The organism is Stenotrophomonas sp. CASM106, assembly GCF_049384825.1.
Lineage (GTDB): Bacteria > Pseudomonadota > Gammaproteobacteria > Xanthomonadales > Xanthomonadaceae > Stenotrophomonas > Stenotrophomonas muris.
The window spans coordinates 57,672-113,827 of the sequence record NZ_JBMRFS010000004.1; the positions used below are offsets into that span (position 1 = coordinate 57,672).

54 protein-coding genes (2 of these 54 cut by a window edge) are annotated in these 56,156 nt (G+C 68.5%); 41 read left to right on the forward strand and 13 right to left on the reverse strand.

Translation table 11 applies throughout. The features are described 5' to 3' along the window. Positions 1-557, reverse strand: the 5' end (the start) of a protein-coding gene (locus VG556_RS10785) for a glycosyltransferase (protein ID WP_049442086.1). 658 nt of this gene lie to the left of the window's left edge; the window shows 557 of its 1,215 coding nt (coding positions 1-557); the start codon lies at positions 555-557; its stop codon lies beyond the left edge, outside the window. Between the two features lie 281 nt (positions 558-838). Between VG556_RS10785 and rpmB the strand changes: the two genes are divergently transcribed. The 6 genes from rpmB to uvrD all read left to right on the forward strand — a co-directional run bounded on the left by rpmB (position 839) and on the right by uvrD (position 7,190). Beyond that, positions 839-1,075, forward strand: coding sequence for a 50S ribosomal protein L28 (gene rpmB, locus VG556_RS10790; RefSeq protein ID WP_005411638.1), 237 nt, complete (start codon positions 839-841; stop codon positions 1,073-1,075). A 10-nt stretch (positions 1,076-1,085) separates the two neighbouring features. Beyond that, on the forward strand, positions 1,086-1,253 hold the full coding sequence (gene rpmG / locus VG556_RS10795) for a 50S ribosomal protein L33 (RefSeq protein ID WP_169411268.1): 168 nt from the start codon (positions 1,086-1,088) through the stop codon (positions 1,251-1,253). A gap of 475 nt (positions 1,254-1,728) precedes the next feature. Next, on the forward strand, positions 1,729-1,977 hold the full coding sequence (locus VG556_RS10800) for a hypothetical protein (RefSeq protein ID WP_032960654.1): 249 nt from the start codon (positions 1,729-1,731) through the stop codon (positions 1,975-1,977). Between the two features lie 125 nt (positions 1,978-2,102). Further along, positions 2,103-3,521 (forward strand): cardiolipin synthase, encoded by a 1,419-nt coding sequence (cls, locus tag VG556_RS10805; RefSeq protein ID WP_014648869.1) that lies wholly within the window; start codon positions 2,103-2,105, stop codon positions 3,519-3,521. 45 nt (positions 3,522-3,566) lie between these two features. Further along, complete coding sequence (locus VG556_RS10810) at positions 3,567-4,988, forward strand: FAD/NAD(P)-binding protein (protein WP_100450804.1); 1,422 nt, start codon at positions 3,567-3,569, stop codon at positions 4,986-4,988. A gap of 9 nt (positions 4,989-4,997) precedes the next feature. Further along, positions 4,998-7,190 carry a DNA helicase II gene (uvrD, locus tag VG556_RS10815; protein ID WP_100450803.1) on the forward strand — a complete coding sequence of 731 codons (2,193 nt, stop codon included), beginning with the start codon at positions 4,998-5,000 and terminating at the stop codon, positions 7,188-7,190. Positions 7,191-7,296: 106 nt separating this feature from the next. Here the strand turns inward: uvrD and VG556_RS10820 are convergent, their stop codons facing one another. Then, positions 7,297-8,007, reverse strand: a complete 711-nt coding sequence (locus tag VG556_RS10820; protein ID WP_238381497.1) for a hypothetical protein — start codon at positions 8,005-8,007, stop codon at positions 7,297-7,299. Positions 8,008-8,145: 138 nt separating this feature from the next. Between VG556_RS10820 and VG556_RS10825 the strand changes: the two genes are divergently transcribed. From VG556_RS10825 to VG556_RS10835, 3 genes are all read left to right on the forward strand, one after another. Then, on the forward strand, positions 8,146-8,472 hold the full coding sequence (locus tag VG556_RS10825; protein ID WP_019661736.1) for a low molecular weight protein tyrosine phosphatase family protein: 327 nt from the start codon (positions 8,146-8,148) through the stop codon (positions 8,470-8,472). 106 nt (positions 8,473-8,578) lie between these two features. Further along, positions 8,579-9,133 (forward strand): hypothetical protein, encoded by a 555-nt coding sequence (locus VG556_RS10830; protein ID WP_100450801.1) that lies wholly within the window; start codon positions 8,579-8,581, stop codon positions 9,131-9,133. A gap of 301 nt (positions 9,134-9,434) precedes the next feature. Further along, a complete protein-coding gene (locus VG556_RS10835; protein WP_005411629.1) occupies positions 9,435-9,881 on the forward strand; it encodes a universal stress protein in 447 nt (148 codons plus the stop codon). A 170-nt stretch (positions 9,882-10,051) separates the two neighbouring features. Here the strand turns inward: VG556_RS10835 and VG556_RS10840 are convergent, their stop codons facing one another. Further along, positions 10,052-10,336, reverse strand: coding sequence for a DUF2782 domain-containing protein (locus VG556_RS10840; protein ID WP_014038952.1), 285 nt, complete (start codon positions 10,334-10,336; stop codon positions 10,052-10,054). Between the two features lie 97 nt (positions 10,337-10,433). On the opposite strand from VG556_RS10840, the gene polA reads away from it, so the two are divergent. Then, positions 10,434-13,208 carry a DNA polymerase I gene (gene polA / locus VG556_RS10845; protein ID WP_100450800.1) on the forward strand — a complete coding sequence of 925 codons (2,775 nt, stop codon included), beginning with the start codon at positions 10,434-10,436 and terminating at the stop codon, positions 13,206-13,208. Positions 13,209-13,573: 365 nt separating this feature from the next. Then, positions 13,574-14,053 (forward strand): DUF421 domain-containing protein, encoded by a 480-nt coding sequence (locus VG556_RS10850; RefSeq protein ID WP_046433229.1) that lies wholly within the window; start codon positions 13,574-13,576, stop codon positions 14,051-14,053. A 44-nt stretch (positions 14,054-14,097) separates the two neighbouring features. Here VG556_RS10850 and VG556_RS10855 read toward each other — a convergent pair whose 3' ends face one another. From VG556_RS10855 to VG556_RS10885, 7 genes are all read right to left on the reverse strand, one after another. Continuing rightward, on the reverse strand, positions 14,098-15,618 hold the full coding sequence (locus VG556_RS10855) for a hypothetical protein (protein ID WP_111144273.1): 1,521 nt from the start codon (positions 15,616-15,618) through the stop codon (positions 14,098-14,100). Between the two features lie 96 nt (positions 15,619-15,714). Beyond that, positions 15,715-16,611, reverse strand: a complete 897-nt coding sequence (gene hemF, locus VG556_RS10860) for an oxygen-dependent coproporphyrinogen oxidase (protein ID WP_032960638.1) — start codon at positions 16,609-16,611, stop codon at positions 15,715-15,717. A gap of 53 nt (positions 16,612-16,664) precedes the next feature. Beyond that, positions 16,665-18,278 (reverse strand): hypothetical protein, encoded by a 1,614-nt coding sequence (locus tag VG556_RS10865; protein WP_075075834.1) that lies wholly within the window; start codon positions 18,276-18,278, stop codon positions 16,665-16,667. A gap of 37 nt (positions 18,279-18,315) precedes the next feature. Next, positions 18,316-19,281 carry a hypothetical protein gene (locus tag VG556_RS10870; protein ID WP_075075833.1) on the reverse strand — a complete coding sequence of 322 codons (966 nt, stop codon included), beginning with the start codon at positions 19,279-19,281 and terminating at the stop codon, positions 18,316-18,318. A gap of 35 nt (positions 19,282-19,316) precedes the next feature. After that, on the reverse strand, positions 19,317-19,877 hold the full coding sequence (locus tag VG556_RS10875; protein WP_014648857.1) for a hypothetical protein: 561 nt from the start codon (positions 19,875-19,877) through the stop codon (positions 19,317-19,319). A 30-nt stretch (positions 19,878-19,907) separates the two neighbouring features. Then, positions 19,908-20,327, reverse strand: coding sequence for an NUDIX hydrolase (locus VG556_RS10880; RefSeq protein WP_075075832.1), 420 nt, complete (start codon positions 20,325-20,327; stop codon positions 19,908-19,910). Beyond that, positions 20,324-22,693 carry a S9 family peptidase gene (locus tag VG556_RS10885; RefSeq protein WP_100450797.1) on the reverse strand — a complete coding sequence of 790 codons (2,370 nt, stop codon included), beginning with the start codon at positions 22,691-22,693 and terminating at the stop codon, positions 20,324-20,326. The genes VG556_RS10880 and VG556_RS10885 overlap by 4 nt, the downstream gene beginning before the upstream one ends. Positions 22,694-22,860: 167 nt before the next feature. Between VG556_RS10885 and VG556_RS10890 the strand changes: the two genes are divergently transcribed. The 26 genes from VG556_RS10890 to VG556_RS11015 all read left to right on the forward strand — a co-directional run bounded on the left by VG556_RS10890 (position 22,861) and on the right by VG556_RS11015 (position 47,576). Next, positions 22,861-23,190, forward strand: coding sequence for a hypothetical protein (locus tag VG556_RS10890; protein WP_005414880.1), 330 nt, complete (start codon positions 22,861-22,863; stop codon positions 23,188-23,190). A 37-nt stretch (positions 23,191-23,227) separates the two neighbouring features. Then, on the forward strand, positions 23,228-23,881 hold the full coding sequence (locus VG556_RS10895) for an RNA polymerase sigma factor (RefSeq protein WP_100450796.1): 654 nt from the start codon (positions 23,228-23,230) through the stop codon (positions 23,879-23,881). Beyond that, entirely contained in the window at positions 23,878-24,093 is a 216-nt protein-coding gene (locus VG556_RS10900) for a hypothetical protein (protein ID WP_069117649.1), read from the forward strand. The genes VG556_RS10895 and VG556_RS10900 overlap by 4 nt, the downstream gene beginning before the upstream one ends. A 213-nt stretch (positions 24,094-24,306) precedes the next feature. Then, positions 24,307-25,704, forward strand: a complete 1,398-nt coding sequence (locus tag VG556_RS10905) for a cytochrome ubiquinol oxidase subunit I (protein ID WP_100450795.1) — start codon at positions 24,307-24,309, stop codon at positions 25,702-25,704. A 1-nt stretch (position 25,705) separates the two neighbouring features. After that, positions 25,706-26,719 (forward strand): cytochrome d ubiquinol oxidase subunit II, encoded by a 1,014-nt coding sequence (cydB, locus tag VG556_RS10910; RefSeq protein WP_032960627.1) that lies wholly within the window; start codon positions 25,706-25,708, stop codon positions 26,717-26,719. Between the two features lie 217 nt (positions 26,720-26,936). Beyond that, complete coding sequence (locus VG556_RS10915) at positions 26,937-27,680, forward strand: beta-ketoacyl synthase chain length factor (RefSeq protein WP_014648849.1); 744 nt, start codon at positions 26,937-26,939, stop codon at positions 27,678-27,680. Beyond that, entirely contained in the window at positions 27,673-28,470 is a 798-nt protein-coding gene (locus VG556_RS10920) for a lysophospholipid acyltransferase family protein (RefSeq protein WP_111144274.1), read from the forward strand. Before VG556_RS10915 ends, VG556_RS10920 begins: the two co-directional genes overlap by 8 nt. Then, positions 28,457-28,714: a phosphopantetheine-binding protein gene (locus VG556_RS10925; RefSeq protein WP_005411610.1), complete on the forward strand. Its 258-nt coding sequence runs from the start codon at positions 28,457-28,459 to the stop codon at positions 28,712-28,714. Before VG556_RS10920 ends, VG556_RS10925 begins: the two co-directional genes overlap by 14 nt. 17 nt (positions 28,715-28,731) lie before the next feature. After that, entirely contained in the window at positions 28,732-28,989 is a 258-nt protein-coding gene (locus VG556_RS10930) for an acyl carrier protein (RefSeq protein ID WP_005411609.1), read from the forward strand. Between the two features lie 22 nt (positions 28,990-29,011). Beyond that, positions 29,012-29,563: a membrane protein gene (locus VG556_RS10935; protein WP_046433259.1), complete on the forward strand. Its 552-nt coding sequence runs from the start codon at positions 29,012-29,014 to the stop codon at positions 29,561-29,563. Then, positions 29,556-31,241, forward strand: coding sequence for an AMP-binding protein (locus tag VG556_RS10940; RefSeq protein ID WP_100450793.1), 1,686 nt, complete (start codon positions 29,556-29,558; stop codon positions 31,239-31,241). The genes VG556_RS10935 and VG556_RS10940 overlap by 8 nt, the downstream gene beginning before the upstream one ends. Beyond that, positions 31,231-32,001, forward strand: a complete 771-nt coding sequence (locus VG556_RS10945; protein ID WP_032960622.1) for a glycosyltransferase family 2 protein — start codon at positions 31,231-31,233, stop codon at positions 31,999-32,001. The genes VG556_RS10940 and VG556_RS10945 overlap by 11 nt, the downstream gene beginning before the upstream one ends. A 1-nt stretch (position 32,002) precedes the next feature. Next, the gene (locus tag VG556_RS10950; RefSeq protein ID WP_014648845.1) at positions 32,003-32,944 is read left to right on the forward strand and encodes an acyltransferase; all 942 of its coding nucleotides are present in this window, start codon (positions 32,003-32,005) and stop codon (positions 32,942-32,944) included. Further along, positions 32,934-34,484 (forward strand): HAL/PAL/TAL family ammonia-lyase, encoded by a 1,551-nt coding sequence (locus VG556_RS10955; RefSeq protein ID WP_100450792.1) that lies wholly within the window; start codon positions 32,934-32,936, stop codon positions 34,482-34,484. Before VG556_RS10950 ends, VG556_RS10955 begins: the two co-directional genes overlap by 11 nt. Next, positions 34,471-34,902 (forward strand): acyl-CoA thioesterase, encoded by a 432-nt coding sequence (locus VG556_RS10960; protein WP_032960618.1) that lies wholly within the window; start codon positions 34,471-34,473, stop codon positions 34,900-34,902. Before VG556_RS10955 ends, VG556_RS10960 begins: the two co-directional genes overlap by 14 nt. Then, the gene (locus VG556_RS10965; protein ID WP_032960616.1) at positions 34,899-35,528 is read left to right on the forward strand and encodes a LolA family protein; all 630 of its coding nucleotides are present in this window, start codon (positions 34,899-34,901) and stop codon (positions 35,526-35,528) included. The genes VG556_RS10960 and VG556_RS10965 overlap by 4 nt, the downstream gene beginning before the upstream one ends. Continuing rightward, positions 35,521-37,875, forward strand: a complete 2,355-nt coding sequence (locus VG556_RS10970) for an MMPL family transporter (RefSeq protein WP_053494560.1) — start codon at positions 35,521-35,523, stop codon at positions 37,873-37,875. The genes VG556_RS10965 and VG556_RS10970 overlap by 8 nt, the downstream gene beginning before the upstream one ends. Positions 37,876-37,927: 52 nt before the next feature. After that, a complete protein-coding gene (locus VG556_RS10975; protein WP_014648840.1) occupies positions 37,928-39,178 on the forward strand; it encodes an NAD(P)/FAD-dependent oxidoreductase in 1,251 nt (416 codons plus the stop codon). Next, complete coding sequence (locus VG556_RS10980) at positions 39,166-39,723, forward strand: DUF3261 domain-containing protein (RefSeq protein ID WP_014648839.1); 558 nt, start codon at positions 39,166-39,168, stop codon at positions 39,721-39,723. The genes VG556_RS10975 and VG556_RS10980 overlap by 13 nt, the downstream gene beginning before the upstream one ends. Beyond that, positions 39,720-40,904 (forward strand): beta-ketoacyl-[acyl-carrier-protein] synthase family protein, encoded by a 1,185-nt coding sequence (locus VG556_RS10985; protein WP_100450791.1) that lies wholly within the window; start codon positions 39,720-39,722, stop codon positions 40,902-40,904. Before VG556_RS10980 ends, VG556_RS10985 begins: the two co-directional genes overlap by 4 nt. Next, complete coding sequence (locus VG556_RS10990; RefSeq protein WP_014648837.1) at positions 40,901-41,356, forward strand: hypothetical protein; 456 nt, start codon at positions 40,901-40,903, stop codon at positions 41,354-41,356. Before VG556_RS10985 ends, VG556_RS10990 begins: the two co-directional genes overlap by 4 nt. After that, positions 41,353-42,084 (forward strand): 3-ketoacyl-ACP reductase FabG2, encoded by a 732-nt coding sequence (locus VG556_RS10995; protein ID WP_049404017.1) that lies wholly within the window; start codon positions 41,353-41,355, stop codon positions 42,082-42,084. Before VG556_RS10990 ends, VG556_RS10995 begins: the two co-directional genes overlap by 4 nt. Beyond that, on the forward strand, positions 42,084-43,322 hold the full coding sequence (locus tag VG556_RS11000; RefSeq protein WP_014648835.1) for a beta-ketoacyl-ACP synthase: 1,239 nt from the start codon (positions 42,084-42,086) through the stop codon (positions 43,320-43,322). The genes VG556_RS10995 and VG556_RS11000 overlap by 1 nt, the downstream gene beginning before the upstream one ends. Positions 43,323-43,383: 61 nt before the next feature. Beyond that, the gene (locus VG556_RS11005) at positions 43,384-43,824 is read left to right on the forward strand and encodes a hypothetical protein (RefSeq protein WP_032960605.1); all 441 of its coding nucleotides are present in this window, start codon (positions 43,384-43,386) and stop codon (positions 43,822-43,824) included. A 160-nt stretch (positions 43,825-43,984) separates the two neighbouring features. Further along, on the forward strand, positions 43,985-44,245 hold the full coding sequence (locus VG556_RS11010; RefSeq protein ID WP_049404015.1) for a YcgL domain-containing protein: 261 nt from the start codon (positions 43,985-43,987) through the stop codon (positions 44,243-44,245). Then, on the forward strand, positions 44,238-47,576 hold the full coding sequence (locus VG556_RS11015; RefSeq protein WP_032960601.1) for an ankyrin repeat domain-containing protein: 3,339 nt from the start codon (positions 44,238-44,240) through the stop codon (positions 47,574-47,576). The genes VG556_RS11010 and VG556_RS11015 overlap by 8 nt, the downstream gene beginning before the upstream one ends. 73 nt (positions 47,577-47,649) lie before the next feature. Here VG556_RS11015 and VG556_RS11020 read toward each other — a convergent pair whose 3' ends face one another. Then, positions 47,650-49,428, reverse strand: coding sequence for a monovalent cation:proton antiporter-2 (CPA2) family protein (locus VG556_RS11020; RefSeq protein WP_014648831.1), 1,779 nt, complete (start codon positions 49,426-49,428; stop codon positions 47,650-47,652). A gap of 346 nt (positions 49,429-49,774) precedes the next feature. Here VG556_RS11020 and mgtE point away from each other — a divergent pair, with 346 nt between their 5' ends. Both mgtE and VG556_RS11030 read left to right on the forward strand, forming a co-directional pair. Then, positions 49,775-51,145 (forward strand): magnesium transporter, encoded by a 1,371-nt coding sequence (gene mgtE, locus VG556_RS11025; RefSeq protein ID WP_014648829.1) that lies wholly within the window; start codon positions 49,775-49,777, stop codon positions 51,143-51,145. A 150-nt stretch (positions 51,146-51,295) separates the two neighbouring features. After that, the gene (locus VG556_RS11030) at positions 51,296-54,022 is read left to right on the forward strand and encodes a bifunctional acetate--CoA ligase family protein/GNAT family N-acetyltransferase (protein WP_049406816.1); all 2,727 of its coding nucleotides are present in this window, start codon (positions 51,296-51,298) and stop codon (positions 54,020-54,022) included. A gap of 82 nt (positions 54,023-54,104) precedes the next feature. On the opposite strand, the gene VG556_RS11035 is transcribed toward VG556_RS11030, so the two are convergent. After that, positions 54,105-54,485, reverse strand: coding sequence for a YbjQ family protein (locus VG556_RS11035; RefSeq protein WP_014648827.1), 381 nt, complete (start codon positions 54,483-54,485; stop codon positions 54,105-54,107). A gap of 139 nt (positions 54,486-54,624) precedes the next feature. Between VG556_RS11035 and VG556_RS11040 the strand changes: the two genes are divergently transcribed. After that, complete coding sequence (locus VG556_RS11040; protein WP_046433177.1) at positions 54,625-55,332, forward strand: alpha/beta fold hydrolase; 708 nt, start codon at positions 54,625-54,627, stop codon at positions 55,330-55,332. On the opposite strand, the gene VG556_RS11045 is transcribed toward VG556_RS11040, so the two are convergent. After that, positions 55,289-55,969: a YdcF family protein gene (locus VG556_RS11045; RefSeq protein WP_242884007.1), complete on the reverse strand. Its 681-nt coding sequence runs from the start codon at positions 55,967-55,969 to the stop codon at positions 55,289-55,291. The genes VG556_RS11040 and VG556_RS11045 overlap by 44 nt on opposite strands. Here VG556_RS11045 and VG556_RS11050 point away from each other — a divergent pair. Beyond that, a protein-coding gene (locus VG556_RS11050; protein ID WP_238381495.1) for a hypothetical protein crosses the window boundary here: on the forward strand, positions 55,941-56,156 show its 5' portion. The gene runs 120 nt beyond the window's last position; only the first 216 of its 336 coding nucleotides appear in the window; the start codon lies at positions 55,941-55,943; its stop codon lies off the right edge, out of view. The two genes, VG556_RS11045 and VG556_RS11050, sit on opposite strands and share 29 nt — an antisense overlap.

Sequence of the window (56,156 nt, forward strand, 5' to 3'; positions counted from 1 at the left end):
GCGCGACGCGGCGATTGCCCCAGTTGCTGGCGTGCCGCGTTGATCGGCCGACGGAACTGGCGCCAGATCAGGCCGTTGACCCACCCGTAACTGGCCCGGTTCAACCAGCCCGGCGAGCGTCCGGGTGGCAGGAACGGAGAGCGGAAGGCCCGCGTCGGGGTCAGCGGAATCATGCCGGTGCCGATGACCGGCAGACCCCGACGTTCGCCCACGCTCATGCCGACAAGGGCCGCCAGTCCGCCGGTCAGAATCGCATCGCAGCCTTCGGCGGCGGCATCGGCCTGGCGCATCCAGCCGCTGACATGCTGCAGCGCCATCCGTGCCAGACCGGTACTGGCGGCGGCAACACCGTTGCCCCGCGAGACAAGGGCGACCACTTCGTCATGGATGTCACCCTCAAGGGCCGCGTGGGGCACATCCAGGGCCTGCGCGCTGCCCAGGGTGCCGCCATCGGCCAGCAGTGTCACCGCGTGGCCTGCGCTGATCAGCCCATGGCAGAGCATGGCCAGCGGACGCGTATCGCCTTCGGTTCCGTAGGTCAGGGCCAGCAGCCGCATGGAAAGCTCCGCAGTGATCCGGGCCAGTATGCCGGTTGGCGAAGTCTCCCCGGCCCCGCCGGTCCAGTCCCCGCCTGTGGGTAACTTGCGCAAGTGTTTGAACCCGTGCATAATGCGCGGCTCGCTGTGTCCGGTTTTCTACCGGGCGGCGCCCCCGGGAGCACGTCCCCGGCCGCCCAACGCCAGCGTAACCCTTTGATTCTCTTGACGTGTGGTGGGCAACCATCGAGGCCGCCGTCGCCCGGGCTACGGGCTGACAACTACTACTATCGAGGTGCGCAATGTCCCGCGTATGCCAGGTTTCCGGCAAGCGAGTGCAGACGGGTAACAACGTCTCGCACGCCAACAACAAGACCCGTCGTCGTTTCCTGCCGAATCTGCACGAGCGCCGTTTCTGGGTGGCCAGCGAGAACCGCTGGGTCAAGCTTCGTGTTTCCGCGCATGCACTGCGCACCATCGACAAGAACGGCATCGATTCCGTTCTGGCTGAGCTGCGTGCGCGCGGCGAAAAGGTCTGAGGAGTAAAGCATCATGGCAGGCAAGCGCGATAAGGTCCGTATGATTTCCTCGGCCGGTACCGGCCACTTCTACACGACCGACAAGAACAAGAAGAACACCCCGGGGAAGATGGAATTCCTGAAGTACGATCCGGTCGTGCGCAAGCACGTCCTGTACAAGGAAGGCAAGATCAAGTAATCCGCAAGGATTGCTGGTCCCCGCGAAGAAACCCGCCCTTGTGGCGGGTTTTTTCATGCCTGGCGTGCAGACTTCGGTAGCGGCCGACCTTGGTCGGCACTGCCGCACTCCCTGCGCACGCTGTCGCCAATGGCGCCATGCCTGGAGCGAAGGGCCGAATGCGATAAGTGATTGTTCCTACCGGTTCCGGCGCCTCGCACGGTTCAAATCGATTGGAACGACGGGCCCCGCCGTGCCCATGATGGCTGGCCGCTGCGGTTGCAGTGGTCGGGCTTGCAATCCCGTCGAATCGGTAGCCAGTAAACTCGCCCGCCGTTGCCGGAAAGCTCCGCCGACGGCGGGCGACCCATCTGCCTCTATGGCGGACGGTGCGTGGGGGCCTCGCGCCCGCCGGTTTGGTGGCTACCGTTCCCGGTATTGCAACCACGCATCGTCCGCCACCTTCACGGTGGCCAGATCCGTTGAAGGAGGTTGCATGAACACCCCATCACACCGGCAGGACCTGGAACTGGGCTGGCTGCGCCTGCAGCGCATGCTGCAAGGCATCGAGGGCATGGCGCTGCTGCTGTGCGACCACCATCTGGCACTGGCCAACGGCGCGCCGTCGCCGCTGCCGGAGGCGCAGCTGGAGCGGGCCGCACAGGCGATCGCCTGCATGGCGCTCAACGGCCGCCGCCATGCCGACGCGGTGCGGCAGCTGTGCGAGGTGCCGGTGCGGCATTGAGCCATCCTGTAGAGCCGAGCCCACGCTCGGCTGCTGTGCGGTCGGACCGGAAGGCCGTCGAGCGCGGCTCGACTCCACAAGGGCCGGTGGGCAGAATGGCCCATCACCTCCCGACGGGCGACACGATGCTGTTCGAGTGGTTGCTGGGTTCGTACCTGCTGCTGATCGACTGGCTGATCCGGCTGGTTGCACTGTGCTGGATCCCCACCCGCACCACGCCGGGGGCGGCGCGTAGCTGGCTGCTGCTGGTCGGCTTCGTGCCGCTGCTGGGCCTGCCGCTGTACCTGCTGTTCGGCCACCCATGGCTGTCGCGCGAGCGCATCCGCCGCCAGGCCGAGGCCTCGCAGGTCATCCGCGAGGAACAGGCGCTGCAGCATCGCCTGCGCTGGACACCGCAGCCGGACACCGCCAGCGCCGAGATCGTGCCGCTGGTGCAGCGCCAGGGCGACTTCATGCCGGTGCACGGCAACGCCGTCGATCTGCTGACCGACTACGACGAATCACTGCACACGCTGATCGCCGACATCGACCAGGCCGAAGACCGCGTGCACCTGCTGTACTACCTGATGTTCGACGACGCGGTGGGCGAGGCGATCGTCGAGGCCCTGCAGCGTGCGGCTGCACGTGGCGTGCAGTGCCGCGTGCTGCTCGACGCGGTGGGCGCCAAGCGCGGCCTGCGTGCCTATCGCAAGCGCCTGCAGGCGCGCGACATCGAAGTGCGCGCGATGCTGCCCGGTGGCCTGCGCTGGCGCCGCAGCGGGCGCATGGACCTGCGCAACCATCGCAAGATCGCGGTGATCGACAACGAAGTGGCCTATGTCGGTTCGCAGAACCTGGCCGGCCCGCAGTTCGTGCCTGGCCACCCGAACCGCGAGCTGGTGGCGCGCGTGCGCGGCCCGGCGGTGGCGCATCTGGAAGCGGTGTTCGCCAGCGACTGGTACATGGAAACCGGCCAGCGCCTGGACGTGATCGCCGATGTGCCCGAGTGCAGCGACGACATCGCCACCCAGCTGCTGCCCAGCGGCCCGGCTTATCCGTACAGCAACGCACGCGATGCGGTGGCGGCGCTGATCCACCTGGCGCGGCGCCGGCTGGTGATGGTCACCCCGTATTTCGTGCCCGACGAAGCCACGCTCAGCGCCTTGCGCATTGCGGCCTTGTCCGGCGTGCAGGTGCAGCTGATCCTGTCGGCCAGCAACAACCAGCGGCTGACGTCGTGGGCGCAGGAGGCCTACTACGACGAGCTGCTGCGCTGTGGCGTGCGCATCGCGCTGTACGAGCCGCAGTTCCTGCATGCCAAGCACATGAGCGTGGACGAGGACATCGCCGTGCTCGGCTCGATCAACATGGACATCCGCTCGTTCGCGCTGAATGCCGAAATCGGCCTGGTCTGCTACGACCGTGCGCTGGTGCAGCAGCTGTGCGCGATCGAGGATGGCTACCTGCGCGAGTCGCGGCAGCTGGACCTGCAGCAGTGGCGCAGCCGTCCCACGTGGCGGCGCAGCCGCGAAGGCATCGCACGGCTGGCCGATGCGTTGATGTGAAACGACGGCAACCGCCCGCTTCGGCAATCCGGCCCGTCATCGCCGATGGCCTACAATCGGCGCATGACTGATTCACCGCGTAATGGCGAACTGGACCTGGCAATCATCGGTGGTGGTGCGGCCGGGGTGCTGGTGGCGATCCAGGTGTTGCGCCAGGCCCAGGCGCCGCTGGCGCTGGCCATCTTCGAACCGGCTTCGCAGCTGGCGCAGGGCATCGCCTATGCCACGCCGTGGCCGGAGCACCTGCTGAACGTGCCGGCGGCGAAGATGAGTGCGTTTGCCGACCAGCCCGGCGATTTCCTCGACTACCTGATGGCCGCCAACGCCTACCCGGGCGAGGCGCGCGAGGTGCTGGGCGAGCGTTACGTGTGCCGCCACTACTTTGCAGCGTACCTGCAGCAGCGCCTGCAGGAGGCCGCCGCGGCCAGCCCGGCACAGCTGCAGGTGATCGTGCAGCCGGTACTGGGCCTGCAGCCGGATGACCACGGCTACCAGCTGGCACTCGGCGATGGCCAGACGCTGCACGCCGCACAGGCAGTGCTCGCCACCGGCAACAGCATGCGGCCGCTGCCGGTAGCCGGTGCCGAGGCACTGCCCGCCGATGACGTGATCGAGGCCTGGGACTACGACGGCGTACGCACCCTGGCCGGTGAGCAGGCCGTGGCCATCGTCGGCTCCGGCCTGAGCATGGCCGACACCGTGCTGGCGCTGGTTGCTGCCGGCCACACCGGCCCGCTGCACGTGATCTCGCGCCATGGGCTGCTGCCGTTGCCGCATGCGCATGGCGGCCTGCCCTCGTTCGACCCGGCTGCGCTGCTGCCGATGAGCCTGCGCCAGCGCCTGCGCGCGTTGCGCGGGTTCGCGCGCCAGGCGCAGGCCGATGGTCTGCCGTGGCAGGGGGTGATGGACCGCATTCGTCCGCACGGGCAGGCACTGTGGTGCAGCCTCGACGCGGCCGACCAGCGCCGCTTCCTGCGCCATGTGGTGCGCTACTGGGACGTGCATCGCCACCGCATCGCCGAAGAGGTCGACGCACAGCTGCAGGCGCTGATCGAAAGCGGCCAACTGCGTATTCACCGGTCCCGCCTGCAACGCGTCGGCCGCGAAGGCGATGCCCTGCGGCTGTCGGGTCGCGACGCCTCCGGCAAGGATCAGCAGTGGACGGTCAGCGGGGTGATCAACGCCACCGGTGTGGAAACCCGCGCCAGCGCGCTGCGCAATCCCTTGCTGCAACAGCTGCAGAGCGATGGCCTGGCCCGCCCCGGCCCGCACGGGCTGGGCCTGGACAGCACAGTGCCGGGCGACCGCCTGCGTGCCGCCGGTGGCCAGCCGCAGGCGCGGCTGGGCGTACTCGGCAGCCTGCGCATCGGCAGCCTGTGGGAAAGCCTGGCGGTGCCTGAACTGCGTCAGCAGGCGCAGGCACTGGCCACCCAGGTGGTCGCAGGAGCCGCGACGGCGATGCCGTAAAATGGGGGCATGGATGTCTCCCACCTGCTTGATGGCCTGAACCCGGCCCAGCGCGAAGCCGTCTCCGCTCCCCCCGGTCACCACCTGGTGCTGGCCGGTGCCGGTTCCGGCAAGACCCGCGTACTCACCCACCGCATCGCCTGGCTGCATGAAGTCGATGGCGTGCCGACCCACGGCATTTTCGCGGTGACCTTCACCAACAAGGCGGCTGGCGAAATGCGCCACCGCATCGATGCCCAGCTGCCCCATGGCAGCCGTGGCATGTGGATCGGTACCTTCCACGGCCTGGCCAACCGCCTGCTGCGCCTGCACTGGCAGGACGCGAAGCTGCCCGAAGGCTTCCAGGTGATGGATTCGGACGACCAGCTGCGGCTGGTCAAGCGCGTGGTGCAGGCGCTGGAGCTGGACGACGGCAAGTACCCGCCCAAGCAGATCGCGTGGTGGATCAACGCGCAGAAGGACGAGGGCCACCGCCCGCAGCACATCCAGCCCGAACCGCACGACGCGTGGCTGGAAACCATGCGCCAGGCCTACATCGAGTACCAGGCGCGCTGCGACCGCGCCGGCCTGGTCGACTTCGCCGAGCTGCTGCTGCGCGCGCACGAACTGCTGCGCGACAACCCGGCGCTGCTGTCGCACTACCGCGCCCGCTTCCGCGAGATCCTGGTGGACGAGTTCCAGGACACCAACGCCATCCAGTACGCCTTCGTGCGCGTGCTGGCCGGTGATTCCGGCCACGTGTTCGTGGTCGGCGACGATGACCAGGCCATCTACGGCTGGCGCGGCGCCAAGGTCGAGAACGTGCAGGGCTTCCTGCGCGATTTCCCGGGCGCGCAGACCATCCGCCTGGAGCAGAACTACCGCTCCACCGCCAACATCCTCGGCGCGGCCAACGCGGTGATCGCGCACAACCCGGATCGCATCGGCAAGCAGTTGTGGACCGACAGCGGTGACGGCGAGCCGATCGACCTGTACGCCGCGTACAACGAGATGGACGAGGCACGCTACATCGTCGAGCGTGCCCGCCAGTGGGTGCGCGACGGTGGCAGCTACACCGAAGTGGCCGTGCTCTACCGCAGCAACGCGCAGTCGCGCGCGCTGGAAGAAGCGCTGCTGAGCGAGCAGGTGCCGTACCGCGTGTATGGCGGCATGCGCTTCTTCGAGCGTGCCGAAATCAAGGACGCACTGGCCTACCTGCGCCTGCTGTCCAACCGCAACGATGACGCCGCGTTCGAGCGCGCGGTCAACACCCCCACCCGGGGCATCGGCGACCGCACGCTGGACGAAGTGCGCCGCGAGGCGCGCGCGCAGGGTATCTCGCTGTGGGAGGCAACGATGCTGGTCACCCAGGGCAACGCGCTGGCCGCACGTGCGCGCAATGCGCTGGCCGGCTTCCTGGGGCTGGTCAACGAGCTGCAGGCGCAGACCGTGCACATGACCCTGGCCGAGCGCGTGGACCACGTGCTGGCCCGCTCGCAGCTGCGCGAGCACTGGAGCAAGGAAAGCCGCAATGCGCTGGACTCGGAGTCGCGCACCGACAACCTCGACGAACTGGTCTCGGTGGCCTCGCGCTTCGTGCGCCGGGCCGACGACATCGAGGAAGTGGGCGAGGACATGGACGAGCTGGTCGCGTTCCTGGCCTATGCCGCGCTGGAGGCCGGTGAGGGCCAGGCGCAGGCAGGCGAAGAGGGCGTGCAGCTGATGACCCTGCACTCGGCCAAGGGCCTGGAATTCCCGCTGGTGTTCCTGGCCGGCCTGGAAGAAGGCCTGTTCCCCAGCGCACGCTCGCTGGAGGAAAGCGGGCGGTTGGAAGAAGAGCGCCGCCTGGCCTATGTCGGCATCACCCGCGCGCGCCAGAAGCTGGTGCTGAGCTATGCCGAATCGCGCCGCATCCATGGCCAGGACAACTACAGCCTGCCATCGCGTTTCCTGCGCGAGATCCCGCGCGAGCTGCTGCACGAAGTGCGCCCCAAGGTGCAGGTCTCGCGGCCGGCCTCGATGGGCGCCAGCCGGGTGATGGGCCATGCCTCGATCGAGGCGCCGCCGGTCAAGCTCGGCGCGCTGGTCACCCATCCCAAGTTCGGCGAAGGCATGGTGACCGACTACGAAGGCAGCGGCGCGCACGCCCGCGTGCAGGTCGAATTCGCCGACGCCGGCAGCAAGTGGCTGGTGATGGCCTACGCCAACCTGACGGTGATCTGATCACCGTCGGGAGGCGGGATACCTGTAGAGCCGAGCCTATGCTCGGCTGCTTATACCGGGAAAACCCAGCCGAGCATGGGCTCGGCTCTACAAACGCGGTCGGTCGTCAGCCGGTGGTGAACGTCTCTACGGCAGCCACCAACCCGGCTCGGTCCATCGCTTCTTCGTCCTGACGGTTGCGGATCAATACGTAGTGGCCATCCTCCGGCGACAACACCTCGATCACCTCATCGCGATAGTTGGTGATCTCGATGAAGCCGCTGCTCACTCCGTTGAGGTTGTCGATCTCGGCCATTAACGTCTCCAGGCTCACGATGGCGCCGTCCTTGTCCGTTCCGCCGCCAGTGCGGGGATTGTCGAAGTACACGCTTATCTTCGGCTGCCTGGTCCTATGCCAGTTGTTGACGTCAACGATGTGATGTGTGGACCATCTGAAATCCTCTGCTGATTCTTTGCCGTTGAACTCACACCGGAAGATCGGCAGGCATAGGAACAGCCCCGTGCGCTTCTCGATCCGATTCAGAAGCCCGTGATAGGTGCTGGGAACCGCCATCGCATGAGTGAACCCATAGGCGTTGGAAGGAATCTCGAAGATCGTTGGCCCATCATGTGAAAGATGGTGCGGTGCGTTCAGCACGACGCTGGTGGCGAATTCCGGATCATCGACATTCCTGGACGCGATCGCGAGGTCATGTCCCTTGGCGTTCCTCACGCAGCAATAGAGTACGTACGTCGCGACTACGTACTTGCAGAAGTAGCAGCCGTGGATTTCGGCCACCTCTCCGAACGTCGTTAACAGGTCATCCTTGGTGATCATGGGCATCTGGACGGTGGCAGAAGCACATGGTGGTCCCTTGAACGGTCATCCGACCATGCAACTTGTCTGAAAGCACCCTGTTGGTGTCAGAGCCCTTTTCCGTTGGAAAAGGGATCCGACCCCGATTAGGCTGCCGGCATGACCCGCAACGTGCTCTTCCTCTGCAGTCAGAACCGCCTGCGCAGCCCGACGGCCGAGCAGGTATTCGCCGATTGGCCGGGCATCGAGACTGCCTCGGCCGGGCTGCTGGCCGACGCCGAGGAAGTGCTCAGCCCCGAGCTGCTGCAGTGGGCCGACCTGGTGTTCGTGATGGAGAAGGCCCACCGCAACCGGCTGTCCAGCCGCTACAAGCCGTGGCTGAAGGAGAAGCGCGTGATCTGCCTGGATATCCCGGATGACTACGAGTACATGGACCCGGTGCTGGTGGAACTGCTCAAGCGCAAGGTGACCCCGTTCCTGCGCTGACGGGCTGTTGTAGAGCCGAGCCCATGCTCGGCTGCTTCTGGCGCGAAAAGCAGCCGAGCATGGGCTCGGCTCTACAATAGGCGGCACTTCTTTCAGGAACGCTCCCATGACCGAACCCGCGCTGCACGTCACCGTGACGTTGAATGCCCGGCTGCAGCCCGAACATCGCCACGAACTGTTCGAGGACCCACTCGATGCGCTGCTGCAGGCGGCCAATGTCGGCGAGATCACCGGCGGCGGCACGGCGATGTCCGACCTGGGTGAGGTCGAATACGGCGATATCGAAGTGGCGCTGGTCGATGCCGATGGCGTGCCCAAGCTGATCGACCTGCTGGAGCAGCTGGGTGCACCGAAGGGCTCGAAGATCCAGGGCGCGGGTGAAGCCGATCGCAGCTTCGGCGTGACCGAGGGGCTGGGCATCTATCTGGATGGCCTGAACCTGCCGGACGAAGTCTACGAACAGTGCGATTCCAACCACGTGTTCGAGCAGCTGTCCGAGCGCATTGATGGCCTTGGCGAGATCTGCAGCTGGTGGCAGGGCCCGACCGAGACCGCGCTGTACATGTACGGCCAATCGTTCGAGGCGATGCGCGATGCGATTGACGGGTTCGTGGCCAGCTACCCGCTGTGCCAGAACGCGCGGATCGTGCAGATCGCCTGAGCGACGTTGTTGTAGAGCCGAAGGTAGCGGCAGGAGCCGCTGCCAACGTCGCTTGCGACGGCCCGAAGGGTGCCGGTCAGGACGACCGGCATAGCCCATGCTCGGCTGCTCTTCCCGCCAGAAGCAGCCGAGCACGGGCTCGGCTCTACAGAAGAGGGCGGGCCGAGCCTGTCCCCCGGACCACGTGACGGTGCGCACACGCCGCTGCGCGGCGCCGGATTGATCCTGCTCAAGGCGCCGCCTCCACATCCGGTGTGCAATGGTGTCGTTCCCATCTGGCAGACCGCCACGGAGCCCCACCATGTACAAGCGCATCCTGATTGCCACTGACGGGTCCGAACTGGCCGACAAGGGCCTGGCCAAGGGCTTGGAGCTGGCCAAGGACCTTAACGCCGAGGTCGATATCGTCACTGTTTCCGAGCCGTGGGCCGTCGGCATGTACGACGCCATGGGCTGGAGCGTGGGCTACATGAACAGCCCCGAATACAAGGCCGACCGCGAGGAAGGCGCGCAGAAGGTGCTGCAGCCGGCGCTGGCCAAGGCCGCCGAGCAGGGCATCACCGCCAACCCGGTGCACGTGCTGGACCGCTATGCGGCCGACGGCATCATCGAGACCGCCGGCGAGCGCAACAGCGACCTGATCGTGATGACCTCGCACGGCCGCCGTGGCGTGACCCGTGTACTGCTGGGCAGCCAGACCGCCGAGGTGCTGGCGCGCAGCACGCTGCCGGTGCTGGTCATCCGCTGATCCATACCCGCTGATTCAAGCGTTCCCGGGGAGGGGACCCGACGCCGGCCGCAGGATGCGCGCCGGCGTTGTTTTTTTGTGGGGGGATCGGGGCCGTGCCGGTGGCTTCGAGGGGGTCAGAGCCCTTTCCTGTGGAAAGGGATCCGACCCCGGTCACAACCCCGGTCACCTCACCAGCTGTACAGCTTCCAGTAGACCGGCGACACGCCGTCCTTGTCGTTGTCCATGCGGCCGTCGCCGTTCTTGTCGTACATGTAGAACGGGGCACCGCGCGACGGGGTCACCTTGACCATGCGCAGCTGGCCGGACACGCGGTATTCCTCGATGGTGTCACCGTTGTCCATGGTGCGCTTGGATACATCCGCGCCCTTGACGTCCACCGGGGGAGCGCCCGCGCCACCCATGCTGGCGCAGCCAGCGAGCAGGAGCAGGGAAGCCAGCATCAGGGTCTTCATCGGCGGGGCCTTTGCCTGGAAAGAGCCCTGATTATGCCCCATCGCGGTGTACGGGCCGTGTCGCCGCGGTGCAGGCACGGGCGCGTAGAATCGGCACATGAGCAGATTAGTCCTGATCGACGGGTCCAGTTACCTGTACCGCGCGTTCCACGCGCTGCCGCCCCTGTCCAATGCGCAGGGTGAACCCACCGGCGCGCTGTTCGGCGTGGTCAACATGCTGCGTTCGACGCTGAAGGAGCGCCCGGCCTACGTCGCGTTCGTGGTCGACGCGCCGGGCAAGACCTTCCGTGACGACCTGTACGACCAGTACAAGGCCAACCGCCCGCCGATGCCCGATGAGCTGCGCAGCCAGGTCGAGCCGATGTGCCGCATCGTCGAAGCGCTGGGCATCAGCATCCTGCGCATCCCCGGCGTGGAAGCCGACGATGTGATCGGCACGCTGGCCCTTCAGGGCCTGGCGCAGGACCTGAAGGTGACCATTTCCACCGGCGACAAGGACTTCGCCCAGCTGGTGCGCCCGGGCATCGAACTGGTCAACACCATGACCGGCAGCCGCATGGATTCCGACGCGGCGGTGATGGAGAAGTTCGGCGTGCGCGCCGACCAGATCATCGACCTGCTGGCGCTGATGGGCGACGCGGTCGACAACGTGCCGGGCGTGGAGAAGTGTGGGCCGAAGACCGCCGCCAAGTGGCTGGCCGAGTACCAGCACCTGGATGGGGTGATGGCGGCCGCGCCGGCCATGAAGGGCAAGATCGGCGAGAACCTGCGCGCCGCGCTGGAGCGGCTGCCGCTGAACCGCGAGCTGGTGACCATCCGTACCGACGTGCAGCTGGACGCCAGCCCGACCACGCTGGCCCTGCGCGAGCAGGATGTGCCGGAGCTGACCGAGCTGTATGCGCGCTATGGCTTCACCCAGGCGCTGAAGGAGCTGGGCGCGCCGGTGCCGGCACCGGTGGCCGCCAGCGAGGCGACCCCGAGCCTGCGCGGCACCGCCGCTGGCTTCGCCCGTGGCAGCGGCGAGGCGCCCGCCGCCGGCACGCTGGATCCGGCACTGTCCGCGCCGGGTGAGTACGAGACCGTGCTGACCGCCGAGCAGCTGCAGGCCTGGGTCGAACGCCTGCAGCAGGCCGACCTGATCAGCTTCGATACCGAGACCGATGCGCTGGACGCGATGCGCGCGCGCCTGGTGGGCATCAGCCTGGCCGTCGAGCCGGGCAGGGCGGCGTACATTCCGGTCGGCCACGATTACCCGGGTGCGCCGGCCCAGCTGCCCATGCAGCAGGTGCTGGACGCACTGCGCCCGGCGCTGCAGGACCCGGCGAAGAAGAAGCTGGGCCAGCATGGCAAGTACGACCTGCATGTGCTGCGCCGCCACGGCGTGGCGGTGCAGGGCTACCACGACGACACCATGCTCGAGAGCTTCGTGCTCAATTCCACCGCCACCCGCCACGACATGGATTCGCTGGCGCTGCGTTACCTGGGCTACAGCACCATCAAGTTCGAGGACGTGGCCGGCAAGGGCGCCAAGCAGATCCCGTTCTCGCAGGTGGGCATCGACGAAGCCAGCCGCTACGCCGCCGAGGACGCCGACATCACCCTGCGCCTGCACCACGCATTGCAGCCGCAGCTGCTGGCCGAGCCGGCGCTGGACAGCGTGTACCGCAACATCGAGATGCCGCTGGTGCCGGTGCTGGCCAGCATTGAAGCCAATGGCGTGCGGATCGACACCGACGAACTCCGCCGGCAGAGCCAGGACCTGTCCTCGCGCATGCTGGCCGCGCAGCAGAAGGCCACCGAGCTGGCCGGGCGCAGCTTCAACCTGGATTCGCCCAAGCAGCTGCAGGCGGTGCTGTTCGACGAGCTGAAGCTGCCGGCGGTGGTGAAGACCCCGAAGGGCCAGCCCAGCACCAATGAAGAGGCGCTGGAGGCGATTGCCGACCAGCATGAGCTGCCGCGGGTCATCCTGGACTACCGCGGGTTGGCCAAGCTGCGCAGCACCTACACCGACAAGCTGCCGGAGATGGTCAACCCGGACACCGGCCGGGTGCATACCAGCTACCACCAGTCCGGTGCCGCCACCGGCCGCCTGTCCTCGTCGGACCCGAACCTGCAGAACATCCCGATCCGCACCGAGGACGGCCGCCGCATCCGCCGCGCGTTCATCGCCCCGGAAGGCTTCCAGCTGCTGGCGGCCGACTATTCGCAGATCGAACTGCGGATCATGGCCCACCTGTCCGAGGACCCGGGCCTGGTGCGTGCCTTCGAGCAGGGCGCCGACGTACACCGTGCCACCGCCGCCGAGGTGTTCGGGCGCACGCTGGAGGAAGTGACCCCGAACGAGCGCCGCGCCGCCAAGGCCATCAACTTCGGCCTGATGTACGGCATGAGCGCCTTCGGCCTGGCCCGCAACCTGGGCATCGACCGTGGCCAGGCGCAGGACTACGTGGCGCTGTACTTCAGCCGCTACCCGGGCGTGCGCGACTTCATGGAGCGGATGCGCCAGCAGGCCCGTGACCAGGGCTACGTGGAAACCCTGTTCGGCCGTCGCCTTTACCTGAACGACATCCACGCCCGCAACCAGGGCCTGCGTGCCGGTGCTGAACGCGCGGCGATCAACGCGCCGATGCAGGGCACTGCCGCCGACATCATCAAGCGCGCGATGGTGGATGTGGACCAGTGGCTGCGTGACAGCGGGGCGCCGGCACGGATGATCCTGCAGGTGCACGATGAACTGGTGTTCGAAACCGAAAGCAGTTTCGTCGAGGACCTGCGTTTGCAGGTGGTGGAGCGCATGTCGCAAGCGGCCAAACTGCGGGTGCCACTGGTGGTCGACACGGGCGTCGGCAACAACTGGGACGAAGCGCACTGACGGTGTTTCAGGCCGAAAACGACGTGAATTTGTTCATGAGTCGGGTGTTTCTGACTCGACCATGAATGTTGCCCCTATTGAAATTCATTAAATGGGGCCCCTTCACGAACCGTTAGTGTTCGAAGTGCTTCTATAACTCCCGACAGGCGCAACGCCTGTTGTGGATCTCTCCCATCCCCTGGAGCAGATCTCGGAACGGGGACTCCTCCCCAAGTGCCCGTTCCCCGGCCCCGTTGACCTCCCCCTGGTCAGCGGGGCTTTTTATTGCGCGTACGGAACACACTGGGGTCAGATCCCTTTGCCCGCCGGGCAAAGGGATCTGACCCCAGGTGCTAGGCTGGGCCACCGTTCTGCAGGGGAAGACCATGCCCGACCTGTTCGCCCTGGCCATGCCGTGGTGGGAATTCATCCTGCGCGCGGTGGTGGTCTATGTCGTGGTGCTGGGCATGGTCCGGCTGGGCGGCAAGCGGGCTCTGGGGCAGATCACGCCCTTCGACGTGCTGCTGATCGTGCTGCTGGGCAACGCGGTGCAGAACGCGCTGCTGGGCACCGACACCTCGCTGGGCGGTGGCCTGCTGCTGGCGGCCACCCTGATCGTGCTGAACTACGGGGTGGGCTGGTTGACCACCCGGAATCGGCGCATGGAGCGGATGATCGAAGGAGAGCCCACCGTGATCGCGCGTGATGGCCGGCTGTTGGAGGGCGTTCTCCGCCGCGAACTGATCAGCCGGGCCGATTTCGATGCCGCGCTGCGCCAACAGGGCGGGCTGCAGATCGAGGACGTGCAGATCGCCCTGCTGGAGACGACCGGGCACATCACGATCATCGCGCGGAAGAGCACCTGACCTCGTAGCGCCGGGCCCATGCCCGGCTCAACAGGTGCCTGGCCTCAGGGAGCGGCTTCAGCCTTCAGCGCCGGCCAGTTGCGCGTCGCGTCCACATCGCAGGCGACGTGGGTGCCCTTGCCGTCCTTCGCGCAGATCGCAGCCATGGCCTGCGGAATCTTCGGATCCGCGGTATGCGCATACACCGCGGCCATTGCCAGGCAACCTTCGCGCACACCCGCGCTGCACAGCGTCTGGAAGTAGGACCGCGATGCGGCCCATTGTTCGTTTTTGAACAGTGCCTCGCCGGCAACCTTGCAGCCCAGCAGCTTGCCATCGGTGCAGCAGGCCTTGGCGCCGTCCTTGCGGTCCAGGGTCGGGCAGTCCAGCGGCAGGGGGATCTCCACGAAGGCCACCGGCGGTGCGCAGCTGGCATTGCCTGAGCCCGGCTTGCGCTCGTAGTAGGCGAAGCGGTTGCCGCCGTCGACGCTGGCCAGGTTTCCGTTCTTCAGCGGCTGCAGTACGAAGTCGCTGCCGACGTCGCGATGGATGAGGATGCGCCCGTCCTGCAGGATCGCGCGCAGGCGCTGGTCGCGGCCCCCGGCTTCCACCAGGCCACCATCGAGGAAGCGCAGCTGCGAGAGCACGCCGTACTCCGCTTCATAGCTCCCACAGGGCAGCGCGGAAGCCGGCACCGGGGCCAGTGCAGCGGCCGGTACCGAGGCCAGTCGGGCAAGCGCCTCGGCGCGGCCGCAGGCCACGCCCTCCGCGCGCTGGGCGCACGACACCTGCAGCGCCTCATGGGCCTGCAACAGGCGCCCACCACTCCACAGCGCCTCGGCAACGTCGGCGCAGAACGCCTCGCCGTGCTGCTGCCGGCACAGTGCGGCCAGTTCATCGAGCTGCGCGGTCGGCAAGACAGGGTCGTTCGAATGCTGCAGGCCGAGCACGGCCTTGCCCATCATCTCGGCGCCGACCACCTCGGCGATCGCCCTGCAGCCCTCGGCATTGAACGACGCCGAATCCTCCTTGCAGAACTCCGGCATCGGCGGCTCGGAACGTGCAGGCGCCGGCGCTGCGTCCTTGGCCTGCCGCTGGTAGGTCTCCAGCAGCTGCATGCAGGCCGCGCCCACGCCTTCGGCGCACCAGGCATGCAGCTTCAGCGGTTCGGCTTCCGGCAACGCCTCCAGGCACTCGGAGGTGTTCATCACGCAGCCGCCCTCGATGGGCTCCGGCATCGTCCTGCAGGCGGCGGTGTGCTCGCGGGTGAATTCGCGATAGGGGGTGCTGATCGTGCGATCGTTGTCCGAGAAGTACCAGTTTTCCAGGCGGCCGGTGGACAGGTTGCCGGTGCCGAGCACGTCCTCCTGGCGGGCGATGCGCAGCTGCTCGGTGGCCTGGTAGGGGCCGGACAGGAAACCATGGCCTTCACTTTCGATGGTCAGCGTGGTGTTGCCGTCGACGTCCTTGTAGGTGCCGCAGGCCATCGATTGCGCGGCGGCCGGCAGGCTGGCCGAGGCCAATGCAAGCAACAGCAGGGAGCGCCAGCCCGCGGCGCGGGGGCGGAAGGTAACAGCAGCAGGCATGGGGTCATCCTTGAAGGAGGCAGTGCAGGGCCTGTCCGGCGCGGGGCGCACCACAGGCGTAAGAAGGCGCCACGGATCAGGCGTGGCGCCGGACGATCAGAGCCAGTCGCGTGGCACCAGGTAGTCGGCCAGGCGCGCCTCGGCGCTGCCCGCTTCCGGGGTGAAGCCGTACTCCCAGCGCACCCGCGGCGGCAGGCTCATCAGGATGCTTTCGCTGCGGCCACCGCTCTGCAGCCCGAACAGGGTGCCGCGGTCGTAGACCAGGTTGAACTCCACGTAGCGGCCGCGGCGGTACAGCTGGAACTCGCGTTCGCGCTCGCCATATGCGGCGTCCTTGCGCTGCTGCACGATCGGCAGGTAGGCGTCGAGGAAGCCATCACCGACCGCACGCAGATAAGCGAAATCGCGCTCGAAATCGCCGTGCAGGTCATCGAAGAACAGGCCGCCGACGCCGCGCGTTTCATTGCGATGGCGCAGGAAGAAGTATTCATCGCACCAGCGCTTGTGCGCGGCATAGCGCTCGTCGCCGAACGGCGTGCACAGGTTGCGTGCGACCCGGTGCCAATGCTGCACGTCCTCGTCGAACGGGTAGAACGGAGTCAGGTCGAAGCCGCCGCCGAACCAGCTGGCCACCACTTCGCCGTCGCGCTGCGCCTGGAAGAAGCGCACGTTGGCATGGGTGGTCGGCACGTAGGGATTGAGCGGGTGGAACACCAGCGACACGCCGGTGGCGCGCCAGGAGGCGCCGGCCAGTTCCGGGCGGTTGGCCGAGGCCGACGGCGGCAGGCGGCTGCCGGCCACGTCGGAGAAGCCGATGCCGGCCTGCTCGAACACCGCGCCGTCGCGCAGCACGCGGGTACGCCCGCCACCGCCCTCGGCCCGCTGCCACAGGTCTTCCTGGAAGCGGGCCTGGCCATCGACGGCCTCGATCGCCGCACAGATGCGGTCCTGCAGGTCGGTGAGGTAGGTGCGCACGCGCTCGAATTCGTTCATGGCGCTACTTTACCGCAGGGCCCGCCCGAAGCTGCGGGCAGGCCTTGGCCGGCTCATCGCTTGCGGTTGGAAGCGCGCGGCGCCGGAGTGTCCTCGGCCGTCGCTTCGTCCACCGCCTCCTGCAGGACACGGCCCAGCTCCAGGGCGCTCCAGTTTCCGGTGTCCAGCACGTCGCAGGCGACGTGGCGCCCGCTGCGGTCGGCGGCACACAGCCGCTCCAGCGTCGCATGGGCGTCGATGTCGCTGCTGCGGCCCTGCGCTGCGACCAGGTTTTCGCAGCCCTCGCGCACGCCGGCACGGCACACGGTGGTGTAGTGCTCTGCCGCCTGCCGCCACTGGCCGGACAGCGCAAGACGGTTGCCAAGAATGTTGCAGCCCTGCAGCTTACCCTGCGCGCAGCAGGCTTCGGCACCGCCGCTGGCCAGCGCCTGCGGGCAGTCCTGAGGCAGCGGCAGCACCGTGTAGTGTTTCGGCGGGCTGCAGGTGCTCGCGCCCTCGCCGGTCGGCACGAACACCTGGAAGCGTGTCCACGTGTCCAGGCCCAGCAGCTGGCCCCCGGGCAACGGCCGCAGCACGAAGTCGCCGCCCTTGTCGTGGCGGATGCGGATGTCGCCGTCTTCGACACGAGCACGCAGTTGGCTGTCCCAGCCGATGCCGACCCGTCCTGCATCGCCGAAGTCCAGCGTATCCATCAGGCCACCTGCGGCGCGGAAGGTGCCGCAGGGCAGCGCCGTAGCCGGCTGCGGCCGCAACGAGGCGCCCAGCGCCTGCAATGCAGGCAGGCGCTCGCAGGCGGCGCTTTCCTTACCGGGCGCGCACGCTGTGGTCAGTGCCTGCACCGCCTGCAAGGGGTCGCCGGATTCCCACGAGAGCTCGGCCACGCGGCTGCAGAAGCCGCCATGGCCGACCTGCTGGCACAACTGCAACAGCTGCTGGCGCTGCGCGGCCGGCACCACCACCGGCGTGGAGGGTGACAGCACGGAGCTCACGGCTTCGACCATCGCCGCACCCATCGCGGCCTTGACGATCTGATCCTGCAGCGCCGGATCCGCTTCCAGCGCCGCTGCACAGGCCGGTGTCTCGTTGCTGAAGCCGCCATTCCGGCACGGCACAGGCAGTTCGATGCCGGCCAGTGCGGTATCGAGGATGGCCTGTTGCTGCGCCTCATCCGGCGTGGCCGGCGCCCTGGCCTCGTCATGCCAGCGATCGGCCAGCTGCAGGCACATGCCGGGCACGCCTTCCCGGCACCCTGCTTCCAGCGCGGCCGGGGGCGCTTCACGGCGGTTGTCCAGGCACGCCGCCGCATCGGCCAGGCAGCTGCCTTCAGCCGGCCTGGCTGCGGCGGCGCACTGTGCGGGGGCCTGCAGGATGTAGACCGTGCCATCCACCTCGACCGTGCGGCCACGATCGCGCACCTGCAACGCGCTGGGCAGGCCGTACTCCAGGTTCACCAGTTGCAGCTTTCCGTCGATCTGCTGGAACGCGACCGGAGACGGCGCACTGCCGAAGTGCTTCTGCTCGCCGCGGTTCGGTGAGCTGATGCGCAGCGTGCCGCTGCCTTCGTCGGCCTTGAACAGGCCGCATTGCGGTGACTGTGCGGCGGCCATCGGCGCGGCCAGCAGCAGCGCCCAGACCAGCCAGCGGCGGCGCGGTGCGGGTGAATGCATGTCGTCTCCTTGACGATCGAACGGGAAACTCCAGGCGCTACGGCGAACCACGGCCCTCGCGCGGGGGCGTGCATTGTGCCGTGCCGGGCACCGGCTGGTAGCGCTGGTAACCGGTCTGCGTATCCATGCCAAGCAGATCGCCGTTGCCCAGCTGGCGCAGGACAAGGGTTTCGCCGTCCTGCTGAAGGTGGATGGCGCCGTCTTCCAGTCGGCCGCGCGTGCCATCGCCGAAGTCGAGCCTGTCGATCGCGCCGCCATCGGCCTGATAGCGGCCACAGGGCACTTGCTGGAGAGGCACGAGGCGTAGATCGGTGCCGAGTTCACGCAATGGCGCAACACGTTCGCAGGCACTGGCGCGCCCAGCATCGCAGACCACCTGCAGCGCCTGCACGGCCAACGCGGGTTCCAGCGCGATCAACTGCTGTTCGGCCACCTCGGTGCAGAAGCGACCACCGCGCTGGTGCAGGCAGAGCCGCTGCAGCGTGGTGCGCTGCGCGGCAGGCAATGGCGCGTCCTGCTGCCCGGCTGCGGCGGCGGGTGCAGCGAGAAAGTGGCGTAGCAGCGCCGAGCACCCGGCGCCGACGCTTTCCTCGCACGCGCGTCGCGCCTGTTCCGGCGGCGCATCCGCGAGCCGCGCAATGCACAGCGCAGGTTGGCCCAGGCAGCCGTCGGTGACGGGCGCAGGGGCGCGCTGGCAGGCCTGGGGTCGATGCAACTCGAAGTCGGTCATGCCGTCGTTGATATGCGCCCCGTCGGCAGCCACGCTGATGGCGGTGGATACACCGTCGTCGAGAAATACCAGGCGCAGATCGCCGCCGCTGCGGTCGATGCGCACAGGCGCGTGTTCCTGGCCTTCCAGAGCGCGATAACCGGCAGTGGATGATTCGAACACCAGCGCCATGGCGCCCTCGGTGCTGCGGTACTCGCCACATCGCAACGCGTCGGCGGACGCAGGTTGCGCGGCGAACAGCAGCAGTGCGGGGAGCAGGGGCAGCACGCGCATGCGACGGTCCTTGTCCAGCGGGAATCGGATGGGGCTCAGCGGAAGCGCGAGCGGATGTCCGGCCTCAACAGGCGCCAGGCCAGCCAGCCCTGCAGGCCGAGGAACAGGATCGAGGTACCGACCACGATGAAGGTGACCATCCAGCGCCGCGGCTGCAGCTCCTGCTGCAGGGCCGGGTCATCGGCCAGCAGTGCGATGAGATCGCGCATGCACGCGTCCAGCCACCAGGCGATCGCGAAGTTGGCCAGTGCGCTCAGCAGCAACAGCGCCACGAAGCCCCACAGGCCCCAGCGGCGTTCGCGCAGCAGGCCCCAGCTGGCTGCGGTCGAGACCAGGCAGGCCAGCGCGATGATCATCGAGGCGCCCACCGGGTGGGCCAGCAGCCAAGTGACGCTGTGCACCCGGTGCGCCTGCGCCATTCCGGCGAGCGACTGCCACAGCGGGGTGCCGTGCAGTGGCCACAACAGCAGCGCCTGCAGCACGAAGTAGAGCGTCAGCAGCAGGCACAGCCAGAACGACGCCTGCGCCATCGGGCGCACCCAGGCGTGAGCGGGTGGCGTGGTGCGGGTGGGAAGCGGCGGGAGCGGCACTGACATCCGATGTCCTTGCAGTCGGCGCCCGCCTGCTCAGCGGGCCGTCACCCGGGTGGCGACCGCCGGCAGGATATGGTGTTCGCTCAAGGGTGCCAAGGGCAGGCCATACGGTGGTTGCAGCGGCACCCAGGCCAGTTCGGCAATTTCGGCGCGCGCCTGCGGCGTGCCGTCCACCTGCACCCACCACGCCTGGGCCTGCACGCGGTGGCCGGGCTCGTTCACCGCCCAGTCCTCGAAGGTGCCCAGCGCGATGGCGGTCTCGGCGCGCAGCTGCACACCGAGCTCTTCGTCCAGCTCGCGGGCCAGCGCCTGCAACGGTGCTTCGCCGGGTTCGGGCTTGCCACCGGGCTGGATGAAGCGGCGGGCACCGTGCTTGCGCACCAGCAGTGCCCGGCCGCGGTCATCCAGGATGACCGCGGCCACGATCCGGATCGTGGCCGCGGCGTTGCTCACTTCAGGTTCTGCTCGAACAGCTTGAGGATGCGCTTGTACTGGTCCAGCCAGGAATCGGCACGCACGTAGCCGTGGCGTTCCAGCGGGTACGGTGCGATCGACCAGTTGTCCTTGTGCAGTTCGATCAGGCGCTGGGTCAGGTTCACCGAGTCCTGGAAGAACACGTTGTCATCCATCATGCCGTGGGCGATCAGCAGGTTGTCCTGCAGGTTCTGCGCGTACTCGATCGGCGAGGACACGCGGTACGCCTCCGGATCGATGTCCGGGGTGTTGAGGATGTTGCTGGTGTAGCCGTGGTTGTAGTTGTGCCAGTCGACCACCGGGCGCAGCGCGGCGCCGGCCTTGAACGTGCCCGGCGAACGGAACAGCGCCATGAAGGTCATGAAGCCGCCGTAGGAGCCGCCGTAGATGCCGGCGTGGTCACGGTCGCCCTGCTGGGTGTCGACCAGCCAGTCCAGGCCATCCTTGTAGTCTTCCAGTTCCGGGTGGCCCATGTTGCGGTAGATGGCCGTGCGCCAGTCGCGGCCGTAGCCCTCGCTGCCGCGGTAATCCATGTCCAGCACGATGTAGCCCTTCTGCACCAGCAGGTTGTGGAACATCTGCTCGCGGAAGTAGGCCGGGTAGCGCTGGTGCACGTTCTGCAGGTAGCCGGCGCCGTGCACGAACATCACGATCGGGTACTTCTTCCCCGGTTCCTTGTTTTCCGGCTCGTAGTACTTGGCCCAGACCACGCCGGCACCGTGCCTGGACGGCACTGCCACCAGCTTCGGCTGGATCCACTGGCGTGCCTTGTAGTCGGCGGTGCGGGTGTCGGTCAGCACGCGTGCCTGGCCGCCGGTGCTGGGCAGCACCGCCAGCTGCGGCGGCAGGTAGGCACCGGAGTAACGCACCAGCAGCTGCTGGCCGTCCGGCGACAGCGAGAAATCCTCCACGCCATTGAGGCTGGTCAGCTCGCGTACCTGGCGGTTGCCGGTGTCGACCGCGCAGACTTCGTAGTCATGCGGCGCCTGCTGGTTGCACAGGAAGTAGAAGCCCTTGCCATCGGCCGACGGCACCGGTGCCGAGGTTTCCCACTTGCCGCTGGTCAGCGCCTGCGGCTTGGCGGTGCCGGCCTGGGTGTACAGGTGCGAGAAGCCCGATTCCTCGGACAACAGCCACAGCGTGCGGCCATCGGCCATCCAGCCGAAATCGTTGAAGCCCCAGTTGATCCAGGCGTTGTCGGTCAGGCGGTGGCGGTTCTGCACGCGGCCGTCGGCGGCATTGACGCTGATGATCCAGCGGTCCTTGTTGTCGTTGGCACGCAGCATCACCGCGGCCTGCTGGCCGTCGGCGCTCCAGCGGATGCCGCCGCCCATGAAGTCGCTCATCACCTGCACGCTGCGCTCGCCCTTCAGCGCATCCTTGCCGGCCTTGCGGCGCAGCTCGGCCAGCGGGTCGGTGCTGATGCCCGGCAGGTTGGACAGCGAGACTTTCTCGGCCTTGCCGGTGCGCACGTCCACGTACCACAGGGTGTGTGGCTCGAAGCCGTTGCGGCCGACGCGGGTGCGGGTGTCCTCGGTTTCCTCGTAGCCCGATTCGGTCACGTACAGCGGCATCTTGCTGGTGCGGCCGTCGTCGAAGTCCTTCGGCTTGGTCACCACGATCAGGTGGGTCAGGTCCGGCGACAGCACGCTGTCACCGATCTCGACGTCGGCGCCCAGGTACACCGGGCCCGGTGCGCGGGTCGGGTCGGCCTGGCGCCAGCGCTGGTCCTGGTCCTTCAATGCTTCGCGCTGGTCGCGGTCGCGGCGCAGGGTTTCCAGCGTGCGCAGCTGCTGGTCGCGCAGCACGTCGGCCTTCGGCGGCGTACGCGGGTCCTTCTCGGCCTTCAGGCTGGCCACCTGCTGCACGCCGCTGGCGGCGGTCCAGTGGAACCAGTTCTGGCCGACGCGCCAGATCACGCCGTTGTCGGCGGCAAAGTTCACGTTGCCCGCGCGCTCGTTGCTGCGGGTGAGCTGGGTCAGCGCGCCGCTGCGCAGGTCACGCACGAACACATCGCCATTGCGCACGAAGGCGCTGCGGCTGCGGCTGCGGTCGTAGACCGGCTCGGCCACGTCCAGGGTGCCGCGCTGGTCATCGGCCACCTGCACGGCCACGCCACCGGCCACAGGCTGGCGGAAGGTATCGCGTACCGGGCTGCCGTTGCGCTTGAGCTGGTACTCCACCTGCTGGCTGTTCCACGACCACCAGGCCTTCTCGACCGGCGGACCGATCCAGTCCGGGTCGGCCATGGCCTGTTCGATGGTGATCGGCGTCGGCGCGGCATGCGCAGCCGGTGCGGCCAGCACGGCCGACAGCAGGAGGGACAGGGGCAGCACTCGGGACATGGGCGGACGGCACCAGTAGAGGAAACCGGGCAAGCGTAGCAGCCGCAAGGGCCAGGGGCAGGGGCCACAGGTCATGGCAGCGGGATTGGCAAAGTGGTGCAACCGGTTGCCGTGGTCGCGCATCCATTCTCCTGAACCCGCATCATCCATCGAACAGGAGCCCGACCATGCAGGAACTGATCCCGATCACCCTCTTCATCTGCATCGCCTACGCGATCCATGCCATTGCCGATGCGCGCGCGCGCAGCAAGCTGGTGGCCCCGCACGTGCCGGAGGAAGTGATCCGCTCGCTGGCCGTGCTGGAAGAAGAGCGGCGCCGCCAGGGGGCGTTGCGCTGGGGCATCAGCCTGGTCTGCCTGGCCCTGGCCATGGCCCTGCTGGAGGCCATCGGTGCGCGTGACCTGACCTTCGGTGCCGCTGCCGCGCTGGTCGGCAGTGCCGGCCTGGGCCAGCTGCTGGCCTGGCACTTCACCCGTCCTGCCGCACGCAAGGGCTGAGCCGGCGCATGCCACGGGCACAGGGGGCGCCCCGCGCATGAGCCTGCTCGGCGAAGCGCTGTCGGCACTGCGGGGCCGTCGCCGCCACGATGCAGTATCGGCGGCACCGCCCGCCGAGCCGCTCGACGCGGACCAGGCCCTGGTGCGGGCCATCATCGATGGCTCGCAGTCGGCCTTCGCGCAGCTGGTGGAGACCCACCAGCGCACCTGCGCGCATGTGATCGGACGCATGGTGGGCGACCGCGACCAGGTGGCTGACCTGCTGCAGGAAACCTTCCTGGCCGTGTTCCGCCAGCTGCACCGGTTCCGCTTTGAATCTTCGTTGCGTACCTGGGTTTCGCGGGTGGCCTACACCACTGCACTACAGCACCTGCGCCGGCGGCGGCTGGAGGCGCAATGGATGGTGGCGGTGGAGGTGCCGGAGGAACTGGGGATCGGCGATGAAGGCCCCGGGCCCGCCGAGTTGAGCGAGGCGCTGCAGGCCGGGCGCCAGCTCGGCGCGGCACTGGAACGGCTGAGCGCGCCGCAGCGCCTGATCGTCGGCCTGCATTACCTGGAGGATTTTGATCTGGCCGAGATCGAGCAGGTGACCGGACTGGCACGCGGTACCATCAAGAGCCACCTGCACCGCGCGCGCCAGGTCCTGAAGCAGGAACTGACGCGGCATGCCACTGCCGGAGAGCTGCTGTGAACCCACCCACCGATCCTCGCGATGCGGAAGCGCGCGTGTTGGCACAGGCGTTGCGCGAGCAGGCGCAGCAGGAAGCAACGCCGGATGTGAGCGAGGCGCTGCAGAAGCGCATTGCCGCTGAGTCGCGCGACAGTGGCGTGGTCTATGTGCTGGTGCAGGTGCTGTTGTTTGGCGCGCTGCTGGCTGCAGCGGCCTGGTATTTCTGGCACTGAGGCGCCCTCCGGGCGGTGGGCCGCTCCAGTCGCCGTTGGTAGGTGCCGACCTGGGTCGGCGTTTGGGCGTGTGTGCCAACCAAGGCTGGCAGCTACCAGAACGGTTGACCCCTGCGACAAAGTGAAGCAGCGCGTCACCCGGTCGCATCCCACCTTAACGAAATCCTCCTAAAGTGGTCCGGTATCCCACCGGTCGCAGGCAGGAGGCGTCCCTTGGACGCGTTGTTGTTGTCCCGGATCCAGTTCGGATTCGTCATCAGTTTCCACGTGCTGTTCCCGGCCTTCACCATCGGCACGGCCAGCTGGCTGGCCTTCATCGAATGGCGCTGGCTGCGCACCAAGCTGCCCGTCTGGCGCGAGCTGTACTTCTTCTGGCAGAAGATCTTCGCGGTGTCGTTCGGCATGGGCGTGGTCAGCGGCATCGTCATGGCCTTCCAGTTCGGCACCAACTGGCCGCGGCTGAGCGAGGTGGCCGGTACGGTCATCGGCCCGCTGCTGACCTACGAGGTGCTGACCGCGTTCTTCCTGGAAGCCAGCTTCCTCGGCGTGATGATGTTCGGCTGGGGCCGGGTCTCGCCGCGCCTGCATTTCCTGTCCACCTGCATGGTGGCGCTGGGCACGCTGTTCTCCACGTTCTGGATCCTGTCGTCCAACAGCTGGCTGCATACGCCGGCCGGCTACGAGATGGTCAACGGCGTGGTGCATCCGGTGGACTGGTGGCAGGTGGTGTTCAATCCTTCGTTCCCGTACCGGCTGGCGCACATGGCGCTGGGTTCGTTCATCACCACCTGTTTCGTGATCGGTGGCGTGGGCGCGTGGTACCTGCGCAAGGGCACGCACGTGGAAGCGGGCCGGCGCATGCTGATCGCCGCCGTCGCATTCGCTGCGCTGACCGTGCCGGTGCAGATTCTCGTCGGCGACATGCATGGCCTGAACACGCTCAAGCACCAGCCGATGAAGATCGCGGCGATGGAAGCGCACTGGCATGAAACCGGGGAAGGCGAGGGCGTGCCGCTGGTGGTGTTCGCGCTGCCGAACGAGAAGGAAGAGCGCAACGATTTCGAAGTGGCCATCCCGAAGCTGGGCAGCGTGATCCTCACCCACAGCCTGGACGGCACCTTCGACCCGCTGACCTCGGTACCCGCCAGCGAACGGCCGCCGGTGACGCCGGTGTTCTTCGCCTTCCGCATCATGGTCGGGCTGGGCACGCTGATGCTGCTGCTGGCCTGGGTGTCGGCCTTCCAGCTGTGGCGGAACAAGCTGCTGGATTCGCCGTGGCTGCTGCGCGGCTGGAACTGGATGCTGCCCAGCGGTTTCATCGCGCTGCTGTCGGGTTGGTTCGTTACCGAGATGGGGCGCCAGCCGTGGGTGGTGTATGGCGTACTGCGCACCGCTGATGCGGTGGGCCCGCAGAGTGCGTGGATGACCGCGCTGTCGCTGGGCGTCTATGTGGTTGGCTATGCCTTCGTGTTCGGCTGGGGTATCTGGTACCTGGTGAAGATCCTGCGCCACGGGCCGCAGCCGTACGCCGAGGGGCCGTCGCTGGACCATGGCAGCCACACGCCGGCACGCCCGCTGTCGGCGGCCGACGAACCGCTGGAGGAGCGCTGACATGGACCTGATGACCTGGCTGCCGGTGGCGTGGTTCGCGGTGATCGGCTTCGGCGTGCTGATGTACGTGGTGCTGGACGGCTTCGTGCTCGGCATCGGCATCCTGGCCCCGTTCGCCGAGGACGAGGAGCAGCTGGACCTGATGATGAACACCGCCGCGCCGATCTGGGACGGCAACGAGACCTGGCTGGTACTGGGCGGCGCCGGGCTGCTGGCGGCGTTCCCGAAAGCCTATGCGGTGCTGTTGTCGGCGCTGTACCTGCCGGTGCTGCTGCTGGTGGTGGCGCTGGTGTTCCGCGGCGTGGCGTTCGAGTTCCGCTTCAAGGCACATCGTTCGCGCCGGCTGTGGAGCGTGGGGTTCGGCCTGGGCTCGCTGCTGGCCACCTTTGCCCAGGGCGTGATCCTGGGCACGCTGGTGCAGGGCATCCCGCTGGTGGACGGTGCCTACCAGGGCGGCGCGTTCGCCTGGTTCAGCCCGTTTGCGATGCTGACCGGTGCCGCGCTGGTGGCCGGCTATGCGCTGCTGGGCAGCACCTGGCTGATCCTGAAGACGGAAGGGCGCGTGCAGGCGCTGGCGCGGCAGATGACCCGCCCGCTGGTGGTGGCGGTGATCGCGGCGATGGGCCTGGTGAGCAGCTGGCTGCCGTTCCTCGATTCGCGGTTGATGGACCGCTGGTTCAGCGACGGCAACTTCTGGTGGCTGTCGCCGGTCCCGCTGCTGACCCTGGCGGTGGCGGCCGCGCTGTGGCGCAGCGCGACCCATCCGCGCCGCGACCTGCCGCCGTTCCTGCTCAGCCTGGCCCTGTTCGTGCTCGGCTTCCTTGGCCTGGTGCTGGGCATGTGGCCCTACCTGCTGCCGCCGTCGATGACCCTGTGGCAGGCCGCCGCGCCGGCCTCCTCGCTGGGCTTCACCCTGGTCGGGCTGGTCATTCTGCTGCCGGTCATCCTCGGCTACACGGCGTGGTCGTACCGGGTGTTCCGCGGCAAGGTGCACGCCGACACCGGTTACCACTGATCGTTTGAATGCGGGGCCGGCCGGTGCCGGCCCCCGCGTTGGGGAATGTGAAACCTGCACACCCCGCGCAGGACGTGCTAGCGTGCGCTCCTTTCCGGCGGCCAGGGGGGCAGCCGGCGACGTCCTGGACGGACGCACGGCTGCAGGAATGGGGGGCCGCCGCGCGTCGCCGTAATGGCTCGTGCCTATCGTTCTCCCGTTGAAGCACCATCGCTAAATGATCGAATTCTCCATCGTCGACTGGGCCGCTTGGGCGCCCGGCCTGAGCGAGCGTAGCCAGTGGCTGGGCTGGGCCGATGCGCCGTATCCGCCGCAGGGCGAAGACACGCCGGCGTTGGCCGAGATCCCGGCGATGCAGCGCCGCCGCATCGAGCGGCTGGGCCGGATGGCGATCCAGGCTGCCTGCTGGTGCGAGGACGGGCAGGGCGCTGACAGCCAGGTGCCGCTGGTGTTCGCCAGCCGCCACGGCGACGTGGCCCGTTCGATGGACCTGCTGGGGGCGCTGGCCAGCGATCAGCCCCTGTCCCCCACCGGGTTCGGCCTGTCGGTGCACAACGCGATCGCGGCGCTGTACTCGATCGCCCGCGGCCACCGCGGCAACTACCTGGCGCTGGCCGCCGGCCAGGCCACGGTCGAGACCGCCTGCCTGGAGGCCGCCGGGCTGCTGGCCGATGGTGCCCGCGAAGTGCGGGTGGTGGTCTATGAGTCGCCGCTTCCTGAAATTTACGCGACGTTTGCCGACGAACCCGACCCGTTCTTTGCCTGGTGCTGGCGTTTGACCGCGCCGACAGCGGGCCAGCCGACGCTCTCGCTGCAATGGGAGGCGGCGCCGGAGGCCACCGCCACCGCCCCGGGCACGCTGCCGCACGCGCTGGACCTGCACCGCTTCCTGCTGTCTGGCGCGCCGGCGCTGGAGCACGTGGCCCAGGGCCAGCGCTGGCGCTGGGGACGCCGTGGCTGAGGCGCTGCGCCGCCTCGATCATGCCTGGCGGGTGTTCGGCACCGGCCTGAGCTTCGCCGCATTTGGCGTGGGCGGCCTGCTGCTGGGCGTGCTGGTGATGCCGGTGCTGCTGCTGATGCGCGACCCGGTGATCCGCCGCCGCCGGGCCCGCCGCGTGGTCCAGGTCGCCTTTGCCAGCCACCTGCGCCTGATGCGTGCGCTGGGGGTGATGACCTACCAGATCGAGGGCGGGGAACGCCTGCAGCGCGACGGTTTGCTGGTTCTGGCCAATCACCCGACCCTGATCGACGTGGTCTGCCTGATTTCGCTGCTGCCCAACGCCGATTGCGTGGTGAAGCGGGCCGTGGCCTGCAACCCGTTCATGCGCGGCCCGGTGCGGGCGGCCGGCTACATCGCCAACGATGACGGGGCCGGCCTGGTCGACGACTGCGTAGCGGCGGTGCATGCCGGCGGTACCCTGGTGATCTTCCCGGAGGGCACCCGCAGCGTGCCGGGCCAACCGCCGCGGCTGCAGCGCGGGGCCGCCAACATCGCCGTCCGCGGCCGGCTGGACATCACCCCGGTACGGATCACCTGCACCCCGCCCACGTTGACCAAGGGACAGAAGTGGTATCGTGCCCCCTCACGTCGCTTTCACGTTCGGCTGCAGATCGGCGAAGATATCCCGATCGCGCCCTTCCTGGCCGATGACGACTCGCCAAGGGGGGATGCCTTGGCAGCACGCCGCGTCACCGAGCACCTTTCTCGTTATTTCGACCTGTCTGGAGATCCGCCCCGTGCAAGCACTTGAGCACGAGATCAAGGAATTGATCATTTCCTCCCTTTCGCTGGAGGACATCACGCCGGAGGACATCGATCCGACCGCGCCGCTGTTCGTCGAGGGCCTCGGCCTGGATTCGATCGACGCGCTGGAACTGGGCTTGGCGCTGCAGAAGAAGTACGGTGTCAGCCTCTCGGCCGATTCGGAAGAAACCCGTCGCCATTTCTCCAGCGTGCGCGCGCTCGGCGAGTTCGTCGCCGCCCGCCAGTCGTAACGGCGCCAGGAATTGCCATGACCAAGAATGAACTGTTCGAACGCATCGTCAGCATCCTGACCGACAGCTTCGAGATCGAAACCGCCCGGATCACCCCCGAGGCCCGCCTGTACGACGACCTGGACATCGACAGCATCGATGCGGTCGACCTGATCGTGCAGCTCAAGCCGCTGCTCGGCCGCAATCTGCAGCCGGAAGCGTTCAAGGCCGTGCGCACCGTGCAGGACATCGTCGATGTCGTGCATGGACTGCTGCCGGACCAGGCAGCCGCCTGACCGCAGCGCCGGCGGCTTCGCCATGGCTCGCGCACGTACCGTCGTGGTGGCAGCGATTTCGCTTGCCTACCCGCTGCTGGTGTACCTGGCGATGGGCCGTTTCGAGCCGCGCTGGCTGTCGCTGCTGCTGTTCACCCTGGCCCTGCTGCGTGCACTGAGCACGCGACAGCCGCTGTGGTGGGCCGCCGCCGCTGGCACCGGCCTGCTGGCGGTGCTGGCCACCGTGCTCAACCAGGCCCTGCCGCTGAAGCTGTACCCGGCGCTGGTCAACGTGGTGATGCTGGCGGTGTTCGGCACCAGCCTGCGCTTCGGGCCGCCGCTGGTGGAGCGCCTGGCGCGGCTGCAGGAGCCGGACCTGCCGCCGTTCGCGGTGGCCTATACCCGCCGCGTCACCCAGGTGTGGTGCGGCTTCTTCGTTCTCAACGGCAGCCTGGCCCTGCTGACCGCGCTGTACGCGTCGGACCGGGTCTGGATGCTCTACAACGGATTGTTGGCGTACGTGATGATGGGCGTGTTGTTCGCAGGGGAGTGGCTGGTGCGGCGGCAGGTGAAGGCGGCGCACGCGCATGGCTGAGTGGATTGCCCTGGACCAGCTGCTGCTGGAGGCACGGCCGCAGCGCAGCGTCGGCCTGTGCGACGGCGAGGTGATCGACCATGCCGGCTTCCGCCAGCGCGTACTGGCCTGGCGCGCCGCCTTTGCGGCCGCCGAAGGCCGCGACTGGGCCCTGTACTTCGATGATGCCGTGGCCTTTGCCGCCGCGCTGTTCGGTGCCTGGCATGCCGGCAAGCGGGTGTTCCTGGCCGCCGACAACCTGCCAGCCACGCTGCAGGCGCTGCAGCCGCAGGTGAGCGGCTTCGCAGGCGACGTGTCCGCCGACTACCGCCCGCTGGTGGCGCTGGACGCCGCGCTGGACGATGAGCTGCAGGCGCTGGACGAGCGCGCCTGCGAGCTGTGCGTGTTCACCTCCGGCAGCACCGGCCAGCCCAGTGCGATCGGCAAGCGCCTGGACCAGCTGGCGCGCGAGGTGGAGGCGCTGCAGGCCGCGTTCGGTGCGCAGATGGAGGGTGTGCAGGTCCATGGCACGGTGTCCCACCAGCACATCTACGGGCTGCTGTTCCGCGTGCTGTGGCCGCTGGCCGCCGGCCGCCTGATTCATCCGCGCCGGTTCTTCCACGAAGACCTGGTGGGTGCGCTGGCCGGTACCGATACGGTGCTGGTGGCGACGCCGGCCCACCTCAAGCGCCTGCCCGGGCAGCTCGACTGGGCCAGCCTGCATGGCCGCCTGCGCGCGGTGTTCTCCTCCGGTGGTCCGCTGCCGGAAGACGCAGCGCGGCAGGTGCGGCAGTGGCTGGGCGTGGCCCCGACCGAGGTCTATGGCAGCAGCGAGACCGGCGGCATCGCCTGGCGCCGCTGGGACATCGACCTGCCGCCGTGGCAGCCGCTGCCGGGCGTGCAGTGGCGCATCGACGATGGCTGCCTGGCGGTGGCCTCGGCGCACCTGGACACCCCCGGTTGGTGGCGCACCCAGGACCGTGTCGAAGCCCTGGCCGACGGCCGCTTCCGCCTGCTGGGCCGGGCCGACCGCATCGTCAAGATCGAGGAACGCCGGGTGTCGCTGGATGCGCTGGAACGCGCGCTGCGCGAAGACGCCGAGGCGGATGACGCGCGCGTGCTGGTGCTGCCCGGGCAGCGCGAGCAGCTGGCCGCCGTGGTGGTGCCGGCCGATCCGGCGCTGCTGGAGGGCGGCGACGCCGCGCGCCGTGCGCTGGGCCAGCGCCTTGGCGCCCGCCTGGCGCATGCGCATGACGCAGTGACCCGGCCGCGTCGCTGGCGCCTGGTGCAGGCGCTGCCGATCAATGCGCAGGGCAAGGTGACCCAGGCCGCGCTGGCGGCGCTGTTCCAGCCGTTGATGCCGGTGCCGGCGTGGGATCACCGCGATGCCGCCAGCGCCACCCTGCGCATGACCCTGGACCCGGCGCTGCGGCCGTTCCAGGGCCACTTCCCGCAGGCGGCAATCCTGCCCGGCGTGGCGCAGCTGGACTGGGCGGTGCGCTTCGCCCGCCAGGCGTTTGTGATGCGGGGCGCGTTCGTGCGCATGGATGCGGTGAAATTCCAGCACGTGGCCCGCCCCGGTGACGAGTTGACCCTGCAGCTGGACTGGGATGCCGCACGCAACGTGCTGGCCTTCCGCTACACCTCCAGCCACGGTGTGCATGCCAGCGGCAGGGTGGTTTTCGCTGATGCGGACTGACCCGGCCGTTGCCGGTGCCGCATTCGCGCCACTGGTGGTGATCCCCGTCTACGACCACGAGCACGCCATCGCGGCGGTGGTCGATGGCGTGCAGGCCGCGGGACTGCCCTGCCTGCTGGTCGACGATGGTTCGCACGATGGGTGCGCGGCGGTGCTGCGCGCGCTGGCACAGCGCCAGGGCGTCGACCTGCTGCGCCTGGACGTCAACCAGGGCAAGGGCGGGGCGATGCTGGCCGGCTTTGCCGAGGCCGGCGCGCGTGGCTACAGCCACGTGCTGCAGATCGATGCCGACGGCCAGCACGATACCGCTGACCTGCCACGCTTCATCGAAGCCGCGCGCGCCCATCCCGAGGCGGTGATCTGCGGCATTCCGGCTTACGACGCCAGTGTTCCCAAGGCGCGCCTGTATGGCCGCTACGCCACCCACATCTGGGTCTGGATCAACACGCTGTCGCTGCACCTGCGCGACACCATGTGTGGCTTCCGCGTGTATCCGCTGCCGCCGGTACTGCGCCTGATCGGTGAAGAGACCATCGGCCGGCGCATGGATTTCGATACCGAAGTGATGGTGCGGCTGTACTGGCGGCAATTGCCGGTCGAGCACCTGGCCACGCGCGTGACCTATCCGTCCGATGGCGTGTCGCACTTCGATGTGTGGCGCGACAACGTGCGCATCAGCCGCATGCATACCCGCCTGTTCTTCGGCATGCTCTGGCGTGCGCCGCGGCTGCTGTGGCGCCGCCTGCAGGGGCAGCGCTGAGATGGCGGCCGCGCAGGGTGCCCCGCACTGGGCCGACATCGGCGAATCGACGTCGGTGGCCGGCGTGCTGTTCCTGTGCTGGGTGCACCGCTGGTTCGGGCGCTGGCCGTTCCGCCTGTGCGTGTGGCCGGTGGTGGCCTGCCATTGGCTGGGCAACCGTATAGGGCGCCAGGCTTCGATGCAGTACCTGCAGCGGCTGCAGGCGCACAGCGGCGTGCTCGGCCGCGCGCCGACACGGCGTGACAGCCTGCGCCACTTCTTCGCCTTCGCCGATACGATGCTGGACAAGATCCTCGGCCTGGGCGGGCGCTACCCGGCCGAGCGCATCCACCTGCATCGTGACCTGGTGCTGCAGAAGATCGCGCGCCGCGAGGGCGGGCTGATCCTCACCGCGCACATCGGCTGCCTGGAGCTGTGCCAGGTGCTGGCCGAACAGGTGCCGGGGTTCCGCATCACCGTGCTGGTGCACACCGCGCATGCGCAGCGCTTCAACCGCCTGCTGCAGCGGCTGGACCCGCTGGCGGCGGTGGAACTGGTGCAGGTGACCGAAATGGGGCCGGCCACCGCGGTGATGCTGGCCGAGCGCGTGGCGGCGGGGGGCTTCGTTGCCATCGTCGGCGACCGCACGCCGGTACAGGGTGGCCGCAGCGTCACTGCCGATTTCCTGGGCCACCGCGCGCCGTTCCCGATCGGCGCCTATGTGCTCGCCGCGGCGCTGGGCTGCCCGGTGTACACCATGGCCTGCCTGCACGAGGGCGACGGCTATCGGGTGGCATTCGAACAGTTCGCCGAACGCATCGTGCTGCCGCGTGGCTCGCGCGACGCCGCGCTGGCCGAACAGGCACAGCGCTTCGCGCGCTGGCTGGAACTCCAGGTCATCCAGTCCCCGTTGGACTGGTTCAATTTCTTCCCCTTCTGGGATCAGGCTCCGCATGACGACTGACGCCGTACCCGTGTGCCGCTTTGGCGATGCACCGTTGACCATCGAAGACGTGGTTGCCCTGGCCCAGCGCCAGTGCGAGGCCGCACTGAGCGACGCGCCGGCGTTCCGCGCGCACATCCAGCGCGGTGCCGACTTCCTCGACCGCCTGCTGCGCGAGGACGGCGTGATCTACGGCGTGACCACCGGCTACGGCGACTCGTGCACGGTGAACATCCCGCCGGCGCTGGTGGCGGAACTGCCGCACCACCTGTACACCTACCACGGCTGCGGCCTGGGCCGTTACCTGGACCCGGTCGAGACCCGCGCGGTGCTGGCCGCGCGCCTGGCGTCGCTGGTGCGCGGCATGTCCGGCGTCAGTGTGCCGCTGCTGGAAGGCCTGGCCACGCTGCTGCAGCACGACGTGCTGCCGATGATCCCGGCCGAAGGCTCGGTCGGTGCCAGCGGCGACCTGACCCCGCTGTCGTACGTGGCGGCGGTGCTGTGCGGCGAGCGCGAGGTGCTGCATGACGGCCGCGTGCAGCCGGCGGCCGAAGTGCTGGCGAAGATCGGCATGACCCCGCTGAAGCTGCGGCCGAAGGAAGGCTTGGCGATCATGAACGGCACCGCGGTGATGACCGGCCTGGCCTGCCTGGCCTGGCAGCGCGCCGATTACCTGGCGCGCATGGCCACGCGGTTGACCGCGTTCAACGTGCTGGCCAGCGACGGCAACGCGCACCACTTCGACGAAACCCTGTTTGCCGCCAAGCCGCACCCGGGCCAGGGCCGCATCGCTGCGCGCCTGCGCAGCGACCTGCACAGCGAACGCCCGCCGCGCAACGAACAGCGCCTGCAGGACCGCTACTCATTGCGCTGCGCGCCGCACGTCATCGGCGTGCTGGAAGACAGCCTGCCGTTCCTGCGCCAGCTGATCGAAACCGAACTGAACAGTGCCAACGACAACCCGCTGATCGACGCCAACGGCGAGCGCATCCTGCATGGCGGCCACTTCTACGGCGGCCACATCGCACTGGCGATGGACACCCTGAAAAACACCGTGGCCAACGTTGCCGACCTGCTCGACCGGCAGCTGGCGCTGGTGGTGGATGCCCGCTACAACCACGGCCTGCCGGCCAACCTGTCGGCGGCCACCGGCCCGCGCGCGGCCATCAACCATGGCCTGAAGGCGCTGCAGATCAGCGTGTCGGCCTGGACTGCCGAAGCGCTGAAGCAGACCATGCCGGCCAGCGTGTTCTCGCGTTCCACCGAGTGCCACAACCAGGACAAGGTCAGCATGGGCACCATCGCCGCGCGCGACTGCCTGCGCGTGATCGAGCTGACCGAACAGGTGGTGGCGGCAATGCTGATCGCCGCGCGCCAGGGCCTGGCGCTGCGTGAGCGGGTTGGCCTGAATGCGCAGCTGCATGGCAGTCTGGCCGACATGTACGCCGACCTGGGGCAGCGCATCGCCCTGGTCGAGGAAGACCGCGCGCTGGATCGCGAACTGCGGGAACTGCTGGTGGAGATCCGCGCGCAACGTTGGGAGCTGTATGCCGGTGAATGAGGCCATCGAACGGGTTGGCGAAATTGCGTTGACCCCTGCCTTCCATGACTGCGATCCGATGAACGTGGTCTGGCATGGCAACTATTTCAAGTACTTCGAGATCGCGCGCTGCGCGCTGCTCGGGCGCTACGACTACGACTACCCGCAGATGCTCGAATCGGGCTACCTGTGGCCGGTGGTCGATGCGCGGGTGAAGTACGTGCGGCCGCTGCTGTTCAACCAGGCGCTGCGCGTGGTCGCGCGCATCGTGGAATGGGAGAACCGGCTGAAGATCGAGTATGAAATCCTCGATGCGCAGAGCGGCCAGGTGCTGACCCGCGCGATGACCATCCAGGTCGCGGTGGACGCGGCCAGCAAGGAAATGCTGTACCAGTGCCCGCCGGTACTGTGGGAACGCCTGGGAGTGCCTGCGCCGTGAACCCCCTTGTCCGTCTTTCGAGCGTGCTGCTGTGCGCGCTGATCTTCGTTGCCGCACCGCAGGTGCAGGCGGCCGACCCCGCCATCGATGCGATCACCCAGGCGGTGGCGCGGCCGGATGTGCTGCGTGGCCAGTTCAGCCAGGAAAAGCAGGTCAGCGGCTTCAGGAACCCGCTGCGCTCGCAGGGCCAGTTCGTGGTCGCGCGCCAGCACGGCGTGATCTGGACCACGCTCAAGCCGTTCCCTTCCGAAGTGGTGGTCACCGCCGACCGCATCCTGAGCCGCCAGCGCGATGGCAGCACCCGTGTCGAGCTCGATGCACGGCAGCAGCCGGCGATGCGTTCGGTGAACGCGATCATGTTCGCGCTGATGAGTGGCGACGTGCAGGCGCTGTCCAGCCAGTTCAACGTGGCGGCCAGCCGTGAAGGGCAGGGCTGGCGGCTGCGGCTGACGCCGAAGTCGGCGATGCTGGCCAAGGCGTTCCAGTCGCTGACCCTGCAGGGTGACCGCTACGTGCGCCAGGTCGAGATCGTCGAGGCCAACAAGGACCGCACGCAGATCCAGTTCAGTGCATTGAGCGAGGCGCCGGCCACGCTCACCGCCGACGAGGCACGCCGCTTTGAGTGAGGCCGTCGCATCGAACGCACCGGAGCGGCTGCGGCGCTGGTGGCACTGGCTGGGCATCGCCTGGCTGTTGCTGCTGCTGGTACTGGGCGCGCAGCAGTGGCACCTGTGGAGCCAGCAATCGCGGATCGACACCGACATCCTCGCGCTGCTGCCGCAGGATGCGCATGACCGCCTGTTGAGCGACGTCACCCGGCGCATCGCCGACGGCAGCTCGCGGCAGGTGGTGGTGCTGCTGGGCAGCAGGGACGGCGCCGCCGCCAAGCGTGCGCAGGCGGCCTTTGCCGCGGCCATGGCCAAGGACACTGACCGAGCCCTGCTGGTGCCCAGTGGTTCGATCGAAGGCTGGTTCGATGAGGCGCGCGCGTTCTACGCGCCGTACCGCGACCGCCTGCTGACGCCGGCCCAGCGCGAGCAGCTGCAGGGCAGCGAACCGGGCGCGTTGGCCGAGCAGGCGTTGGCCGCGCTGTACGGCCCGATGGGCGCTCCGCGCCTGACCGACTGGCGGCAAGACCCGTTGTCGTTGTGGCCGCAATGGTGGCAGCAGCAGGCGCAGGGTTCGGGGTTGCGGCTGGGCGATGACGGCCTGCTCGAAGCCGAGGGCAGGCACTGGGCCGTGCTGCAGTTCGATACACCGGGTTCGGCGTTCCAGCTCGACGGTGAGCGTCATCTCGACGGCCTGCTGGAACGTGCCGGGCGGGCTGCCAGGGCGGCAGCGCCGGAGCTGGAAATCCTGCATGCCGGCGTGCCGCTGCACGCCGAGGCGGCCGCGGTGCAGGCCAACCAGGAGATCAACACGATCGGCTGGGGCTCGCTGGCCGCGGTGCTGCTGCTGGTGTGGCTGGCGTTCCGTTCGCTGCGGCCGATCCTGCTGGTCGCCGCGTCGTTGCTGATCGGTTGTGGCGTGGCGCTGGCGGTGACCGTGCTGGTGTTCGGCAAGGTGCACGTGCTCACCCTGGTGTTCGGTGCGTCGCTGGTGGGCGTGGCCGAGGATTACGGCATCCACTGGTTTGCCTCGCGCCAGGCCGAGCCGGCCGATCGCCGCTGGAAGCTGCTGCGGCACCTGTTGCCGGGCCTGTGGCTGGCCTTGCTGACCAGCGCGCTGGCCTACCTGGCCCTGGGCCTGGCCCCGTTCCCGGGCCTGCGCCAGATGGCGCTGTTCTCGGTGGTCGGTCTGGCCGCCGCCTTCCTCACGGTGATCTTCTGGTTCCCGTGGCTGGATGGCGGCGAGATCCGCCAGACCCGTTTCTCGCAGTGGCTGGGCAACACGCTGGAGCGCTTCCCGCGGTTGCATGGCCGCCGGCCGGTGACGGTGTTCGTGGTGATCACGCTGGCGCTGTCTGCCATCGGCATCGCCCGCCTGCACAGCAATGACGACCTGCGCAGCCTGCAGTCCTCACCGCCGGCACTGATGGCCCAGCAGATCCGCTTGAGCCAGCTGCTGGGCATGCCCAGCCCGGCGCAGTTCTATCTGGTGCAGGGCAGTGACGCTGCACAGCTGCTGCAGCGCGAAGAAGCACTGACCGAACGCCTGCGTGTACTGGCCAACGACAAGCGCATCGGCGGTTACCGCGCGATCAGTGACTGGCTGCCGTCGCCGGCACGCCAGCAGGCCGATGCGGCGCTGACCGCCAAGGTGGAACCGGGCGTGCTGCAGGCCGTGTCCGATGCGGTCGGAGAACCCTTGCCGCGCCCCGACTTCGCCACCACGCCGCTGACCGCGGAGGCGTTCCTGGCCTCGCCGGCCTCGCAGCCGTTCCGCCACCTGTGGGTGGGTGAGGTCGGTGGGCAGATGATCAGCGTGGTGATGGTCGATGACCTGTCGCGCGCCGATGCGCTGGCGACGCTGCGCGGGGCGGCCCAAGGCCTGCCGGGTGTGCGCTGGGTGGACCGCACCGCCGACTTCTCGCAGCTGCTGGGCCACTACCGCAAGCTGATGGGGGGGCTGCTGCTGGTCGGCATCGTGCTGGTGTTCGGTGCGCTGTGGCTGCGCTACCGCCGCCAGGCCTGGCGCGTGTTCGCGCCGACCCTGATTGCCGGCGCGTTGACCCTGGGCCTGCTGGGCCTGTTCGGCCAGCCACTGCAGCTGTTCAACGTGCTGGCACTGATGCTGCTGCTGGGCATGGGCATCGACTACGGCATCTTCCTGATCGAGCACCGCGGCGATGCCAGTGCCTGGCTGGCGGTGTGCGTGGGCGCGGCCAGCACCTGGCTGTCGTTCGGCCTGCTGGGACTGTCGCAGACCCCGGCGCTGCGCGCGTTCGGCCTGACCCTGCTGTTCGGCATCGGCCTGGTCTGGCTGATCTCGCCGCTGTTCCGGCCGCCGCCGCATGATCTGCCGCGGGCCTGAGCCTGCTTCCGACTTCCTTCTTTCCACTTGATCGAGCAACAAGGACGCACCGATGAATACTGCTGTGGATGCTGTCGAACGTACTGAAATCCTGATCATCGGTGCCGGCCCGGCCGGCTCCGTGGCTGCGGCGATGCTGCGCCAGCAGGGCCGCCAGGTGCTGATGCTGGAGCGCCAGCAGTTCCCGCGCTTCTCCATCGGCGAAAGCCTGCTGCCGCAGAGCATGGAGTACATCGAGGCCGCCGGCCTGCTGCAGGACGTGGTCGAAGCCGGCTTCCAGCACAAGAACGGCGCGGCCTTCGTGCACGGCGAAGCGCGTACCGCATTCGACTTCAGGAAGAAGTTCTCGCCGGGCTGGGGCACCACCTACCAGGTGCAGCGCGCCGACTTCGACAACGTGCTGGCGCGCGGTGCCGAGCGCATGGGGGCCACGCTGCGTTTCGGTGATGAAGTGCTGTCGGTCGAAGCCGGCGAGCAGCCGGCGGTGACGGTGCGCCGCCCGGACGGCAGCGAGTACCGCATCGAGGCCGATTTCATCCTCGACGCCTCGGGCTTCGCACGCCTGCTGCCGCGCCTGCTGCAGCTGGAATCCCCGTCCAACTTCCCGGTGCGCGGGGCGATCTTCTGCCACGTGCGCGACAACATTCCGGCCGAAGCGGACTTCGACCGCAACAAGATCCTGATCACCACCCATCCCGAGCACGTCGACGTCTGGTACTGGACAATCCCGTTCTCCAACGGCTGCTGCTCGCTGGGCGTGGTCGCCGAACCGTCGTTCTTCGAGCGCTACGAGGGCGACGACCTGCAGAAACTGCAGGCCATCGTCGGCGAGGACCCGAACCTGACCCGGCTGCTGGCCAATGCCGAATGGGCGGTGCTGCCGGTGCGCCGCATCACCGGCTACTCGGCCAATGTCAGTTCGTTGTGGGGGCCGGGCTATGCCCTGCTGGGCAATGCCGGCGAGTTCCTCGACCCGGTGTTCTCGTCCGGCGTGACCATCGCCTTCAAGTCCGCGCAGCTGGCCAGTGCATGCCTGGCGCGCCGCTATGCCGGCGAAGCCGTGGACTGGGAAGCGGAGTTCTCGGTCCCGCTGCGGGCGGGCGTGAAGACCTTCCGCCGCTTTGTCGAAAGCTGGTACGAAGGCGGTTTCCAGAAGATCATCTACCACCCGCAGCAGCAGCCCGAAGTGCGCGACATGATCAGCTCCATCCTGGCCGGTTACGCCTGGGACACCAACAACCCGTACGTGGCCGATGACAGTGGCCGCCGCATGCGCGTGCTGGAGCAGCTGTGCGGCGCCTGATCGCCCCTGCGACAGCACTGCTGCTGAGCCTGCTGCTGGTGGCCTGCGCCGGCCGCATGCCGAAGCCGTTGGTGGAACTGCCGCCGCTGCGCCTGTCGCCGGCCAGCCTGCCGGCGCCGCTGGCGCTGCAGCAGCAGTTGCATTTCCGGTTCGGCACGCATGAGCGCGACCTGGATGCACTGCTGGAAGCCGATGCGCAGCAGGTGCAGCTGGCGGTGCAGGCGATGGGCCAGACCGGCGTGCGCCTGCAGTGGGACGGCCGGCAGCTGACCCAGCAGCGCGCGCCATGGCTGCCGCCGCAGGTGCGCGCCGAGCGCGTGCTGGATGACCTGCAGTTCGCGCTGTGGCCGACCGCAGCCATCGCGGCCGCGCTGCCAGCCGGCTGGCAGGTCCGTGACGATGGCCATCAGCGCAGCCTGTCGCGCGACGGCACGGTGTGGCTGCAGCTGCAGCGCCTGGACGATGGCAGCGTGCAGCTGGACAACCGCGCCGAAGGCTATGCGCTGCGCATCGAATCGATCGACATGGCCGGGCCGGATCGATGAGTGCACCGATCTACCTGAACGATCTGGGCGTGGTCTGCGCGCTCGGCGATGGCCGCGACGCGGTGGCTTCGGCGATGTTCGCCAGCGTGCCGGGCGGGCTCAGCGACAACGATACCCTGCTGCCGGGGCACACCCTGGCGCTGGGGCAGGTGCGTACACCGCTGCCGACGCTGGAAGAACTGCCGGCCGCCCTGCGCGGGCGCAACAACGCCCTGCTGGACGTGGCACTGGCGCAGATCGCACCGGCGGTGGCCGCCGCGATCGCCCGCCACGGCGCCGAACGCGTGGCGGTCGTGCTGGGCACCAGTACCTCGGGCATCGGTGAATCCGAGCAGGCCCTGCGCACCCATGGCGAACAGGGCCAATGGCCGCCCGGGTTCGATTACGCCCAGCAGGAAATGGGTACTGCCGCGCAGTTCGTGCGCCAGCGCAGCGGCGCTCAGGGGCCGGCGTGGACCCTGTCCACCGCCTGCTCGTCCAGTGCCAAGGCACTGATGTCGGCTGCACGCATGCTGCGGGCCGGTATCGTCGACGCCGTGATCGCAGGTGGCGCGGACTCGCTGTGCCGCTTCACCGTGGCCGGCTTCAGCGCGCTGGAATCGGTGTCGGCCCTGCGCTGCAATCCATTCTCGCAGCACCGTGCCGGCATCAACATCGGCGAGGGTGCCGCGCTGTTCCTGCTCACCCGCGAACCCGGCCCGGTATGCCTGGCCGGCTGGGGCGAATCGGCCGACGCGCACCATATGTCCGCCCCCGATCCGCAGGGCCTGGGTGCCATCGATGCCCTGCAGCAGGCGCTGCAGCGCGCCGGCTGGGCGGCCGATGAAGTGGACTACGTGAACCTGCATGGCACCGCCACCGGCCACAACGATGCGATGGAAAGCCTGGCGGTGTCGCAGGTGCTGGGCAACCAGGTGCCGGCCAGTTCGACCAAGCCGCTGACCGGCCATACGCTGGGTGCTTCAGGCGCGATCGAAGCTGCACTGTGCTGGATCGTGCTGGCCGGGAACCCGCAGCAGCAGCTGCCACCGCACTGGTGGGACGGCGTGGCAGACCCCGCGCTGCCGGCACTGCCGCTGGTCGCACCGGCCACCCGCCTGGCACAGGCACCGCGGCGGGTGCTGAGCAATTCGTTCGCCTTCGGCGGCAGCAATGCCGTGCTGGCGCTGGAGCGTCGATGAACACGCTGTACGCGATCGAAGAGGTGGTGCCGCACCGCCAGGACATGTGCCTGCTGGAGCGCATCACGCACTGGGACCAGGACACCATCGAGGCCGAACTGGTGGTGCCCGACGCCGGCCTGTTCGTCGAGGAGGGCCGGGTGCCGGCGTGGGTCGGCATCGAATACATGGCGCAGGCCATCGCGGCCTGGGCCGGTTGCCGTGCGCGTGCGGCGGGCAAGCCGCCGCAGTTGGGCTTCCTGCTTGGCAGCCGCCGCTACAGCAGCCCGCGCAGCAGCTTTCCCAGCGGATCGCGGCTGCGCGTACAGGCGCGCTGCGAGCTGTTGGGTGACAATGGATTGGGGATGTTCGCCTGCCGCATCCTGGCAGGCGAGGACGAATGGGCGACAGCCAACGTGTCGGTGTTCGAACCGGCCGATGCGATGGCCTATCTGGAGAGTGGACAGGCATGACAGGGAATCGAAGCGTGCTGGTGACCGGCGCCAGCCGGGGCATCGGCCGGGCCATCGCGCTGCGCATCGCGCGTGACGGCTTCGACGTGGTGGTGCATTGCCGCAGCCGCCTGGATGAGGCACAGGCCGTGATGGCCGAGATCCACGCGTTGGGCCGGCAGGCCCGCGTACTGATGTTCGACGTGGCTGATCGCGAGGCCGCACGCGCTGTGCTGGAGGCCGATGTCGAAGCGCACGGCGCGTACTACGGCGTGGTCTGCAACGCCGGCATCGCCCGTGACGGTGCCTTCCCGGCACTGTCAGCGGAGGATTGGGACCAGGTCATCCACACCAACCTGGACGGTTTCTACAACGTACTGCATCCGCTGATCATGCCGATGGTGCGCCGGCGCAAGCCTGGCCGCATCATCACCCTGTCGTCGGTGTCCGGACTGGCCGGCAACCGCGGGCAGGTCAATTACAGTGCCGCCAAGGCCGGCATCATCGGTGCCACCAAGGCCCTGGCGCTGGAACTGGCCAGCCGCCAGATCACCGTCAACTGCGTGGCCCCGGGCCTGATCGAGACCGAAATGCTCAACGATGAAGTGGTTGAACACGCGCTCAAGCTGATTCCCGCCGGCCGCGTCGGTCGTCCCGACGAAGTGGCGGCCACGGTGGCGTTCCTGCTGTCCGAGCCGGCCGGCTACATCACCCGCCAGGTGATCTCGGTGAACGGAGGCATGATCTGATGGCCGCCGATCGTCGCGTGGTGGTCACCGGTGCCGCCGCCATCAGTCCGCTCGGCCACGACTGGCCGACCATCGAGGCACACCTGCGCAGCTGCCGCAATGCGGTGCGTGCGATGCCCGAGTGGGATGTCTATGCCGGGCTGAACACCAAGCTGGCCGCGCCGGCGCAGGATTTCGAGCTGCCGCCGAACTACAACCGCAAGACCACCCGCTCGATGGGCAAGGTCGCGATCATGTCGGTGCGCGCCACTGAGGTGGCACTGCGTGAAGCCGGCCTGCACGAGCATCCGGTGCTGCGCAGCGGCCGTACCGGCGTGGCCTACGGCTCGTCCTCGGGCAGCCACGAGGCCACCGGTGAATTCGGGCGCATGCTCAACGAGTTCACCACCGATGGCATCAGTGCCACCACCTACCTGAAGATGATGAGCCACACCGCGCCGGTCAACATCGGCGTGTTCTTCGGCCTGTCCGGGCGCGTGTACACCACGTCCAGTGCCTGCACCTCCGGCAGCCAGGGCGTGGGTGCGGCCTATGAAGCGATCCGCAGTGGCAAGCAGACGGTGATGGTGGCCGGCGGTGCCGAGCAGCTCGATGCCACCGCAGCGGCGGTGTTCGACACCCTGTTCGCCACCAGCGTTCGCAACGATGCGCCGCAGACCACCCCGCGCCCGTTCGATGCCGGCCGTGATGGCCTGGTGCTGGGCGAGGGCGCCTGCACGCTGATCCTGGAAGACCTGGAGCACGCGCAGGCGCGCGGCGCCACCATCCTTGCCGAGGTGGTCGGCTACGGCACCAACAGCGATGGCCAGCACGTCACCCAGCCCAGCGCCGACACCATGGCCCAGGCCATGCGCCTGGCGCTGGAGGATGCCGGCCTGGACGCGGCGCAGATCGACTACGTCAACGCCCACGGCACCGCCACCGACCACGGTGACATCGCCGAAACCCAGGCGACCGCGCAGGTGTTCGGCAACCGCGTGCCGATCAGCTCGCTGAAGAGCTATGTCGGCCACATGCTGGGTGCCTGTGGCGCGTTCGAGGCCTGGCTGAGCATCCAGATGATGCGCGCCGGCTGGTTCGCGCCGACCCTGAACCTGGCCGAGGTCGACCCGCGCTGTGGCCAGCTCGACTTCATCACCGGGCAGGGCCGCGAACTGCAGGCCGAGTACGTGATGAGCAACAACTTCGCCTTCGGCGGCATCAACACCTCACTGGTGTTCCGCCGCTGGAGCGAGTGATCCACCGCCCCACCGCACTGTTTCCGCCATCCACCCGCACCCCTGACAAGGAGAAGTTTCGATGCGCCGCACTCTCATGATCGCCACTGCCACCGCGCTGCTGGCCCTGACCTCCACCGCCTCTGCCCGCGATACCCGCGTCGAGCAGTCCCTGCAGGAGCTGGTCAGCTCGCAGGCTGCCAAGGACGCCGGCATCGACGGCAGCGTGCGCTTCTACCTGGCCGGCCAGCCGGTCAGCGTGCAGCAGCGCCTGGGTGAAGACGTGACCAACAAGAAGACCAACGCCGCCAACAAGAGCGATGCCGAGGCCTGCCGCTGGGTCGCGCTGTCGGCGCTGCGCGCGCTGCAGGACGGCGCCAGGTCGCGCGGCGCCAACGCCGTGGTCGACATCGTCAGCTACTACAAGAAGAACGAGTTCAAGAGCAGCACCAATTACGAGTGCTATGCCGGCACCATCCTCGCCGGTGTCGCGCTGAAGGGCACCTACGCCAAGGTCAAGTAAGTGCCCGTGTGGCGGCGGCGTTGGCTGAACGTCGCCGCCACATTGCTGAACCTCGCAAGGGAAACGCCGCCGATCGCGCCGCCATCGTCGGCTGACGGCTTTCCCCGGTGTCGGCTTTCCGACACAATCATGGCTCTTCCCGGGTTATCGTCCCGCGGACATGCACGCCTACGTCTATAAAAGCCAACTCAAGCCGGACACCTACGTCTACGTTCCCCGACGCGATGATTTCAGCGCGCTGCCCGCGCCGCTGCTCACCTCGCTGGGGACGCTCACCTTCGTCCTGGAGGTGGCCCTGGATGTCCAGCGCCGCCTGGCCCAGGCCGATCCTGAAAAGGTCCGCAGCGAAATGAGCGAACGCGGGTTCTACCTGCAGGTGCCGCCGTCGGTGGCCAGCCTGATGCCGCGACACTATGACTGACACCTCCCGTCCGCGTGCCCTGTCGATCGCCTTCGCCGTGGGTGCCATGCTGGCGTTGGGCGCCGCGGTGGGCGGTGTGCCGGGTGCCATCCTTGCCGCACTGGCGCAGCCGGCGTTCGCGCTGGGCGTGTCGTGGTGGCGTCGCAGCCGTGCGCTGCTGCCGCTGAAGGTGGTCGCACGCCAGGACCTGCCCGCACTGCTGGCGCTGTGGGCTGCCGCGCCATTGCTGCTGGCGCTGCTGCTGGCCTGGCCGCTGGCGGCCCTGCGTGACAGCGGCAGCCTGGCGGCGGTGCTGGGCCTGAGCGTGCTGGTCAGTGCCGGCCTGCTGGCGGCTTGGCGCACCTGGCCGCTGTGGAACGATGTCGAACGCCTGGATGGCAGCCTGGCCCAGCACTGGCAGGCGCTGGCCGGCCGCGACCTGACCGCCTGGCGTGGTCTTGGCGTGGCCGCGCTGGTGATCGCCTTGGCCGCACTGGTGGTGCTGCCGGCCTGGCCGGGCCTGTTGCCGGACGGCGCACGCTGGCCCGCCGCACTGGCGGTCGTGCTGCTGTCGCCGGCGCTGCACCTGCTGCTGCAGCGGGTTGCGCCCGCGCCGCTGGTGTCGCTGCGCCCCAGCCCGTTCGCCGCTGCCAGCAGCGAACAGGAACCGATGTTCCCCGCTGCGGCCGAAACCGCGCCGCTGGAGGCGATGGCGCCGCAGGAACTGACACCGGCCCTGTATGAGGCCGCGCGCCAGGGCCGCGTCGACCGCGGCCTGCAGCTGCTGCAGGCCGGTGCTGATCCGTATGCGCTGCCGGACCCGAACTGGCGTGACCAGCGCAGCCTGGCGGTGCTGGCGGCGGTGCTGCCGGACCTGCGCCTGCTGCGCGAGCTGATTGCCCGCGGCGTAGATGTGAACGCGCCGCACCGGGGCATGACCCCGCTGCTGGCCGCCACCCGCGACAGCTGGCATGGCCGCCCCGAAGCGGTGATGACCCTGCTCGCCAACGGCGCCGATTCACGTGCCACCGACAGCGATGGCAACACCCCGCTGCACCATGCCGCACGCAGTTCCGACCCGGGCGTTGCCGCGCTGCTGCGCGATGCCGCTGCCGAAGTCGATGCGCTGAACCGCGAGGGCTGGTCGCCGCTGGCGGTGGCCTGCCAGGTCGGCAACTGGCGCCTGGCCCGCTTCCTGCTCGAGCGCGGTGCACGCAGCGAACCGGCCGATGGCACCCCGGTGCTGCTGGCCGCCGCCGCCACCGAGGACGACGATCCGGCCGGCGTGCAGCTGCTGCTCAAGCACAAGGCACGCGCCGACGCGCGTGATCGCCAGCGCCGCAGCGCGCTGCACGAGGCAGCGCTGGCCGGCCACGTGGAGATCATCGGCGTGCTGCTGGGCGCCGGCGCCAACCTGGAAGCGCGCGATGCACTGGGCCGCACGCCGTGGCTGGAAGCCGCCCGTGCCGGCCGTGCCGCCGTGGTCGAGCACCTGCTGCCGCACAAGCCGGACCTGGTCGCGGTGGACGGCGAAGGCCGCAATGCGGTGCAGCTGGCAGTGATGGCCGAGGATGTCTCGCCGCTGCTGATCAAGCGCCTGGTGGAACTGGGCATCGCCGCCGACGCCACCGACCCGGTTGGCCGCCGCGCGGTGGACTATGCGGCCGAAGCGGGCCGCTGGGCGATCGTGGCCCTGCTGGACCCGTCCTATCCGCTGCCGGCAGCCGTCAGTGATGGCCTGGCCGAGCGCGGTGAAGCGGCCAGCGCCAGCGGCCTGTTGCCGGACCGTCCGCCGCTGACCCTGCTGCGCGAAGCGCTGGGCTTCGGCAACACCGATGGCATGGCCGCGCTGGCCAGGCTGTGCCAGCCGGAAGAACTGGGCGGCCTGCTGCTCGATCCGGAGCTGGCCCTGGAGCCGCGCGCGGTCGATTGGCTGCTGGCCCACGGTGCCGATCCCTATGTGCGCGACGCCTGCGCCGATACGCCGATGTTCGCGCTGCTGTCGCGCGGCATCGACGCGGTGCCGGCGCTGCAGGTCATGCTGCAGCGCGGCCTGTCGCCGGCCGGGCGCGGTGGGCTGGCACGCTTCCTGGCCGCCTGCGCACAGCACGACCAGGCCGCCCGCGGCCTCGAACAACTGGCGCTGGAACTGCTGGAGCGTGGCGCCGATCCGTTCGCCGCTTCGCCGGCCGGTGACCCACCGCTGTCGCTGGCGGTACGCCTGGGCTGGCTGCGCCTGCAGCAGGCCCTGCTCAAGGCCGGTGTCGATCGCGAAGCGCGCGACAGCCATGGCATGACCGCACTGCATCTGGCCACCGCCCTGGCCCGCGAAGGCGCGCTGAAGCTGCTGGTGCAGCACGGTGCCTCGCCGGAAGCACGTGCCGCCGACGGTCAGACGCCACTGGGCGTGGCGCTGTCGATCGGTCGCCGTGACCTGGCCGACTGGCTGGACTGGCGGGTGTGGCCGCTGCCGCGCCGTACCCTGCGCGAGGCCGATCTGCCGGCCGCTGCGATGGCCGGTGATGTAGACGCCGTGCGTCGCCTGATCGATCTGGGATTTGCCGTCGACGCGGTCGACGCACAGGGCTGCACCGCGCTGCTGCGTGCGGCCGGTGGTGGCCACCTGGCCGTGACCGACCTGCTGCTGGCGCGCGGTGCCGATCCGCAGCACGCCGCTGCAAGCGGTGCGACGCCGCTGTCGGCGGCGGTCAGCATGCGCCAGGTCGACATCGTTTCGGCCCTGCTCGATGCCGGCGCCAAGCTGGAACATCGCCTGCCGGGCGGGGTGACCGTGCTGATGCTGGCCTCGGCGCTGGGCCTGCCGGACATCGTCGCGCGCCTGCTCACTGCCGGTGCCGACGTGCATGCCGGTGACGCGCAGCAGCTGGGCCCGCTGCACTGTGCCGCGCTGTACGGTTTCAGTGCCCGCGACCGCTCGCGCCTGCTGGCCCTGCTCGACACCCTGCTGTTGGCGGGCGCCGAGCCGGACCAGGCCGCCGCCGGTTCGGTCACGCCGCTGCTGCTGCTGCTGGGCGCACGCGCCGAGCCGGGTACCGCCTGCGACGAGCAGGTGGTGATGGCGGCGGTGGAGCGCCTGCTGGATGAGGACGTCAGCCTGGACGTGCGCGATCCGCGCGGCTTCGGCCCGCTGCATCTGGCCGCCCTGCATGGACTGCCGCTGCTGGTGCAGCGCCTGTTGCGCGCCGGTGCCGATCCGGAAGTGCGCGACAGCCTCAACCGCAGCCCGCGCGAGATCGCGGTGATGCGCGGCTTCATCGACGTCGCTGGAGAGTTCGAACCGCGCGTGCCGGGCGTTTCGTCGATGGCGCGGTTCCTGCGCGACAACGGTTGAGCACCGGGATCGGAATCCGCAGTGGGTAGTGCCGATCCTGCCACCGGTGGGTGCCGACCGTTGGTCGGCACGCCTACTTGCCGTCGCTTTCCGCGTCGGCCTCGAACAGATGCATCAGGTCGTTGCGTGCGTCGCGCGAGGTCTGGATCACCGCTGCCTCGTCGTCGTACACCAGATACTGGTCGCGCAGCAGCTGCTCATCGTGCTCGCGGAAGCGCTGCACATGGCGTTCGGCCACGTCCGGCGCCACGCCCAGCGCGGTCAGCACGCGTCCGCTCATCTCAAGGCTGGTGCCGAACACTTCGCGGAACGGCTCGGCCGACATGTCCATCAGGCGCCACGCATGCTGGCGGTTGCGTGCACGCGCCAGCACCGTCGCGTCCGGGTACAGCCGGCGCACCATGCGTACCGCGCGCAGGTTGGTCTCCGGGTCATCCACGGTGATCACGAACACATCGATGTGCTCGCCCCCCGCCGCACGCAGCATCTCCGGCCGGGTCGGATCGCCGTAGTACAGCTGGTTGCCGAAGCGGCGCAGGTCGGCAACGGTGTCCGGGTTCGCTTCCAGCGCCACGAACGGCACCTTCTGCGCGGTCAGCAGGCGCGCGATCACCTGGCCGAAGCGTCCCATGCCGGCGATCAGCACCTTGGGCCGGTTGTCCGGCGCCACCTTGTCGGCCTCGGCCGCCGCGCGTGGTGCGGCTTTTTCCTGGCCGAGCAGCTTGAGCAGCGCGATCATCAGCAGCGGCGTGATCGCCATCGACAGGCCGACGATCGCCACCAGCCGGTCGTGGTTGGCGTTGCCCAGCAGGTGCGCGCGCTGTGCCTCGTTGAATACCACGAAGGCAAACTCGCCGCCCAGCCACAGCACGCTGCCCAGCAGCAGCGATTGCCGCGAGCTGAGCCGGGCGACACGTCCAACCGCGTAGAGCAGGCTGAACTTGACCACCAGCAGGATGCCGACACCCGCGGCGATCAGCCACGGCTCGGCGGCGATGCGGTCCAGGTCGATGCCCATGCCCACTGCGATGAAGAACAGGCCCAGCAGCAGCCCCTTGAACGGTTCGATCTGCGCTTCCAGCTCATGCCGGAACTCCGAATCGGACAGCAGCACGCCGGCCAGGAACGCGCCGAGGCTGGGGCTGAGGCCGGCTTCCTGCATGAACCAGGCGGTGCCCAGCACCACCAGCAGGGCGGTGGCAGTGAATACTTCCGGGCTGCGGGTGCGCGCAATGATGCTGAACACCTTGCGCAGCACCGGTCGTCCGCACAGGATCACCACCGCCAGCGCACCCAGCGCCACGGCCGCATCTTCCCAGCGCAGGGTCTCGTTCTTCACTCCGCCCAGCAGGGGGATGGCCGCCAGCAGCGGGATCGCGATCAGGTCCTGGAACAGCAGGATGGCGAACCCGAGCCGGCCATGGTCGCTGTTGATCGCCTTGTGCTCGGACAGCAGCTGCAGGCCGACCGCGGTGGATGACAGCGCCAGCGCCACGCCGACCACCAGCGCGCTCTTCCACTGGAAGTGATCGAGCAGCAGCAGGCCGCCCAGCACCAGCCCGGACAACGCCACCTGCGCCGCGCCGGCGCCGAACACCGAGCGCCGCATCACCTTCAGGCGTGCCGGTGACAGCTCCAGGCCGATCACGAACAGCAGCATCACCACACCGATCTCGGCGGCACCGAGGATGCGGTCGGCGTCCTGCACGAAGCCCAGCCCGTCCGGGCCCAGCACCACGCCGGCCGCCAGGTAGCCCAGTACCGCGCCGAAGCCGAACTTCTTGAACACCGGCACGGCGATGACCGCCGCCAGCAGCAGTACCAGGGCCAGTTCCAGACCACCGCTATGCATGGGAATACCTGGTCATCGGGGGAGCCCGCTGTGCGTCCGTTCGGATGGGGGAGGGCGTGGCGAGCGCCACCACGACATTATGCGCGCCGGCCTGTGTATGCACGAGAACAACCGGCCGGGCGGCCACCCAGCGCGGGGCGCCCAGGTTGACCTGCATGGCCCACGGGTCCAGACTGCCCGCCGCTGGCGGCGCGTCCGTTGGCATACGCATCCCGGAGTCCCCAACCCATGTCCAGCGACAGTAGAAGTCGACCTCGTTCGACGCCAGCGATGGCCACCGCCTGACACCGGGACGGTTTGCCTGCGTTGGCGTTGCGCGAGGTCGCATCCCCACAAGGCAAAACCGATGAACCAGAAGCAATTGCTGCGCCCGGTGGCCGATGCCGCCGCACTGGCCGCACCGCTGGCGAACTACAACACCGCCGACGCGGTGGAATTCCTCAACACGCTGGACCTGACCCGCGCCGCGGAAACGCTGGCTGCGCTGCCGTTGCCGCGTGCAGTGAAGATGCTCGAAGCGCCAGAGCTGCACCGCAGCGGTGAGCTGGTGGCCGCACTGCCACCCGCGCGGGCTGCGGCGCTGCTGGGCCTGATGGCCGACGACCGCGCCACCGACATCGTCCACGAGCTGGATGAGGAAGAGCGCGCGCGGTTGATCCCGCTGCTGGGCACCGACGCCCGCCAGGTCATCCAGAAGCTGCTCAGCTACCCGCCGAACACCGCCGGCGCGCTGATGACCACCGAGTACGTGGCGGTGCCCGCCAGCTGGACCGTGGCGCAGACCCTGCAGCACATCCGCCAGGTCGAGCGCACCCGCGAGACGGTGTACGCGATCTACGTGCTGGAGCCGGCCAGCCAGCAGCTGCAGCAGGTGGTGACCATGCGCCGGCTGATCACCGGCCTGCCCGAGGAATCGATCCTGGACGTGGCCCAGGTCAATCCGCCGGTAACAGTGGATGCGCTGATGGACCAGGAAGAGGTGGCACGGCTGATCCGCCGCCACGACCTGCTGGCGATTCCGGTGGTCGACGCGCAGCAGCAGATGCTCGGCATCGTCACCGTGGACGACGTGCTCGATGCGCTGATCGAGGAATCCACCGAGGACGCGCACAAGTTCGGCGGCATGGAAGCGCTGGACAAGCCGTACATGCAGATCGGCTTCTTCGAGATGCTGCGCAAGCGCGCCGGCTGGCTGAGCGTGCTGTTCCTGGGCGAGATGCTGACGGCCAGCGCGATGCAGCACTACGAGGACGAACTGGCGCGCGCAGTGGTGCTGACCCTGTTCATCCCATTGATCATGAGTTCGGGTGGCAATTCCGGCTCGCAGGCCACCTCGCTGCTGATCCGCAGCCTGGCACTGCGCGAACTGCGCCTGCGCGACTGGTGGAAGGTGGCCCTGCGCGAAGTGCCGACCGGCATGGTGCTGGGCGCCATCCTCGGCTGCCTGGCCATCGTGCGCATCGTGATCTGGCAGCTGGGCGGCCTGCACGACTACGGCGAGCACTGGATCCTGCTGGCGATCACCATCGGCGCCGCGCTGGTGGGCATCGTCACCTTCGGTTCGCTGTCCGGCTCGATGCTGCCCTTCATCCTGAAGCGGCTCGGCTTCGACCCGGCCAGCGCCTCGGCCCCGTTCGTGGCCACCCTGGTGGATGTGACCGGCCTGGTGATCTACTTCAGCATCGCCGCGATGATCCTGCACGGCACGCTGCTGTAACAAAACGTGCACGCCGGGGTCGGATCCCTTCGCGCAGCGAAGGGCTCTGACCCCGGATATCCGCAGCAGGGGATCAGAGCCCTTTCCTGCGAAAAGGGGGCCGACCCCGCCTCCGACCCCATCGCCACGGAATTTGGGTACCGTAGGCGCATGAGTACCTACCACCTGCAGTCCGTGTTCCGTCCGCAGTCGGTCGCGGTGATCGGCGGCAGCCCGCGCGAGCGTTCGGCCGGGCGCGCGGTGATGCGCAACCTGCGTGGCACCGGCTTCCCCGGCAAGGTGGCGTGGATCAATCCGCGGCATGCCGAGATCGATGGCATCCGCACGGTCAAGCGGCTGAAGGACCTGGACTGGGTGCCGGACCTGGTGGTGATCACCGCACCAGCGGCGATCGTGCCGCAGGTGGTGCGCACTGCCGCCGAACGTGGCGTGCAGGCGGCGATCATCCTCACCGCGCACCTGGGCGAAGGCCCCGGTTCGTTGTCTGCACAGGTAGAGGCGGTGGCGCGCAAGCATGGCCTGCGCATCCTCGGGCCGCATTGCCTGGGCGTGATCGCGCCGCACGCGCGGCTCAATGCCAGCATCGCCGCACATTTTCCGCAGGCGGGCGACCTCGCGCTGGTCTCCGAATCCTCGGCCATTGCCGCCGCGCTGGTGGAATGGGGCGTGGCGCGCTCGGTCGGGTTCTCCGCCGTGGTCTCGCTGGGCGATACGATGGACGTCGACTTCGGCGACCTGCTCGACTACTTCGCCACCGACTACCGTACCCGCGCCATCCTGCTCTACGTCGAGCAGATCAAGGACGCGCGCAAGTTCATGTCGGCCGCGCGTGCCGCCGCCCGCGCCAAGCCGGTGGTGGTGGTGAAGTCCGGCCGCGCCGAGCGCGTGCAGCCGGGCAGCCGCGATACCCATGTGCAGGCCCTGGCCCGCGCCGATGATGTGTACGGTGCGGCCTTCAACCGCGCCGGCCTGCTGCGCGTCGGTGCGCTGGACGAGCTGTTCACCGCCGCCGAATCACTGGGGCGCCTGGGCACCTTCCCTGGCCGCCGCCTGGCCATTCTCAGCAATGGTGGCGGCGTCGGCCGCCTTGCCGTGGACCAGCTGATCGCGCTGCGTGGCACGCTGGCCACCCTGTCCGACAGCACGGTGCAGAAGCTCGATGCGGCATTGCCACAGGGCTGGTCGCGCAGCAATCCGGTCGACATCGTGGTCGACGCCGATGGTGACCGCTATGCCGCGGCCATCGAAGCGCTGCTGGCCGACAACGAGAATGACGCGGTGATGGTGGTCAACGTGCCGACCGCGTTCACCTCATCGGCGGACGCCGCGCAGGCACTCACCCGCACGCTCGGCCTGCGCCCGCGCCACCACCGCGACAAGCCGGTGTTCGCGGTGTGGCTGGGCAACGACGACCAGGCCACCGCCACGCTCAACGCGGCGCGGGTGCCGACCTATCCGACCGAGGCCGAAGCCGTACGTGGCTTCCAGCATCTGGTGCGCTACCGCGAAGCGCAGAACGCGTTGATGGAAACGCCGCCCAGCCTGCCGCAGGACTTCAGCGTCGACACGGCCGCCGCGCGCGCACTGGTCGATGCCGCGCTGGCCAACGGCCAGCAGTGGCTGGACCCGCTGGCTACGCATGAACTGCTCAAGGCCTACGGCATTCCCTCCGCGCCGGTGATGCATGCGCGTGATGCGCACGAGGCGATGGACCTGGCGCAGCCGCTGCTGGAACGCGGTGCCACGGTCGCGCTGAAGATTCTCTCGCCGGATATTCCGCACAAGTCGGAAGTGGATGGTGTGCGCCTGAACCTGTCCACGCTGCCGGCGGTGCAGAGCGCGGCCAACGCGATCCTGTCGCGCGCACGCCAGCTGCGGCCGGATGCGCGTGTCGATGGCCTGCTGGTGCAGCCGACCATCGTGCGTCCGAAGGCGCGCGAGTTGATTGTCGGCATCGCCGATGACGCGACGTTCGGCCCGGTGATCGTGGTCGGTCGCGGCGGCACTGCCGTCGAAGTGATCAACGACAAGGCACTGGCGCTGCCGCCGCTGGACCTGCGCCTGGCCCACGAGCTGATTGGCCAGACCCGCGCCTCGCGCATCCTCAAGGCCTACGGTGACGTGCCGGCGGCTGACGAGCGCGCACTGGCGCTGGCGCTGGTGAAGCTTGCACAACTGGCCGCCGACATTCCCGAAGTGCGTACGCTGGACATCAACCCGTTGCTGGTCGACGGCAAGGGCATCCTCGCCCTCGACGCCCGCGTGGCGGTGGCGCCGTCGCGCATCCTGCACAAGGGCCGCGGCCATCCACGTTTCTCGGTGTTCCCGTACCCGAAGGAGTGGGAGCGCACCATCGAACTGTCCGATGGCGGCCGCGCCTTCGTGCGCCCGGTGCGGCCGGAGGACGACGCGCTGTTCCGTGCGTTCTTCGCCCGCGTCAGCGACGAGGACCTGCGCCTGCGCTTCTTCCAGTCGGTGAAGCACTTCAGCCACGAGTTCATCGCGCGCCTGACCCAGCTCGACTACGCGCGCTCGATTGCGCTGGTGGCGATCGAACCGCGCAGCGGCGAGATGCTGGGCGCGGTGCGCCTGCATGCCGATGCGGATTACCACCGTGGCGAGTACGGCATCCTGATCCGCTCGGACCTGAAGGGCCACGGCATCGGCTGGCGGCTGATGGCGATCATGATCGAGTACGCCAAGTGGCTGGGCCTGGACGTGGTCGAAGGCCAGGTGCTGCGCGAGAACAGCACCATGCTGGCGATGTGCCAGAGCCTGGGCTTCAAGACGAAGCTGGACCCGGACGACCCGACGGTGATGATGGTGACCCTGCCGGTGCAGCAGGTCGAGGTGCCCGACGTCCCGCCGGTGGCCTGATTCCTGTAGAGCCGAGCCTACGCTCGGCTGCCTTGCATCACACGGGCACGCCTGAGCCGGGCATGGGCTCGGCTCTACAGCTTCAACGCATCGGCTCCACCACCACCGCCGTGCCATAGCACAGCACTTCGGTCAGCCCGGTCATCACATCGGTGGCGTCGTAGCGCATGCCGATGATCGCGTTGGCACCCAGCTGCCGCGCATGCTTGACCATGTCGCGGTAGGTTTCCTCGCGGGCCTGTTCGCACAGTTCGGTATAGATGGTGATGTTGCCACCGAAGAGCGTCTGGATACCGCCGAGGAAGTTGCCGACGATCGAGCGCGAGCGCACGGTGATGCCGCGCACCACACCGAGGTTGCGCACGACGCGGTGCCCAGGCAGCTCGAAGGCGGTGGTGACCAGCGCATCATCGAAGCGGAGCGCGGGTGGGGTGGGGGTGCCGCTGTTGTAGGGGTCTGCCATGGTCGCGTCCGTATCGCCGCCTTCTGTAGAGTCGAGCCATGCTCGACGGGCTGTGCAGTAGTCGAGCATGGCGCGACTCTACAACGCAACCGCCTGTTGCGGCATGGTTCCGTCACCGTGCTGGCGCGACAATACCCCCATGACCGACCGTATTCCCCTGCTGCTGCTGCCCGGCCTGCTCAACGATGCCGAGCTGTGGCGCGCGCAGCTGGCCGACCTGGCCGACATCGCCGACTGCACAGTAGGCGACCAGACCCGTGGCGAGACCCTGCAGGCGGTGGCCGAGGACGTGCTCGCACAGGCACCGGAGCGCTTTGCGCTGGCCGGTTTCTCATTGGGCGGCTTCGTCGCCCAGCAGATCCTGCGCATTGCGCCGGAGCGCGTGCTGCAGCTGGCGCTGATCGATACCTCGATCCACGCCGATTCACCGGAACGTGCCGAGCAGCGCCGCAGCCAACGCGCCAGCGTGCGCCTGCCGGGGAAGTTCCACGGCTTCGGCGATGTGCTGATGCGCAGCTACATCGATGCGTCGCGGCTGGATGACTACGTGCTGGTGCAGCGCGTGCGCGACATGACCGCCCGCCTGGGCGCGGACGTGTTCCTGCGCCAGAGCGCGCTGGAACGCCGCGATGGCCATGATGTGCTGGCCGGTTACCGCGATCCGCTGCTGATCGTGTGCGGCGCGAACGATCGCATCACGCCGCTGGCGGTGAGCGAGGAAATGCACGCGATGGTGCCGCACTCGCAGCTGGTGGTGGTGCCTGACTGCGGGCACCTGGCACCGATGGAGAAACCGGACGAGGTCAGTGCGGCGATGCGTGGGTGGTTGCTGCAGGCGCGACACTGACCGGCTCGATGGGGGCGTCGTTCCAGCCCATCCGGTTGTAGAGGTGGTAGCGCAGAACGCCGATACGCTCATGCAACATCACTTCGACCAGCAATAGATTGAATGTGGAGGGCAGCCACCCCGGGGTGGCACGGAGGCGGTCGCTGGGCAGGCCCTCGGCCACGACGCCGAAGTGTCGGAAGTAGATCAGGCTCCGCGTGAGATGCAGGCCCGAGGTCACCAGCACCACCCGCGGGCTGTTGCGCCCGATGATCGCACTGCTGTTTCGGGCGTTCTGCCAGGTGTTCCTGCTGGCACGCTCGCGGACAATCCTCTCGGTGGGCACGCCCAGCGCAATCAGTTCGCGTGCGTAGACATCGGCCTCAGCGACATCGCCCTTGGCAGTGACGCCTCCGCTGGCAAGCACCGTACAGACCTCCCGCGTGCGATCGCATTCGTGGTAACGCTGTGCTGCCCTCATCAGGCGGCTGTAACCGGCCAGCCCGGGCCTGGAGCCCCGGGCATCGTGGTCGATGCCGGCACCCAGTACCACGATCACAGTGCGCGGATGAAGTGCACCGTGATCAGTGACAAAAGGGGTGCCCTGCGCGCGATCCAGCAACCATTGCGTGACCGGGGCGCTGGCACTGGCTGCCATGGCCAGCGGAAGCGTCGCCAGAAACGCAGCACTGCGCAGACGGCGTTTCCAGACCAGCACGCTGCATGAAAGCAGCAGGAGAAGTGTCAGTGTCAGCATGGTGGTCCATGAGGAAAGTTTGAAAGAATTCCGATGGCGTAGCGCATTCGTTGCCTACATGCTGGATGCCATGGACCTGAAGCGACTG

What these genes read in the sequence shown, in the direction of transcription:
- rpmB (WP_005411638.1), top strand. Translation starts at nt 839, where the DNA reads ATGTCCCGCGTATGCCAGGTTTCCGGCAAGCGAGTGCAGACGGGTAAC.
- VG556_RS10800 (WP_032960654.1), top strand. Translation starts at nt 1,729, where the DNA reads ATGAACACCCCATCACACCGGCAGGACCTGGAACTGGGCTGGCTGCGC.
- cls (WP_014648869.1), top strand. Translation starts at nt 2,103, where the DNA reads ATGCTGTTCGAGTGGTTGCTGGGTTCGTACCTGCTGCTGATCGACTGG.
- VG556_RS10810 (WP_100450804.1), top strand. Translation starts at nt 3,567, where the DNA reads ATGGCCTACAATCGGCGCATGACTGATTCACCGCGTAATGGCGAACTG.
- uvrD (WP_100450803.1), top strand. Translation starts at nt 4,998, where the DNA reads ATGGATGTCTCCCACCTGCTTGATGGCCTGAACCCGGCCCAGCGCGAA.
- VG556_RS10820 (WP_238381497.1), bottom strand. Translation starts at nt 8,007, where the DNA reads ATGATCACCAAGGATGACCTGTTAACGACGTTCGGAGAGGTGGCCGAA.
- VG556_RS10825 (WP_019661736.1), top strand. Translation starts at nt 8,146, where the DNA reads ATGACCCGCAACGTGCTCTTCCTCTGCAGTCAGAACCGCCTGCGCAGC.
- VG556_RS10830 (WP_100450801.1), top strand. Translation starts at nt 8,579, where the DNA reads ATGACCGAACCCGCGCTGCACGTCACCGTGACGTTGAATGCCCGGCTG.
- VG556_RS10835 (WP_005411629.1), top strand. Translation starts at nt 9,435, where the DNA reads ATGTACAAGCGCATCCTGATTGCCACTGACGGGTCCGAACTGGCCGAC.
- VG556_RS10840 (WP_014038952.1), bottom strand. Translation starts at nt 10,336, where the DNA reads ATGAAGACCCTGATGCTGGCTTCCCTGCTCCTGCTCGCTGGCTGCGCC.
- polA (WP_100450800.1), top strand. Translation starts at nt 10,434, where the DNA reads ATGAGCAGATTAGTCCTGATCGACGGGTCCAGTTACCTGTACCGCGCG.
- VG556_RS10850 (WP_046433229.1), top strand. Translation starts at nt 13,574, where the DNA reads ATGCCCGACCTGTTCGCCCTGGCCATGCCGTGGTGGGAATTCATCCTG.
- VG556_RS10855 (WP_111144273.1), bottom strand. Translation starts at nt 15,618, where the DNA reads ATGCCTGCTGCTGTTACCTTCCGCCCCCGCGCCGCGGGCTGGCGCTCC.
- hemF (WP_032960638.1), bottom strand. Translation starts at nt 16,611, where the DNA reads ATGAACGAATTCGAGCGCGTGCGCACCTACCTCACCGACCTGCAGGAC.
- VG556_RS10865 (WP_075075834.1), bottom strand. Translation starts at nt 18,278, where the DNA reads ATGCATTCACCCGCACCGCGCCGCCGCTGGCTGGTCTGGGCGCTGCTG.
- VG556_RS10870 (WP_075075833.1), bottom strand. Translation starts at nt 19,281, where the DNA reads ATGCGCGTGCTGCCCCTGCTCCCCGCACTGCTGCTGTTCGCCGCGCAA.
- VG556_RS10875 (WP_014648857.1), bottom strand. Translation starts at nt 19,877, where the DNA reads ATGTCAGTGCCGCTCCCGCCGCTTCCCACCCGCACCACGCCACCCGCT.
- VG556_RS10885 (WP_100450797.1), bottom strand. Translation starts at nt 22,693, where the DNA reads ATGTCCCGAGTGCTGCCCCTGTCCCTCCTGCTGTCGGCCGTGCTGGCC.
- VG556_RS10890 (WP_005414880.1), top strand. Translation starts at nt 22,861, where the DNA reads ATGCAGGAACTGATCCCGATCACCCTCTTCATCTGCATCGCCTACGCG.
- VG556_RS10895 (WP_100450796.1), top strand. Translation starts at nt 23,228, where the DNA reads ATGAGCCTGCTCGGCGAAGCGCTGTCGGCACTGCGGGGCCGTCGCCGC.
- cydB (WP_032960627.1), top strand. Translation starts at nt 25,706, where the DNA reads ATGGACCTGATGACCTGGCTGCCGGTGGCGTGGTTCGCGGTGATCGGC.
- VG556_RS10915 (WP_014648849.1), top strand. Translation starts at nt 26,937, where the DNA reads ATGATCGAATTCTCCATCGTCGACTGGGCCGCTTGGGCGCCCGGCCTG.
- VG556_RS10930 (WP_005411609.1), top strand. Translation starts at nt 28,732, where the DNA reads ATGACCAAGAATGAACTGTTCGAACGCATCGTCAGCATCCTGACCGAC.
- VG556_RS10935 (WP_046433259.1), top strand. Translation starts at nt 29,012, where the DNA reads ATGGCTCGCGCACGTACCGTCGTGGTGGCAGCGATTTCGCTTGCCTAC.
- VG556_RS10940 (WP_100450793.1), top strand. Translation starts at nt 29,556, where the DNA reads ATGGCTGAGTGGATTGCCCTGGACCAGCTGCTGCTGGAGGCACGGCCG.
- VG556_RS10945 (WP_032960622.1), top strand. Translation starts at nt 31,231, where the DNA reads ATGCGGACTGACCCGGCCGTTGCCGGTGCCGCATTCGCGCCACTGGTG.
- VG556_RS10950 (WP_014648845.1), top strand. Translation starts at nt 32,003, where the DNA reads ATGGCGGCCGCGCAGGGTGCCCCGCACTGGGCCGACATCGGCGAATCG.
- VG556_RS10955 (WP_100450792.1), top strand. Translation starts at nt 32,934, where the DNA reads ATGACGACTGACGCCGTACCCGTGTGCCGCTTTGGCGATGCACCGTTG.
- VG556_RS10960 (WP_032960618.1), top strand. Translation starts at nt 34,471, where the DNA reads ATGCCGGTGAATGAGGCCATCGAACGGGTTGGCGAAATTGCGTTGACC.
- VG556_RS10975 (WP_014648840.1), top strand. Translation starts at nt 37,928, where the DNA reads ATGAATACTGCTGTGGATGCTGTCGAACGTACTGAAATCCTGATCATC.
- VG556_RS10985 (WP_100450791.1), top strand. Translation starts at nt 39,720, where the DNA reads ATGAGTGCACCGATCTACCTGAACGATCTGGGCGTGGTCTGCGCGCTC.
- VG556_RS10990 (WP_014648837.1), top strand. Translation starts at nt 40,901, where the DNA reads ATGAACACGCTGTACGCGATCGAAGAGGTGGTGCCGCACCGCCAGGAC.
- VG556_RS10995 (WP_049404017.1), top strand. Translation starts at nt 41,353, where the DNA reads ATGACAGGGAATCGAAGCGTGCTGGTGACCGGCGCCAGCCGGGGCATC.
- VG556_RS11000 (WP_014648835.1), top strand. Translation starts at nt 42,084, where the DNA reads ATGGCCGCCGATCGTCGCGTGGTGGTCACCGGTGCCGCCGCCATCAGT.
- VG556_RS11005 (WP_032960605.1), top strand. Translation starts at nt 43,384, where the DNA reads ATGCGCCGCACTCTCATGATCGCCACTGCCACCGCGCTGCTGGCCCTG.
- VG556_RS11010 (WP_049404015.1), top strand. Translation starts at nt 43,985, where the DNA reads ATGCACGCCTACGTCTATAAAAGCCAACTCAAGCCGGACACCTACGTC.
- VG556_RS11015 (WP_032960601.1), top strand. Translation starts at nt 44,238, where the DNA reads ATGACTGACACCTCCCGTCCGCGTGCCCTGTCGATCGCCTTCGCCGTG.
- VG556_RS11020 (WP_014648831.1), bottom strand. Translation starts at nt 49,428, where the DNA reads ATGCATAGCGGTGGTCTGGAACTGGCCCTGGTACTGCTGCTGGCGGCG.
- mgtE (WP_014648829.1), top strand. Translation starts at nt 49,775, where the DNA reads ATGAACCAGAAGCAATTGCTGCGCCCGGTGGCCGATGCCGCCGCACTG.
- VG556_RS11030 (WP_049406816.1), top strand. Translation starts at nt 51,296, where the DNA reads ATGAGTACCTACCACCTGCAGTCCGTGTTCCGTCCGCAGTCGGTCGCG.
- VG556_RS11035 (WP_014648827.1), bottom strand. Translation starts at nt 54,485, where the DNA reads ATGGCAGACCCCTACAACAGCGGCACCCCCACCCCACCCGCGCTCCGC.
- VG556_RS11040 (WP_046433177.1), top strand. Translation starts at nt 54,625, where the DNA reads ATGACCGACCGTATTCCCCTGCTGCTGCTGCCCGGCCTGCTCAACGAT.
- VG556_RS11045 (WP_242884007.1), bottom strand. Translation starts at nt 55,969, where the DNA reads ATGGCAGCCAGTGCCAGCGCCCCGGTCACGCAATGGTTGCTGGATCGC.